52 protein-coding genes and 3 pseudogenes (1 of these 55 running past the window's edge) are annotated in these 55,064 nt (G+C 68.2%); 30 read left to right on the top strand and 25 right to left on the bottom strand.

Features of this window, described 5'->3' with window-relative positions; all coding sequences use genetic code 11:
• On the top strand, positions 1-562 hold the 3' portion of the coding sequence (locus tag BLR51_RS22250; RefSeq protein ID WP_089851149.1) for a gamma-glutamyl kinase. 29 nt of this gene lie to the left of the window's left edge; only the last 562 of its 591 coding nucleotides appear in the window; the start codon falls outside the window, past its left edge; the stop codon is at positions 560-562.
• A 3-nt stretch (positions 563-565) separates the two neighbouring features.
• On the opposite strand, the gene BLR51_RS22245 is transcribed toward BLR51_RS22250, so the two are convergent.
• The 4 genes from BLR51_RS22245 to BLR51_RS28510 form a co-directional block, all read right to left on the bottom strand.
• The gene (locus BLR51_RS22245; RefSeq protein WP_242656811.1) at positions 566-2,857 is read right to left on the bottom strand and encodes an ATP-binding response regulator; all 2,292 of its coding nucleotides are present in this window, start codon (positions 2,855-2,857) and stop codon (positions 566-568) included.
• Positions 2,858-2,932: 75 nt separating this feature from the next.
• A complete protein-coding gene (locus BLR51_RS22240) occupies positions 2,933-4,093 on the bottom strand; it encodes an RsmB/NOP family class I SAM-dependent RNA methyltransferase (protein WP_089851145.1) in 1,161 nt (386 codons plus the stop codon).
• Between the two features lie 27 nt (positions 4,094-4,120).
• The gene (gene guaB, locus BLR51_RS22235; RefSeq protein ID WP_089851142.1) at positions 4,121-5,569 is read right to left on the bottom strand and encodes an IMP dehydrogenase; all 1,449 of its coding nucleotides are present in this window, start codon (positions 5,567-5,569) and stop codon (positions 4,121-4,123) included.
• Positions 5,570-5,738: 169 nt separating this feature from the next.
• Positions 5,739-5,873 (bottom strand): hypothetical protein, encoded by a 135-nt coding sequence (locus BLR51_RS28510; RefSeq protein ID WP_269062119.1) that lies wholly within the window; start codon positions 5,871-5,873, stop codon positions 5,739-5,741.
• A 46-nt stretch (positions 5,874-5,919) separates the two neighbouring features.
• On the opposite strand from BLR51_RS28510, the gene BLR51_RS28505 reads away from it, so the two are divergent.
• Positions 5,920-6,864, top strand: a complete 945-nt coding sequence (locus BLR51_RS28505) for a GNAT family N-acetyltransferase (RefSeq protein ID WP_089851140.1) — start codon at positions 5,920-5,922, stop codon at positions 6,862-6,864.
• A gap of 12 nt (positions 6,865-6,876) precedes the next feature.
• Here the strand turns inward: BLR51_RS28505 and BLR51_RS22225 are convergent, their stop codons facing one another.
• Positions 6,877-7,425, bottom strand: a complete 549-nt coding sequence (locus BLR51_RS22225) for a peptidylprolyl isomerase (protein WP_089851138.1) — start codon at positions 7,423-7,425, stop codon at positions 6,877-6,879.
• On the bottom strand, positions 7,418-7,924 hold the full coding sequence (locus BLR51_RS22220; RefSeq protein WP_089851136.1) for a peptidylprolyl isomerase: 507 nt from the start codon (positions 7,922-7,924) through the stop codon (positions 7,418-7,420). The genes BLR51_RS22225 and BLR51_RS22220 overlap by 8 nt, the downstream gene beginning before the upstream one ends.
• A gap of 137 nt (positions 7,925-8,061) precedes the next feature.
• On the opposite strand from BLR51_RS22220, the gene BLR51_RS22215 reads away from it, so the two are divergent.
• The 6 genes from BLR51_RS22215 (at position 8,062) to BLR51_RS22190 (ending at position 15,236) form a co-directional block, all read left to right on the top strand.
• On the top strand, positions 8,062-9,240 hold the full coding sequence (locus BLR51_RS22215; RefSeq protein WP_089851134.1) for a phosphoglycerate kinase: 1,179 nt from the start codon (positions 8,062-8,064) through the stop codon (positions 9,238-9,240).
• 161 nt (positions 9,241-9,401) lie between these two features.
• Positions 9,402-9,701: an FtsB family cell division protein gene (locus BLR51_RS22210; RefSeq protein WP_089851132.1), complete on the top strand. Its 300-nt coding sequence runs from the start codon at positions 9,402-9,404 to the stop codon at positions 9,699-9,701.
• Between the two features lie 228 nt (positions 9,702-9,929).
• Positions 9,930-10,952 (top strand): pyruvate dehydrogenase (acetyl-transferring) E1 component subunit alpha, encoded by a 1,023-nt coding sequence (pdhA, locus tag BLR51_RS22205; RefSeq protein WP_089851130.1) that lies wholly within the window; start codon positions 9,930-9,932, stop codon positions 10,950-10,952.
• Between the two features lie 19 nt (positions 10,953-10,971).
• Positions 10,972-12,360 (top strand): pyruvate dehydrogenase complex E1 component subunit beta, encoded by a 1,389-nt coding sequence (locus BLR51_RS22200; protein WP_089851128.1) that lies wholly within the window; start codon positions 10,972-10,974, stop codon positions 12,358-12,360.
• A 10-nt stretch (positions 12,361-12,370) separates the two neighbouring features.
• Positions 12,371-13,705 (top strand): pyruvate dehydrogenase complex dihydrolipoamide acetyltransferase, encoded by a 1,335-nt coding sequence (locus BLR51_RS22195; protein WP_089851127.1) that lies wholly within the window; start codon positions 12,371-12,373, stop codon positions 13,703-13,705.
• Between the two features lie 340 nt (positions 13,706-14,045).
• Entirely contained in the window at positions 14,046-15,236 is a 1,191-nt protein-coding gene (locus tag BLR51_RS22190) for an MFS transporter (protein ID WP_089851124.1), read from the top strand.
• Positions 15,237-15,279: 43 nt separating this feature from the next.
• Here the strand turns inward: BLR51_RS22190 and cysE are convergent, their stop codons facing one another.
• The 5 genes and pseudogenes from cysE to BLR51_RS22165 all read right to left on the bottom strand — a co-directional run bounded on the left by cysE (position 15,280) and on the right by BLR51_RS22165 (position 20,144).
• The gene (gene cysE, locus BLR51_RS22185; protein WP_089851122.1) at positions 15,280-16,098 is read right to left on the bottom strand and encodes a serine O-acetyltransferase; all 819 of its coding nucleotides are present in this window, start codon (positions 16,096-16,098) and stop codon (positions 15,280-15,282) included.
• Between the two features lie 137 nt (positions 16,099-16,235).
• Positions 16,236-17,834, bottom strand: a pseudogene (locus BLR51_RS22180) (phage tail protein); the annotation flags it as partial.
• A pseudogene (locus BLR51_RS22175) lies at positions 17,830-18,333 on the bottom strand (phage portal protein); the annotation flags it as partial. The pseudogenes BLR51_RS22175 and BLR51_RS22180, both read right to left, overlap by 5 nt.
• 187 nt (positions 18,334-18,520) lie before the next feature.
• Positions 18,521-19,867, bottom strand: coding sequence for a DNA-packaging protein (locus BLR51_RS22170; RefSeq protein ID WP_089851116.1), 1,347 nt, complete (start codon positions 19,865-19,867; stop codon positions 18,521-18,523).
• Positions 19,806-20,144: a hypothetical protein gene (locus tag BLR51_RS22165; protein ID WP_089851115.1), complete on the bottom strand. Its 339-nt coding sequence runs from the start codon at positions 20,142-20,144 to the stop codon at positions 19,806-19,808. The genes BLR51_RS22170 and BLR51_RS22165 overlap by 62 nt, the downstream gene beginning before the upstream one ends.
• A 294-nt stretch (positions 20,145-20,438) precedes the next feature.
• Here BLR51_RS22165 and BLR51_RS22160 point away from each other — a divergent pair, with 294 nt between their 5' ends.
• The 4 genes from BLR51_RS22160 to BLR51_RS22145 all read left to right on the top strand — a co-directional run bounded on the left by BLR51_RS22160 (position 20,439) and on the right by BLR51_RS22145 (position 22,615).
• On the top strand, positions 20,439-21,626 hold the full coding sequence (locus BLR51_RS22160; protein ID WP_089851113.1) for a pyridoxal phosphate-dependent aminotransferase: 1,188 nt from the start codon (positions 20,439-20,441) through the stop codon (positions 21,624-21,626).
• Positions 21,623-21,973, top strand: a complete 351-nt coding sequence (locus BLR51_RS22155; protein ID WP_089851111.1) for a TfoX/Sxy family protein — start codon at positions 21,623-21,625, stop codon at positions 21,971-21,973. The genes BLR51_RS22160 and BLR51_RS22155 overlap by 4 nt, the downstream gene beginning before the upstream one ends.
• Positions 21,974-22,040: 67 nt before the next feature.
• On the top strand, positions 22,041-22,214 hold the full coding sequence (locus tag BLR51_RS22150) for a YqaE/Pmp3 family membrane protein (RefSeq protein ID WP_089851109.1): 174 nt from the start codon (positions 22,041-22,043) through the stop codon (positions 22,212-22,214).
• 14 nt (positions 22,215-22,228) lie between these two features.
• Positions 22,229-22,615, top strand: coding sequence for a DUF4112 domain-containing protein (locus tag BLR51_RS22145; protein ID WP_089851107.1), 387 nt, complete (start codon positions 22,229-22,231; stop codon positions 22,613-22,615).
• A 93-nt stretch (positions 22,616-22,708) separates the two neighbouring features.
• Here the strand turns inward: BLR51_RS22145 and ndk are convergent, their stop codons facing one another.
• Positions 22,709-23,131, bottom strand: a complete 423-nt coding sequence (ndk, locus tag BLR51_RS22140) for a nucleoside-diphosphate kinase (RefSeq protein ID WP_089851105.1) — start codon at positions 23,129-23,131, stop codon at positions 22,709-22,711.
• A 278-nt stretch (positions 23,132-23,409) separates the two neighbouring features.
• Here ndk and BLR51_RS22135 point away from each other — a divergent pair, with 278 nt between their 5' ends.
• From BLR51_RS22135 to BLR51_RS22125, 3 genes are all read left to right on the top strand, one after another.
• Positions 23,410-25,266 (top strand): ABC-F family ATP-binding cassette domain-containing protein, encoded by a 1,857-nt coding sequence (locus tag BLR51_RS22135; RefSeq protein WP_089851104.1) that lies wholly within the window; start codon positions 23,410-23,412, stop codon positions 25,264-25,266.
• Positions 25,267-25,388: 122 nt separating this feature from the next.
• Positions 25,389-26,006, top strand: a complete 618-nt coding sequence (locus BLR51_RS22130; RefSeq protein ID WP_089851102.1) for a MarC family protein — start codon at positions 25,389-25,391, stop codon at positions 26,004-26,006.
• 60 nt (positions 26,007-26,066) lie between these two features.
• Positions 26,067-26,651 carry a retropepsin-like aspartic protease family protein gene (locus BLR51_RS22125; RefSeq protein WP_089851100.1) on the top strand — a complete coding sequence of 195 codons (585 nt, stop codon included), beginning with the start codon at positions 26,067-26,069 and terminating at the stop codon, positions 26,649-26,651.
• 5 nt (positions 26,652-26,656) lie between these two features.
• Here the strand turns inward: BLR51_RS22125 and BLR51_RS22120 are convergent, their stop codons facing one another.
• Together BLR51_RS22120 and BLR51_RS22115 are read right to left on the bottom strand one after the other, a co-directional pair.
• Positions 26,657-27,115: a DNA polymerase III subunit chi gene (locus tag BLR51_RS22120; protein ID WP_089851098.1), complete on the bottom strand. Its 459-nt coding sequence runs from the start codon at positions 27,113-27,115 to the stop codon at positions 26,657-26,659.
• A 3-nt stretch (positions 27,116-27,118) separates the two neighbouring features.
• Positions 27,119-28,612, bottom strand: a complete 1,494-nt coding sequence (locus BLR51_RS22115; RefSeq protein WP_089851095.1) for a leucyl aminopeptidase — start codon at positions 28,610-28,612, stop codon at positions 27,119-27,121.
• A 154-nt stretch (positions 28,613-28,766) separates the two neighbouring features.
• Between BLR51_RS22115 and lptF the strand changes: the two genes are divergently transcribed.
• The 6 genes from lptF to rsmA all read left to right on the top strand — a co-directional run bounded on the left by lptF (position 28,767) and on the right by rsmA (position 36,346).
• Positions 28,767-29,879 (top strand): LPS export ABC transporter permease LptF, encoded by a 1,113-nt coding sequence (gene lptF / locus BLR51_RS22110; RefSeq protein WP_089851093.1) that lies wholly within the window; start codon positions 28,767-28,769, stop codon positions 29,877-29,879.
• The gene (gene lptG, locus BLR51_RS22105; protein WP_089851091.1) at positions 29,876-30,970 is read left to right on the top strand and encodes an LPS export ABC transporter permease LptG; all 1,095 of its coding nucleotides are present in this window, start codon (positions 29,876-29,878) and stop codon (positions 30,968-30,970) included. Before lptF ends, lptG begins: the two co-directional genes overlap by 4 nt.
• Entirely contained in the window at positions 30,967-33,117 is a 2,151-nt protein-coding gene (locus tag BLR51_RS22100) for an LPS-assembly protein LptD (RefSeq protein ID WP_089851089.1), read from the top strand. Before lptG ends, BLR51_RS22100 begins: the two co-directional genes overlap by 4 nt.
• Positions 33,108-34,334 carry a peptidylprolyl isomerase gene (locus BLR51_RS22095; protein ID WP_089851087.1) on the top strand — a complete coding sequence of 409 codons (1,227 nt, stop codon included), beginning with the start codon at positions 33,108-33,110 and terminating at the stop codon, positions 34,332-34,334. The genes BLR51_RS22100 and BLR51_RS22095 overlap by 10 nt, the downstream gene beginning before the upstream one ends.
• On the top strand, positions 34,331-35,299 hold the full coding sequence (pdxA, locus tag BLR51_RS22090) for a 4-hydroxythreonine-4-phosphate dehydrogenase PdxA (RefSeq protein WP_089851085.1): 969 nt from the start codon (positions 34,331-34,333) through the stop codon (positions 35,297-35,299). The genes BLR51_RS22095 and pdxA overlap by 4 nt, the downstream gene beginning before the upstream one ends.
• A gap of 207 nt (positions 35,300-35,506) precedes the next feature.
• Positions 35,507-36,346 carry a 16S rRNA (adenine(1518)-N(6)/adenine(1519)-N(6))-dimethyltransferase RsmA gene (rsmA, locus tag BLR51_RS22080; protein ID WP_089851080.1) on the top strand — a complete coding sequence of 280 codons (840 nt, stop codon included), beginning with the start codon at positions 35,507-35,509 and terminating at the stop codon, positions 36,344-36,346.
• Between the two features lie 86 nt (positions 36,347-36,432).
• Here rsmA and BLR51_RS22075 read toward each other — a convergent pair whose 3' ends face one another.
• The 7 genes from BLR51_RS22075 to BLR51_RS22045 form a co-directional block, all read right to left on the bottom strand.
• A complete protein-coding gene (locus BLR51_RS22075; protein ID WP_089851078.1) occupies positions 36,433-37,191 on the bottom strand; it encodes a DUF4167 domain-containing protein in 759 nt (252 codons plus the stop codon).
• A 231-nt stretch (positions 37,192-37,422) separates the two neighbouring features.
• Positions 37,423-38,265 carry a peptide chain release factor N(5)-glutamine methyltransferase gene (prmC, locus tag BLR51_RS22070; protein WP_089851075.1) on the bottom strand — a complete coding sequence of 281 codons (843 nt, stop codon included), beginning with the start codon at positions 38,263-38,265 and terminating at the stop codon, positions 37,423-37,425.
• Positions 38,262-39,308: a peptide chain release factor 1 gene (gene prfA, locus BLR51_RS22065; protein ID WP_089851073.1), complete on the bottom strand. Its 1,047-nt coding sequence runs from the start codon at positions 39,306-39,308 to the stop codon at positions 38,262-38,264. Before prfA ends, prmC begins: the two co-directional genes overlap by 4 nt.
• A gap of 45 nt (positions 39,309-39,353) precedes the next feature.
• Entirely contained in the window at positions 39,354-39,764 is a 411-nt protein-coding gene (locus BLR51_RS22060; RefSeq protein WP_089851071.1) for a DUF1499 domain-containing protein, read from the bottom strand.
• Between the two features lie 160 nt (positions 39,765-39,924).
• Complete coding sequence (speB, locus tag BLR51_RS22055) at positions 39,925-40,884, bottom strand: agmatinase (RefSeq protein ID WP_089851069.1); 960 nt, start codon at positions 40,882-40,884, stop codon at positions 39,925-39,927.
• A gap of 5 nt (positions 40,885-40,889) precedes the next feature.
• On the bottom strand, positions 40,890-42,056 hold the full coding sequence (locus BLR51_RS22050; RefSeq protein WP_089851067.1) for a M20 aminoacylase family protein: 1,167 nt from the start codon (positions 42,054-42,056) through the stop codon (positions 40,890-40,892).
• A gap of 49 nt (positions 42,057-42,105) precedes the next feature.
• Positions 42,106-43,266, bottom strand: coding sequence for a M20 aminoacylase family protein (locus tag BLR51_RS22045; RefSeq protein WP_089851065.1), 1,161 nt, complete (start codon positions 43,264-43,266; stop codon positions 42,106-42,108).
• 63 nt (positions 43,267-43,329) lie between these two features.
• On the opposite strand from BLR51_RS22045, the gene mazG reads away from it, so the two are divergent.
• Positions 43,330-44,145: a nucleoside triphosphate pyrophosphohydrolase gene (gene mazG, locus BLR51_RS22040; RefSeq protein WP_089851187.1), complete on the top strand. Its 816-nt coding sequence runs from the start codon at positions 43,330-43,332 to the stop codon at positions 44,143-44,145.
• Positions 44,146-44,231: 86 nt separating this feature from the next.
• Positions 44,232-45,233, top strand: coding sequence for a Fe(3+) ABC transporter substrate-binding protein (locus BLR51_RS22035; protein ID WP_207543675.1), 1,002 nt, complete (start codon positions 44,232-44,234; stop codon positions 45,231-45,233).
• Between the two features lie 43 nt (positions 45,234-45,276).
• On the opposite strand, the gene BLR51_RS22030 is transcribed toward BLR51_RS22035, so the two are convergent.
• Together BLR51_RS22030 and BLR51_RS22025 are read right to left on the bottom strand one after the other, a co-directional pair.
• Positions 45,277-46,398 carry a YhaZ family DNA alkylation repair protein gene (locus tag BLR51_RS22030; RefSeq protein WP_089851063.1) on the bottom strand — a complete coding sequence of 374 codons (1,122 nt, stop codon included), beginning with the start codon at positions 46,396-46,398 and terminating at the stop codon, positions 45,277-45,279.
• A complete protein-coding gene (locus BLR51_RS22025) occupies positions 46,398-47,177 on the bottom strand; it encodes an SDR family oxidoreductase (protein WP_089851061.1) in 780 nt (259 codons plus the stop codon). The genes BLR51_RS22030 and BLR51_RS22025 overlap by 1 nt, the downstream gene beginning before the upstream one ends.
• Before the next feature lie 129 nt (positions 47,178-47,306).
• Between BLR51_RS22025 and BLR51_RS22020 the strand changes: the two genes are divergently transcribed.
• Entirely contained in the window at positions 47,307-48,323 is a 1,017-nt protein-coding gene (locus BLR51_RS22020) for a Hint domain-containing protein (protein WP_089851059.1), read from the top strand.
• 144 nt (positions 48,324-48,467) lie between these two features.
• On the opposite strand, the gene BLR51_RS22015 is transcribed toward BLR51_RS22020, so the two are convergent.
• A complete protein-coding gene (locus tag BLR51_RS22015) occupies positions 48,468-48,731 on the bottom strand; it encodes a DUF7218 family protein (protein WP_089851057.1) in 264 nt (87 codons plus the stop codon).
• Between the two features lie 134 nt (positions 48,732-48,865).
• Between BLR51_RS22015 and BLR51_RS22010 the strand changes: the two genes are divergently transcribed.
• From BLR51_RS22010 to BLR51_RS21995, 4 genes and pseudogenes are all read left to right on the top strand, one after another.
• Positions 48,866-50,473: a peptide chain release factor 3 gene (locus tag BLR51_RS22010; protein ID WP_089851055.1), complete on the top strand. Its 1,608-nt coding sequence runs from the start codon at positions 48,866-48,868 to the stop codon at positions 50,471-50,473.
• A gap of 141 nt (positions 50,474-50,614) precedes the next feature.
• Entirely contained in the window at positions 50,615-51,106 is a 492-nt protein-coding gene (locus BLR51_RS22005; protein WP_089851053.1) for a GNAT family N-acetyltransferase, read from the top strand.
• Positions 51,107-51,262: 156 nt separating this feature from the next.
• Positions 51,263-51,430 carry an apolipoprotein acyltransferase gene (locus tag BLR51_RS22000; RefSeq protein ID WP_089851051.1) on the top strand — a complete coding sequence of 56 codons (168 nt, stop codon included), beginning with the start codon at positions 51,263-51,265 and terminating at the stop codon, positions 51,428-51,430.
• 126 nt (positions 51,431-51,556) lie between these two features.
• Positions 51,557-52,360, top strand: a pseudogene (locus tag BLR51_RS21995) (VWA domain-containing protein); the annotation flags it as partial.
• Between the two features lie 384 nt (positions 52,361-52,744).
• Here the strand turns inward: BLR51_RS21995 and BLR51_RS21990 are convergent.
• Positions 52,745-53,401 (bottom strand): glutathione S-transferase family protein, encoded by a 657-nt coding sequence (locus BLR51_RS21990; RefSeq protein WP_089851047.1) that lies wholly within the window; start codon positions 53,399-53,401, stop codon positions 52,745-52,747.
• A 101-nt stretch (positions 53,402-53,502) separates the two neighbouring features.
• Between BLR51_RS21990 and BLR51_RS21985 the strand changes: the two genes are divergently transcribed.
• On the top strand, positions 53,503-54,714 hold the full coding sequence (locus BLR51_RS21985) for a polyhydroxyalkanoate depolymerase (protein ID WP_089851045.1): 1,212 nt from the start codon (positions 53,503-53,505) through the stop codon (positions 54,712-54,714).
• A gap of 60 nt (positions 54,715-54,774) precedes the next feature.
• A partial coding sequence (locus BLR51_RS21980) for a transposase (RefSeq protein WP_131821866.1) occupies positions 54,775-55,064 on the top strand: 290 nt, incomplete at its 3' end.

Here is a 55,064-nt window from a genome sequence, read left to right as displayed (position 1 = left end):
GCTGCTGGCGGTGCCCAAGACGGGCAGTTCCGCCTATGAGGCCGCCCTTGCGCCGCATGCCTCGATGACCGTGCTTGATCCGCCCGAACTGAAACATGCCCCCGTCTACCGCTACAACCGTTTTTTCCGGCCCATGTTCGACAAGATGGAGGCGGAGATGGAGCTTATGGCGGTGATCCGCGAGCCGGTCTCGTGGCTTGGCTCGTGGTACCGGTATCGGCAGCGCGATTTTCTGGACGGGCGGCCGAGTTCCACCAAGGGGCTGAGCTTCGCGCAGTTCGTGGAGGCCTATCTTTCGCGTGACCGCCCGCCCTGCGCCAATGTCGGCAGTCAGGCCAAGTTCATCGAGCCGCGCCCCAACGGCACCGCCGTCACCCATCTGTTCAAATACGAGAATCAGGCCACCATCGTCGGATTTCTGGAGGACCGGCTGGGGCTGGCGCTGGATCTGCCGCGGGAAAATGTCGCTCCGCGCGGGGATCTGAGCCTGCCCCCCGATCTGGAGGCGCGGCTGCGCCGGGCCTGTGCCGCGGATTTCGAGGTCTGGGCCCGGGCCCGCTGAGGATCAGTGCAGCTGCTGGTGCACGGTTTCGGTCAGCTCATTCAGCGAGAACGGCTTGGGCAGGAAAACCGAATTGGGCACCAGCATCTGCCCTTCGCCAAAGATGTCCTCGGCATAGCCGGACACGAAGACCACCCGCGTGTTCGGGCGCGCCACGAGCGCCTTGCGCACCCAGGTGGGGCCATCCATGCCGGGCATGACGACATCGGTGACAAAGACATCAACCGCCACCGCCGGATCCTCGAGCTTGGTCAGCGCATCCTCGGCGGTTTCCGCCTCGATCACCGTATAGCCGCGCAGGCGCAGCGCGCGGGCGGCAAAGGCGCGCACCGGCGCCTCGTCCTCCACCAGAAGGATCACGCCGACGCCGTTCTGCACCACCTTGCGCTGCGGCGGAGGCGGCTCCACCGCCTCGGGCTGCGGCTTGGCGTCATGCGCGGGAAAGAGCAGCGTGAAGCAGGTGCCGGATCCCACCGCGCTGTCGACAAAGATGAATCCGCCGGTCTGCTTCACGATGCCATAAACCGTCGACAGGCCAAGCCCGGTGCCTTCGCCGGTGCGCTTGGTGGTGTAGAACGGCTCGAACACCTTGTGCAGCTTGTCCTGCGGGATGCCGGTGCCCTCGTCGATCACCCTGACCGAAACATAGGCGCCCGGCTCCACCAGCGCGCGGTCACGCTTCATCGGCTGGGTCAGCACCAGACGCTCGGTCTCGATGAGGATTTCGCCCCCCTCCGGCATGGCGTCGCGGGCATTGACCACGAGGTTCATCATCACCTGTTCCAGCTGCCGCCGGTCGCCACGGATGGCGGGCAGGACGGGATCGTGGCGCAGGGTCAGATGCACCCGTTCCCCCACCAGCCGGTTCAGCAGATGCGTGAGGTCGGAAAGGGTGTCGCGCAGATCCAGCACTTCGGGGCGCAGCGTCTGCTTGCGCGAAAAGGCCAGCAGCTGCCCCACCAGCGCCGCGGCGCGGTTGGCGTTCTGGTTGATCTGCACCAGATCGGCATAATCCGCGTCGCCCTGATCGTGGCGCAGCAGCAGCAGGTCGCAATGGCCGGAAATCGCGGTGAGCAGATTGTTGAAATCATGCGCCACGCCGCCAGCAAGCTGCCCGATCGCCTGCATTTTCTGGCTCTGCACGAACTGCGCCTCAAGCGATTTCAGCTCGGTGGCGTCGTTGAGCACTGCCACAAGCTCGGCGCGGCCCTCGTCCACCACCCGCGCCAGCGTGACCTGCACAAAGACCTCGCGGTCGGCGCGGGTCAGCCGCAGGAATTCCGACCGGTGCAGGCCGCGGCCCGCCACCGCCTCGGCGAGCCAGTCGGTGATCGACCGCCCCAGACCTTCCATGTGTTCGGTGATGCTGCCGCCATCGGCAGAGGCCACATCCAGCAGGCGGCAGGCCCCGGCATTGGCGCGCAGGATGCGCCCGTCCCGCGCCAGCCGCAGCAGCGGCACCGGCAGGTCATCGAAGCCGGTGCGGTCGGGGGGGGACGGCTCTCCCGCGGCGGGCAGTTCGCGCAGCACGATTTCCTGCCGCCCCGCCCCGGTGGACGAACAGCGCAGCTCGAACGGGCGCGGCCCTTCGGCCGTGCTCAGCTGATGCACCTTGCCCGGGCGCAGCGGCAGATCCTGCACCACATCCTCCAGCCGTTTGATGCGGCGCCCCAGCAGCGTGCGGGCCTGCACGTTCATATAGAGCACCGCCCCGCTGCGCCCGATGGTCATGACCGGCGGTTCGCCGGAGGCAGGTGCGGGAGCGGAGGCGCGGGCCAGAGGGTCGATGCGCCAGTAACAGCGCCCGGCCCCGTCAAGGCGCAGGCAGATGTCGAAGCGCCCGGCATGGGTGCTGAGGTCCTCGCGCGCGGATCCGGATGCGGCGGCGGCCATGCGCAGGCGGTGCAGCACCCCGCCCGCGCTGGCCATGCTGGCATTCAGCACCGAAACAAGATCGGCCCCCGCAACCTCGCCAAACCGCAGGCGGGCGGCGGCATTGGCAAAGATCACCCGGCCTTCCGCATCGGTGGCGAGGATCGGCGCCGGATCCTGCTCGGCAAAATGTGTCAGCGTGGCAAATTCGGCGCGCTGGCGCCGCAGCCTGCGCAGGCGCAGCAGACCCGTCAGCAGCCCCAGCGCGAGAAACCCCGCCGCCGCCGCCAGCAAGGCCAGCTGCGGCAGACGGGCGGAGGCGATGGCCAGCGCCGCGCAGCCCGCCGCAAGCCCCAGCAGAACCGCTGCTTCGGTGAACGTGCCAAGGACGTTCCGCCGCCCGGTGACCGCCGCATCCGCCACGCCGCTTCCTTCTCCCTCGAATCCTCTCCTGATCCTGTCGCACATGCGGCCTTAAACAAAGGTAAACAGCAGCCCTCAGCCGAGATCGCCGCGCCGCATCACCGCATAATAAAACCCGTCCGCGCCGTCAGAGGGCAGGAACTGCCGCGTGTCCTCGACCTGCCAGCCGGGATGGCGCGTCTGAAAGGCGGCGACCTGATCGGCGTTTTCCGGCGTCAGAACCGAGCAGGTGACATAGGCCAGAACGCCGGACGGGGCGAGAAGATCTGCAGCCTCATCAAGGATTTGCGCCTGTGTCTTCAGAGTCTGCGCGAAGTTCTCCGGAGTAAGGCGCCACTTGCCCTCGGGGCTGCGGCGCCATGCCCCGCTGCCCGAACAGGGCACGTCGCAGAGCACCAGATCATAGGGGCCCATGGGCGCGCTGACCACGCGCAGACGGGCGCCTGCGCGGTCGGCGCGGGCGGGCAGATCGCTCATGCGGCGGGGATCGGCGTCATGCGCCTCGATCACGCCGCGCAGGCGCGCGGCCATGGCCAGCGCCTTGCCGCCGCCGCCCGCGCAGTAATCCAGCACCCGCGCCCCCGGGGTCAGCGGCAGCGCGGCACAGACCGCCTGACTCGCCGCATCCTGCAGTTCCACCAGCCCTTCGGCATAGGCGCGCGACTGCGCGACGCGGCGCGCGCCCGATGTCACTTCAAGCGCGGTGTCGGCCAGCGGATGCGGCGACGTCTCGATGCCGTCAAGCGCCAGCGCCGCCTGCGCCGCCTCGCGGCGGCCCAGCATCGTGTTGACCCGCAAGAAGACCGGCGCGCGGTGCCGCAGCGCCTCGGCCACCTCGGGCAGGCGCGGGCCCAGCGAGGTCTCTAACACCGGCAGCAGCCAGTCGGGCAGATCAAGCGCTGCGGCACCATCGGGCATGGCCCCCGCGTCGCGCTCCGCCTCGGTCAGCGGGGCGGGCGCATGGCCTGCCCCGTCAAAGAGCGTGTCGGGATCGGTGCCCGCCTGCCGCAGCAGCCCGAGGATGCGGGCGCGCCCGGTCTCGGCCCCCCCGACAGCCGCCGAGGAGCGCCAGCGCCGCAGCGCGTCGAACACGTGATCGCGCACCGCCGCCCGGTCCTTGGACCCGGCAAAGCGCGAGGTGCGCGACCAGCCAAGCAGCGCCTGTTCGGCGGCAGCGCCCGCCGCGATACGGTCGAGAATCTCTGCCGCCGCCTGCAGCCTTGCGCCGGGGGTCACGGGCGCCGTCCCAGAACCGCCATCCGCTCAGCCGATCCGGTAATTGGGGGATTCGCGGGTGATCTGCACGTCATGCACATGGCTTTCCGACAGACCGGCATTGGTGATCTTCACGAAGGTGCAGTTGCGGCGCATCTCTTCGACCGTGGCATTGCCGGTATAGCCCATGGCGGCACGCAGACCGCCGACCAGCTGGTGAATCACCGCCCCCGCCGAGCCCTTGTAGGGCACCTGACCCTCGATGCCTTCCGGCACCAGCTTGTCAGAGGCCGCATCCTTCTGGAAATAGCGGTCCGCCGAGCCGCGCGCCATGGCGCCAAGGCTGCCCATGCCGCGATAGGATTTGAAGCTGCGGCCCTGATAAAGGATGACCTCGCCCGGGGCCTCATCGGTGCCCGCGATCATCGAGCCGACCATGGCGCAGGACGCGCCCGCCGCGATGGCCTTGGCGAAATCGCCCGAGAACTTGATGCCGCCATCGGCGATGACCGGCACGCCGCCCGCCGCCTGCGCGCAGTCCATGATCGCGGTCAGCTGCGGCACGCCCACGCCCGCCACCATGCGGGTGGTGCAGATGGAGCCCGGCCCGATGCCGACCTTGACCGCGTCGGCCCCTGCGTCGATCAGCGCGCGGGTGGCCTCGGCGGTGGCGACATTGCCTGCGATGACCTGCACGCGGTTCGACAGCATCTTGGCGCGGCGCACCGCCTCCAGCACCCCGGCGGAATGGCCATGCGCGGTGTCGACCACCACGATGTCTACCTCGGCATCCACCAGCGCCTCGGTCCGCTCGAAGCCCGAATCCCCCACCGAAGTGGCGGCGGCAACGCGCAGGCGGCCCAGATCATCCTTGCAGGCGGTGGGGTTGAGCACGGCCTTTTCGGTATCCTTGAGCGTCAGCAGCCCGGTCAGCTTGCCCTCGGCATCGGTGACCAGCAGCTTTTCGATGCGCCGCGCGCGCATCAGGCTGATCGCCTCGTCGCGGTCGGCGGGTTCGCGCAGGATCGCGAGATTGTCGGAGGTCATCATCACCCGCACCGGCGTGTCGGGATGCTGGGCGAAGCGCATGTCGCGGTTGGTGACGATGCCCACGACGCGGTGCCGTTCGTCCACCACCGGAAAGCCGGTGAAGCCGTAACGGTCGGTCAGGGCCTGCGCATCGGCCAGCGTCTGGTCCGGGCTCAGCGTGACCGGGTTGTAGACGATGCCGGATTCGAAACGCTTGACCCGGCGCACCTCCTGCGACTGGCGCTGCACGTCGAGGTTTTTATGGATCACCCCGATGCCGCCGGCCTGCGCCATGGTGATGGCCATGCGGGCCTCGGTCACCGTGTCCATGGCCGAGGACAGCAGCGGGATGTTGAGCGCAATCTCGCGCGTGACCCAGGTCCGGGTGTCCGCCGTGGAGGGCAGGACGCTGGACGCAGCGGGAACAAGCAGAACATCGTCGAAGGTGAGGGCCTCGCGAATCTCCATGGGGGCGGCTCCTTGGGAGGGTATCGGTTGGCGCCCCCCTATTGCATGGATGCGGGACGGGGGAAAGACCCGAAGGGCCGCACCGCGCGTCGTGGTGGCAGGGGGCGCTGCCCCCGTCGCGCAGGGCGCGACTCCCCCGGAGTTTGCCGGGCAAGATGAAGGGCGGCAGTCAGAACAGCAGGTCAAGCAGCGCGAGCAAAGCGAAGGGCAAGGACAGCAGCAAGGCCAGCAGCAGCGCCGCCCCGGGGGCAAGGCGCGGCGCGGGGGCGTGAAGGCGGGGGCGGCGGGGTCCGGGCTGGGTCATGGCGGGCATTAACGGGGCTGCAGGTAATTTTGCGGTTAATGGCGGCATGGCTGATTCCGGTTTGCTGCTGCCCCTGCCCCAATCCGTGGAACATGCGCGCAGCTGCGCGCTGCTGGGGGTTGCTTGCAGCGAGGGGCGCATCGGGGCCGCCGGGGCGGAGCGGCTGGTCTGGCGGGCGCAGGCGCGGCAGGTCTGGGGGCTGGGCGCGGTGCGGCTGATCTCGCGCGGGCCGGTGGCGGCGGAGGATGGTCTGCTGCAGGACTGGCTGGCGGGGCTGCGCGGCGGGCCGATGCTGCTGAATGCCGAAGGGCTGGGGGCGGAGGCGCTGCGCGCTGCGGGGTTCTGGCCGCTGCTGACCCCCGCCACGCTGGCGCTGCTGGATCTGGGGCCCGCGGCGGAGATGCGGGCACGGCTGGCGCAGAAATGGCGCAACCGGCTGAACCGGGCGGAGGGACTGGGGCTGGTGATCCGCCGCATGCCGCTGGCGCGCGGGCACTGGCTGCTGGCGGCGGAGGCGGCGCAGGCCCGGGCGCGGGGCTATCGCGGCCTGCCCCCCGCCTATCTGGAGGCGTTTGCGGCGGCCAATCCCGGGCGGGCGCTGATCTGGCAGGCGGAGCAGCGGCAGAAGCCGGTGGCGGCGATTGCGGTGCTGCGGCACGGCCCCATGGCCACATGGCAGTGCGGGGTGACCCTGCCCGAGGGCCGGGCCTGCCATGCCATGACCCTGCTGCTGTGGTCGGCCATGGTCTGGCTGGCGGAGCGTGGTCACACAAGGCTGGATCTGGGGATCCTCGACAGCGAGGCGGCGGCGGGGCTGGCGCGGTTCAAGCTGGGCACCGGGGCGGCGCCACACCGGCTGGGGGGCACATGGCTGCGGGCGCAGGCGCTGGTGCCGCTGGCGCGCCGCCTGCCGCTGCGGATGGCGGGCGGCGGTGGCCGTCGCGAAAAAGCGGGGGCGGCAGATGCCGCCCCTGCGCAGGTCAGTCGGTGACCGTGACGCGGGTCACTCGGTGACCGTGACGCGGGTCATCACGTCGGGTTCGCCAAGCACGGCGCCATTGCGGCCCTCGCCCCGCTTGATCGCGTCCACCACCTCCATGCCGGAGGTCACTTCACCCACGGCGGTATACTGGCCGTCAAGATGCGGCGCCGGGGCGAACATGATGAAGAACTGCGAATTGGCGCTGTTGGGGTTCTGCGAGCGGGCCATGCCCACCACGCCCCGGGCGAAGGTGCGGTCGGAGAATTCTGCCGCCAGATCGGGCATGTCCGATCCGCCGGTGCCCGCCAGCCGCATGTCGGCGCCGGATTTGCCATATTGCACATCGCCGGTCTGGGCCATGAAGCCCTCGATCACCCGGTGGAACACCACGCCGTCATAGGCGCCGCTTTCCGCCAGCGCCACGATCCGCGCGGCATGTTCGGGCGCCACATCGTCGTAAAGCTCGATATGGAAGGTGCCCGTGGCGCCCTCGCCCTCCACCTGCACGTCAAGCCCCGCCGCCAGCGCGGGCGAGGCCAGAACGCAGAAGGCCAGCGCGAGGCTACGCATCGGCGGCGACCTTGACGGAGATCATGCGGTCGGGGCTGGCGGGCGGCTCGCCGCGGGTGATGGCATCCACATGCTCCATCCCCGAGATCACCCGGCCATAGACGGTGTATTGCCCGTTCAGGAAGTGGTTGTCGCTGAAATTGATGAAGAACTGCGAATTGGCGCTGTTCGGGTTCTGGCTGCGGGCCGCCCCCAGCGTGCCCCGGTCATGCGGCAGCTTGGAGAATTCCGCCGGAAGATCGGGCAGATCCGACCCGCCCGTGCCCGCGCGGCGCAGGTTGAAGTCTTTTTCCATGTTGCCGTTTTCGACATCGCCGGTCTGGGCCATGAAGCCCTCGATCACGCGGTGGAAGCAGACATTGTCATAGGCCCCGGCGCGGGCCAGTTCCTTCATCCGTTCGGCATGTTTGGGCGCCACGTCGGGCAGCAGTTCGATCACCACCGAGCCGCCTTTCAGCTCCATCACGATGGTGTTTTCGGGATCTTTGATATCGGCCATGTCGTCACTCCCTATGGCAGGCATTGCGCCCTGATCTAGTGCCGCTTGTCGGGAAAGCCAAGCGCAGCGCGGCGCGCCATTGACCTCTGCGCCCGTCCGGGGCAGACCATCACGAAGACGAGATCAGGAGGACCGACATGGCCTGGAAGACCCTCGACGATATGGATCTGGACGGCAAGCGCGTGCTGACCCGGGTCGACATCAACGTGCCCGTGGACAGCGGCGTGGTGACCGACGCCACCCGCATCGAGCGCGTGGCCCCCACCGTGCAGGACATCCTGTCGCGCGGCGGCATTCCGGTCCTGCTGGCGCATTTTGGCCGCCCCAAGGGTCAGGTGGTGCCGGAGATGTCGCTGCAGATGCTGGTGCCCGCGCTGAAGGCGGCCTTTGGCACCGAGGTGCTGTTCACGACGCTGGACGGCGCCGAGGCGGCGATCGCCGCCTGCCCGGCGGGCGCGGTGGTGCTGCTGGAGAACACCCGTTTCGAGCCCGGCGAGGAAAAGAACGATCCCGATCTGGCGGCGCGGTTCGCGGCACTTGGCGATGTCTACTGCAATGACGCGTTTTCGGCGGCGCACCGTGCCCACAGTTCCACCGAGGCGCTGGCGCGGCTGCTGCCCGCCTGCGCGGGGCGGCTGATGCAGGCCGAGCTGGAGGCGCTGGAGGCGGCACTTGGCACCCCCAAGCGTCCGGTGCTGGCGGTGATCGGCGGCGCCAAGGTGTCGACCAAGCTTGATCTGCTGGGCAATCTGGTGGCCAAGGTCGACATGCTGGTGATCGGGGGCGGCATGGCCAACACCTTTCTGGCGGCTCAGGGCGTGGCCGTGGGCAAGTCGCTCTGCGAGCATGATCTGGCCGAGACCGCGCGCGAGATTCTGGTGAAGGCCGAAGCGGCGGGCTGCGAGATCCTGCTGCCCGTCGATGTGGTGGTGGCCCGCGAATTCCGCGAGCATGCCCCCTCCGAGGTGGTGCCGGTGGCGCAATGCCCCGAGGATGCGATGATTCTGGATGCCGGGCCCGAAAGCGTGGCGGCGGTGAAGGCGGCGCTGGACCGGGCGCAGACGCTGATCTGGAACGGCCCGCTTGGCGCGTTCGAGATCGCGCCGTTTGATGCCGCGACCAATGCCGCTGCGGCCCATGCCGCGAAGCTGACCGCGCGGGGCGATCTGGTGTCGGTGGCGGGTGGCGGCGATACCGTGTCCGCGCTGAACAAGGCCGGGGCGGCAGAGGATTTCACCTATATCTCCACCGCGGGCGGTGCCTTTCTGGAATGGATGGAAGGCAAGGCGCTGCCGGGGGTTGCCGCGCTCGGCTGAGGGCGGCGGGCGGGCCGAAAGGCCACGCTCCGGGCGAAAAAGCGCGCGGGCGCGCGGCGGGGGTTTTCCTGCGCCGCGCGCCCGTGTCATGATTCGACCATGGTCGGGACGGATCCGCAGAGATCCGGCTGGCGGGGCGCGCGGGCAGGAAGGACAGCCACATGACAGGCAGACGCAAACCGGCTTTTGGCGGGGTGATCTATGCGGGCATCACGCTGAGCCTGTCGGGCTATTTCATCTTTGCCGCGGTGCAGGGCGATTACGGGCTGTTCCGCCGCGCCGAGATCATCGTCGAGGGCGAGAAGCTGGCGCTGCAGCTGAGCGAGCTGGATGCCGAGGTGGCGCGGATGGAAAACCTGACGCGGCGCCTGTCGGACGATTACCTTGATCTTGACCTGCTGGACCAGCAGGCGCGCGACGTGCTGGGCATGATCCGCCCCGACGAGATCCTCGTCCGCTGAGGGACGCGTCGCGCGCGCGGTCTGGCGGGACGGGGGCGCTGCCCCCGGGCGGCGCGGGCGCCGCCTCCCCCGGGATATTTCAGGCCAATGGAACCGCAGGACCGCGCGGCGCGGCGGAGGGCCGCGCGATTTTTGCGGGTGCGGACAGCCTGCGGCCTTTGACACTGGCGGCGCGGGCTTATAGTCTGACGGGGAAAGTTTAACACTAAACTAGTTGGGGAGAAGCGCATGGCCGCCAGGAAGCCAGCCGCGAAGCCGAATGTCTCGCCCGAGGAGCTCAAGCAATATTACCGTGACATGCTGCTGATCCGCCGTTTCGAAGAAAAGGCGGGACAACTGTATGGCATGGGGCTCATCGGCGGGTTCTGTCATCTTTACATCGGTCAGGAAGCCGTGGTCGTCGGGCTTGAAGCCGCGGCAAGCGAGGGCGACAAGCGCGTCACCTCGTATCGGGACCACGGCCATATGCTGGCCTGCGGCATGGATCCCAACGGGGTCATGGCCGAACTGACCGGCCGCGAGGGCGGCTATTCCCGCGGCAAGGGCGGGTCCATGCACATGTTCAGCCGCGAGAAGCATTTCTACGGCGGCCATGGCATCGTGGGCGCGCAGGTGCCGCTGGGGGCGGGTCTGTCCTTTGCCGACCGCTATCTGGGCAATGACCGCGTCACCTTCACCTATTTCGGCGATGGTGCGGCCAATCAGGGGCAGGTTTACGAGACCTTCAACATGGCCTCGCTCTGGAAGCTGCCGGTGGTCTTCGTCATCGAGAACAACCAGTATGCCATGGGCACCTCGCAGAAGCGGTCGACCTCGACCGAGGACATCCACACCCGCGGCGCGCCTTTCGGCATTCCCGGCGAGGTGGTCGACGGCATGGACGTGCTGGCGGTGAAGGAAGCGGGCGAGAAGGCCGTGGCGCATTGCCGCGCCGGCAAGGGTCCGTATATCCTCGAGATCAAGACCTATCGCTATCGCGGGCATTCCATGTCCGATCCGGCGAAATACCGGACGCGCGAGGAAGTGCAGAAGATGCGCGACGAGCGCGACCCGATCCAGAACGTGCGCGACCTGCTGCTGCAGGGCAAACATGCCTCCGAAGACGATCTGAAAGCGATCGACAAGGAGATCAAGGACATCGTGAACGCTTCGGCGGAATTCGCGAAGGAAAGCCCGGAGCCCGCGCTTGAGGAACTCTGGACCGACATCTACGCCGACGCCCTGCCCCAGGGCGACGCGGTCAAGGCCTGAGGCAGGAGGACGAACGTCTATGGCAACCCAAATTCTCATGCCCGCGCTTTCCCCGACCATGGAGGAAGGCACGCTGGCCAAATGGCTGGTGAAGGAAGGCGACACCGTTTCCTCGGGGGATATCCTCGCGGAGATCGAGACCGACAAGGCCACGATGGAATTCGAGGCGGTCGATGAAGGCATCGTCGGCAAGCTGCTGGTGGCCGAGGGCACCGAAGGGGTGAAGGTCAACACCCCCATCGCGGTGATGGTCGAGGAAGGCGAAAGCGTCGAGGACGCCGAAGCGGCCTCGGGCGACGCCGAAGCCAAGGCGCCCGAAGCGCCCGCCGAGGAGACGCCCGCCGCGCCCACCGAGGCGGCTCCCGCCTCTGCCCCCGCGACGCCCAAGGCGCGCGCGGTGGAGCCGGACTGGCCCGAAGGCACCAAGCTGAAATCCCAGACCGTGCGCGAAGCGCTGCGCGATGCCATGGCCGAAGAGATGCGCGGCGACGCGAATGTCTTCGTCATGGGCGAAGAGGTCGCGGAATATCAGGGCGCCTACAAGGTGACGCAGGGCCTGCTGGATGAATTCGGCGACCGCCGGGTCATCGACACGCCGATCACCGAACACGGCTTTGCCGGGATCGGGGTCGGGGCCGCCTTTGGCGGGCTGAAGCCCATCGTGGAATTCATGACCTTCAACTTCGCCATGCAGGCGATTGACCAGATCATCAACTCCGCCGCCAAGACGCTGTACATGTCCGGGGGCCAGATGGGCTGTCCGATCGTGTTCCGCGGTCCGAACGGCGCCGCCGCCCGCGTGGGCGCGCAGCACAGCCAGGATTACGCGGCATGGTATTCCATGGTGCCGGGCCTGAAGGTGGCGATGCCCTATTCGGCCTCGGACGCCAAGGGTCTGCTGAAAAGTGCGATCCGCGATCCGAACCCGGTGATCTTCCTCGAGAATGAAATCCTCTATGGCCGGTCCTTCGACGTGCCGGAGATGGACGATTTCACCGTGCCCTTCGGCAAGGCCCGCATCTGGCGCGAAGGCACGGACGTGACCATCGTCTCCTTCGGCATCGGCATGCAATACGCGCTGGAAGCCGCCGACAAACTGGCCGAAGAGGGCATCTCTGCCGAGGTGATCGACCTGCGCACGCTGCGGCCCATCGATTACGGCACTGTCATCGAGTCGGTGAAGAAGACCAACCGCTGCGTGACCGTGGAAGAGGGCTGGCCGGTGGGATCCATCGGCAACCATCTGTCGGCCTATATCATGATGAACGCCTTTGACTGGCTTGATGCCCCGGTGATCAACTGCACCGGCAAGGACGTGCCCATGCCCTATGCGGCCAATCTCGAAAAACACGCGCTGGTGACCACCGCCGAGGTGATCGAGGCCGTGAAGCAAGTCACCTACCGGTAAGGAGCGCGTCATGCCCACGGAAATCCTGATGCCAGCGCTGTCCCCCACGATGGAGGAAGGCACGCTGGCCAAATGGCTGGTGAAGGAAGGCGACACCGTTTCCTCGGGGGATATCCTCGCGGAAATCGAGACCGACAAGGCCACGATGGAATTCGAGGCGGTCGATGAAGGCGTGATCGGCAAGATCCTGATCGCGGAAGGCAGCGACGGGGTGAAGGTCAACACCCCCATCGCCGTGCTGCTGGAAGAGGGCGAAAGCGCCGAGGACATCTCTGCGCCGAAGGCCGAGGCCCCTGCCCCCAAGCCGGAAGCCAAGACCGAGGCGAAGGCCGCAGCCCCCGAGGCGAAAGCCGCGGCGGCCACGCCCGCCACCCCGGCACCGGCTCCGGCGGAGGCATCCTCCGGCGAGCGCGTCTTCGCCTCGCCGCTGGCGCGGCGGATCGCGGCGGAAAAGGGTCTGGATCTGGGCCGCATCAAGGGCTCGGGCCCGCATGGCCGCATCGTGAAGGCCGATGTGGAGAATGCCAAGCCCGAGGCGGCTCCGGCTGCAGCCGAGGCCAAGGCGGCCGAGGCGCCGAAAGCCGCCGAGCCCGCCAAGGCGGCGATGCCCACCGGTGCCAGCGCCGATGCCGTCAAGAAGATGTACGAGGGCCGGGAGTTCGAGGAGGTCAAGCTGGACGGCATGCGCCGCACCGTGGCCGCCCGTCTGACCGAGGCCAAGCAGACCATCCCGCATTTCTATCTGCGCCGGGACATCAAGCTGGACGCGCTGCTGAAATTCCGCAGCCAGCTGAACAAGCAGCTGGAAGCGCGCGGCGTGAAGCTGTCGGTCAATGACTTCGTCATCAAGGCCTGCGCGCTGGCGCTGCAGCAGGTGCCCGCCGCAAATGCGGTCTGGGCTGGCGACCGCATCCTGAAGCTGAAGCCGTCGGATGTGGCCGTGGCCGTGGCCATCGAGGGCGGGCTGTTCACGCCCGTGCTCAAGGATGCCGAGATGAAATCGCTGTCGGCCCTGTCGGCAGAGATGAAGGATCTGGCAGGCCGCGCCCGCAACAAGAAGCTGGCGCCGCATGAATATTCCGGCGGCACCTTCGCGATCTCCAACCTTGGCATGTATGGCGTCGACAATTTCGATGCCGTGATCAACCCGCCGCATGGCGCGATCCTTGCCGTGGGCGCGGGCGTCAAGAAGCCCGTCGTCGGTGCGGATGGCGAACTCAGCGTGGCGACGGTGATGTCGGTGACGCTGTCGGTCGACCACCGCGTGATCGACGGCGCGCTGGGGGCCGAACTGCTGCAGGCCATCGTGGACAACCTTGAATCCCCGATGCTGATGCTGGCCTGAGCCTGATCGTGTGACCTAGGAGACGCCCTCCGTTCGGGGGCGTTTTCCACCAAGATTTAGGCCCCGGGAAACGCACAGTTTCCCGGGGCTTTTTATGTTCGGGATCTGCCGCCGCGCCTGCCGCCGCAGGCGGCTGATCCGCGCGCTTGGGCAAGGGGGCCAAACGATCTCGACGCCCCTCCGGCACAAGGGAATGCGGCATCCGGCATGCAGCTTATGCATGGCACCCTTGAGCCTGCTGCCGGTTGTGGTGGCGCTCACACGGGCTAATCTCCGCCGCGTGCCGCAGTGCGGCGGATTCTTACCCCGAACGGGCACCCCCGACAGACCGGAGCAGACCATGGCCTTACAAGACCGTCAGGCGACGCTGACGATCCTCTCGCTTGCGCTGGGGGCCTTTGCCATCGGTGTCACCGAATTTGCCGCGATGGGGCTGCTGCCCTATTACGCCGCCGATCTGGGTGTGACCGAACCCGAGGCCGGCCATGCCGTCAGCGCCTATGCGCTGGGGGTGGTGGTGGGCGCGCCGGTGCTGGCGGTGCTGGGTGCGCTGGTCTCGCGCAAGACGCTGCTGATCCTGCTGATGGCGCTTTTTGCCGTTGCGAATGTGATGGCGGTGCTGGCGCCGAGCCTGCCGCTGCTGGTGGCGGCGCGGTTTCTGGCGGGGCTGCCCCATGGCGCCTTTCTGGGCATCGCGATGCTGTTTGCCGCCGAATTCTCGCCGCCCGGACGCAAGGGCGCCGGGGTGGCGCAGGTGCTGATGGGGCTGACCATCGCCAATGTGGTGGGTGTGCCGCTGGCCGGGGCCATCGGGCAGGCCTTTGGCTGGCGCTGGTGCTTCGTGATCGTGACCGGGCTTGCCATCGCCTCTGCACTGATGATCGCGCGGGTGGCACCGGATGTGCGCACAGGGCGAGCCCCCAGCCCGCTGCGGGAACTGGGTGCGCTGGCTAATCGCGCGGTGTGGATGACGCTGCTGGTGGGCGCGGTCGGCTTTGGCGGGGTGTTTGCCGTCTATGCCTATCTCACCGCCGCGATGCTGGATGCGACCTCTGCCCCGTCTTGGGCCATTCCGCTGGCGCTGTCGGCCTTTGGCGTCGGCGCCACGGCGGGCACATGGGTCGGCGGACGGCTGACCGACTGGTCGCGGTTCGGCGCGTCGCTGGTGCTGCTCATCGGCATGACGCTGATGTCGCTGGTCTATACGCTGGTGATCGGCAACTGGGTGGCGATGACGGTGACGGTAATGGCGCTTGGCCTGACCGCCAGCCTTGCCATCCCGCTGCAGATGCGGCTGATGGATGTCGCCGGAGAGGCGCAGACGCTGGCCGCCGCCTTGAACCACGCCGCCTTCAACGCCGCCAACGCGCTGGGGCCGTGGCTGGCGGGGCTGGCTCTGGCGGCTGGCCATGGCTGGCAGGCCACCGGCCATGTCGGCGCGGTGCTGTCGCTGGCGGGGATCGCGATGCTGGGTGTGGCGTGGCTCGATGCCCGCAGGCCGCGTGGTCTGGTCGCGGCGCCGGGCATGTGACGGAGCGGGGCGCGGGGGCCTTACCCCGCGCCGTGCCAAGGGCTCAGCCGCTGCAGTTGCAGCCGGTGAGTTTCTGGTCCATCGACCGCGAGGGCTGGTCGCAGCCCGCCTCGCCCACGATCTTGGCAGGCACCCCCGCCACGGTCTTGCAGGGCGGCACATCGGCCAGCACGACCGACCCCGCCGCGATGCGCGACCCGTCGCCCACGCGGATATTGCCCAGCACCTTGGCGCCAGCGCCGATCAGCACGCCATTGCCGATCTTGGGGTGACGGTCCTCGTCCTCCTTGCCGGTGCCGCCCAGCGTCACCGAATGCAGGATCGACACGTCGTCGCCCACCACGGCGGTTTCCCCGATGACGATGGAATGGGCGTGGTCGATCATGATGCCCTGCCCGATCCGCGCCGCCGGATGGATGTCCACCCCGAACACCTCGGAGGACCGCATCTGGAAGAAATAGGACAGGTCACGCCGCCCCTGATTCCAGAGCCAATGCGCCACGCGCTGGCTCTGCACCGCCTGAAAGCCCTTGAAGAACAGCAGCGGCTGCAGATAGCGATGGCAGGCCGGATCGCGTTCATAGGTGGCGCGGATGTCGGCCCGTGCGCGCAGCGCCAGCGCCGGATCGGCGGCATAGGCCTCGTCGCAGATTTCGCGCAGGATCTGCTCGGACATCTCGCCATTGGCGAGCTTCAGCGAAATGCGATAGGCCAGCGCCCGTTCGATGGTGGGATGGTGCAGGATGGAATAATGCACAAGCCCGCCCAACAGCGGCTCGCTGGAAACGACATCCTCGGCTTCCAGCGTGATGCGACCCCAGACAGGGTCCAGTTCGGCGATCTTCGCCCGGGTTTCGGCCATGGTCTTTCTCCGTCCGTTCAGCCCAGTCTAGCAGATAGGATGGCCCGGCTGAAACGCAAAACGGTGATGGCACGCAGCGGCTGCGGTGATGAATGGCCAAAGGCGCGCCCGGTGAGGAGCGCGCCTTCGGGTCAGGATCAGACCGACAGGATCAGCCGGGCAAAGGGCCCCGGACCGTAGCGGGCAGAAATCTGCGCCACCTGCACCTCGATCAGCCCCGACAGCCCCTCCGCCGCCGGGCTGATCTGCCAGACGGGCGCGCCCAGCGTCACCTCGCGCAGCAGGGTGCCGCCCTGCGACAGGCGCAGCAGATAGGCCTCGCTTTCCTCGCCAAGCGGCACTTCGGGGGTGTCCCAGCCATCGCCGTCGATCCGGGTGCGCCGGATCCAGCGCAGCGTCAGCCCCGGCCCCGCCCGCTCCGCCCGCAGATGCGCGGGCCGGTAGGGGCGCAGACCATTGCCGTCAAACGCCGCGACCACATGCACATAGGACGGATCGTCATAGCCGCGCCGGGCGGGGCCGATACGGAAATGTCGTGCCTGCCCCCGGGCGGCGGGGGACAGCGCGATCTGCTGCGCGGCCCCGTCCAGCACCACCACCCGCGATCCCGCAGGCCAGAGCGCGGGCGCCGTGCCATCCGTGCCAAGCTGCCCGCGCAGGCGATGCGCAATATGCCAGACCCCCGGCGCCACCAGTGCCGCGTCACGGAACTGCAGCAGCTCCCATGCGCCGGGGCTGCCATCGCCGATGGCGAGCAGGTTGGCGCCCCCTAGCAGTGCCGCGTCCGACACCGATTGCAGCGTGCCGCCGCGCAGCCGGATCCGCAGCGGCGCCCCGCGGTCGATGCGGCCTGCGGGATGGGCGGGCAGATCGGCTTCGGTCACGCCGGTGACCGTGGCGGCGGCAATGACCTCGTTCAGCACATAGTCGCTGTCCGTGGCCGCATCATAGACCGCGACCGCCCCCGGCCATGGATCGGCGGCAATCGCCAGATGCGGGGCATGCGGCACCTCGTCCCCGCCCATCAGCGGCAGGTCCAGAAACAGCGGCAGCACCGGCGCCGCCGCCACGCTGGGCCGCAGGCTGGGCGGCGTGTCGGCAAACTCCGCCGGAAGGTAGATGTCCGGCTCGATCCGCACCGCCTCCACCAGCTGCTGCGCGCCCAGATCCACCCGGTCGATCCGCGCCAGCGTCCGGCCAGAGGCGGCGGGGATCGACACCACATCCCCCGCCCCCAGCGCCAGCTGCGACGGCGGCAGGGCAAAGCGCAGGGTCTCGCGCGCCACCCGCGCCTCTGACAGCCAGCGTTCGGCGACCATGCGCCCCTCGGCGCGGGTCAGGGTTAGGGCAAGCTCGGTTTCGGCCACGGCATGGGTGCGGTCGTCGGGAAGCACCGCCTCTTCGGCCACCACCGCATGATCGCCATCCGCTTCGACGAAGCGCAGACGCACCCGACCGGCCAGTTCCGCAGCGCTGGCGCGCGACTGCACCAGCCCGCCCTCCACTTCCTCGCTCAGCGCAAAGCCCGCCGGATCCAGCGGCAGCGCACGCCGTCCGCTGCGGGGCAGGAAGATCAGCGCACCATCCCGTTCGATGGCGTCAAAGCCATGCGCCAGCATCAGGGGCTGCAGGGCACGCCGCGCCTCGCCCACCTGAGCGACCAGATATCCGCGCACCCAGCCATGCAGGCGGCTGACATCCACCTCGCGCAGCCCGGCCCGCGCGCATATCCCCGCTCACGTCAAAGCGATGCGTGCGCCCGTCCACCACATAATCATAGGCGACCGGCCAGCCATCCGCCCCCGGCACCAGCCGCATCCGGTCCGACCGCAGCACATGCAGCTCGCGCGGCAGACCGTCCCCCGCCGACACCGCCTCCAGATAGGCGTCTCCGGACAGCAGAAGCTGGCCATAAAGCGCCTCGAACAGCTCCGCCTTGCCCTGTGCCGCATTGGGCAGCAGCACCAGCCGCAGCAGCGGATGGCTGACATAGCGCGTGTCCTGATCCTGCAGCACCAGCGGCAGCGCCGCCGCGGCTTCCGCGATCAGCTTCACCGCCCGGAACCCCACCGGATTGCCGACAAACCCCGCCCGGCTCAGCGAGGCGGTGTCGCGCGGCGACCAGGCGACCCGCCCCGCGCCCTGATAGGCAAAGAGACGCCCGGTGGCAGAGGCCTTGACCTCCGCCGCCCCCTCCACCCCGCCGCGCCCCCGCCGCAGAAACTCAAACACCATCGCCCGCTGCTCCTTCATCGCTTCCGAAGACAGGCCCACTCTGCACCGCCGGGATTAACCCCGCTTGACCCCGGCGCGCGCCCTGCGCGCAACACCCCCTCCCAGTTTCTTCTGACCTGAAATATCCCGGGGGAGGCTGCGCGCAGGCGCAGCCGGGGGCAGAGCCCCCAGCCCCGCCCCGACAGGGCTAGAGCGACCGGATGCCCGGTCGTTTCCAGCCCTCCGCCGCCCCGCAGATCAGCTCGGTCAGCGCCCAGACCAGCGCATCGACCCGGTCGGGCGATCCCTGCCCCTCATAGCCGCGCGCGGTCATCAGCCCCATCTGCTCTTCCAGCGCGGGAAAGGCGCGGGCATGGCCGACCCGCCCCTGCTCGTAAAGCGCCGCCACCGGTTCGGCGCGCAGCACCTTGCCGCGCGTCGCCGTGACCTTGCGCAGCGGCAGGTTGGGGGCCACCTGCCGCAGCACCGCCTCCACCATGGCGCCCCCCTGATTGACCTCCGCCACGATCCGGTCGGCCTGCCAGCGCTCAAAGGCCGCAACCGCGGCCCCCGCCCAGCCCAGCGGCCCCAGCCCCTGCACGCTGGCATCCTCCAGCACCACGGCACGCCATGCCTGCGGCGGCCCCTCGCAGATCACCCCCGCCACCACGATGCCGCAGGCATCCGCCGCCTTGCCCTCACCGGCGGGCGGATCCACCGCCACCACCACCCGGTCGAACGCCTCGGGCAGCGCCGCGCCCTGCGCCCGCTCCAGCACCTCCTGCGTCCAGAGCGCGCCGTCCACATCGCTCACCAGCACGCCATCCAGTTCCTGCCGGGCCAGACGGCTGTTGCCATAACGCGCCCGCACCTCCTCCAGGAAAGAGGCGGCCAGATTGGCGCGGTTCGCCTCGGTCCGCGCCCGCGTCACCACGGTCGACGGCAGCGCCAGCAGATCTTTCAGCACGCCGACATTGCGCGGCGTGGTGGTGACACAGACCTGCGGATGCACCCCCAGCCGCAGCGCAAACTGCAGCATGTCCCATGTGTCGCGCGCCTTTTTCCACTTGGCCAGTTCATCGACCCAGGCCGCATCGAACTGCGGGCCGCGCAGCCCCTCGGGATCATGCGCCGAAAACGCCATGGCCTCGGCGCCATTGGGCCAGACCAGACAGCGGCGCGTGGCGCTCCAGTCGGGACGCCGGTCGGGGGGCGAACAGGCAAGGATGCCGCTTTCGCCAAAGATCATCACCTCGCGCACCTGATCCAGCGTTTCGCCCACCAGCGCCACGCGGCGGCAGCGCCCGGGCGTAAGCGGCAGCGCGCCCTCGACCTGCGCGCGCACCCATTCCGACCCGGCGCGGGTCTTGCCCGCGCCGCGCCCGCCCATGATGACCCAGGACCGCCAGTCCCCCTCGGGGGGCAGCTGGTGGTCCATGGCCCAGAAGTCGAACAGAAAGGGGAGTGCAAGGCACTCCCCCTCCGTCAGATCCTCAAGAAACCTCGCCTGCACCGCAGCACCGGCGGAGGCGAGCCATGCGGCACCCGATCTCATGGCGGGCCCGGTCAAGGTCAAGCGCCCAGTCTCCGGCGATCCCTTTCTGCTTACGTCTGACATTGGCGATCTGCGCCTCCGTTTCGTGCGAAGCCCTCAGCCAGTAGCGGAGATCGCCCAGCAGTTTGCCAGCCTCCGTCTTGTTGGTGCCTTCCCCCGCCTCCAGCTGCAGCAGCAGACGCGTCAGCGCCTCGCTGGACTCCCGCAGCAAGACCGCGATCCTCTCCCGCTCGTGTTCGAGTCGGGAAAGTTCTTCTTCGATGTGAACAAGGATCATGCTCGATACCTTTCGTGCCTGAATATTATCGTTGTCCCTCCAGGCGAGCGGAACGAAAAAGCGGCCACTGGGATCAGACCCGGGGGCCACCTGCCCATTTCGTCCAGCAGGCCCAAGAGCTACGCCCAACCGGGCAGAAAGTCAATTCCGGGGCAGCGAACGCCGAAGCCTAAGTGCCTGTTCAGACATATAAATTCCGCCTTAACCCCAGCGGACGCCACCCAAACCATCAAGCCCGCTTGCGCTTTTGGCAGCGCGCTGGCAGGCTCCGCACGCAGCTATCGGAGCCCGCCCATGCCCAGCCTGTCTTCCCGGATCTCCAGCCTCAATGCGGGCGGCAGCGACGGCTGGGGCATCTTCTACAAGGCCCGCGCGCTCAAGGCGCAGGGTGCCGCCGTGATCGAACTGACCATTGGCGAACCGGACGCCCGCACCGATCCCGCGATTCTCGACGCGCTCAGCGCCTCGGCGCGGGGCGGCCATACCGGCTATGCCGTGGTGCCCGGCATTCCCGCGCTGCGCGATGCCATCGCCGCGCGCCTGACCCGCCGCACCGGCGTGCCCACCACCCGCGACAACGTGCTTGTCACCCCCGGCGGGCAGTCGGCGCTGTTTGCCGCCCATATGGCCGCCTGCGATCCCGGCCAGACCGCCCTGATGGTCGAGCCCTATTATGTCACCTATCCCGGCACGATCCGCACGGCAGGCGCGCGGCCCGTGGCCGTGCCCACCGATCCCGCCCGCGGCTTCCTGCCCGATCCCGCCCCGCTGGCGCGGATCGCGGCGCAGACCGGCGCCGCCTCGCTGCTGGTCAACACCCCCAACAATCCCACGGGCGCCGTCTATCCCGCCGCCACGCTTGCAGGCATCGCCGAGGTGGCGCAGGCGCAGGATCTGTGGCTGATCTCCGACGAGGTCTATGACACCCAGATCTGGCAGGGCCAGCATCTGAGCCCGCGCGCCCTGCCCGGCATGGCCGAGCGCACGCTGGTGGTGGGCTCGCTGTCGAAAAGCCACGCCATGACCGGCAGCCGCATCGGCTGGCTGGCGGGCCCGGCAGAGGCCCTGGCGGCGCTGGTCGATCTGGCCACCAACACCACCTACGGCGTGCCCGGCTATATTCAGGACGCGGCACTTTTCGCCCTGACCCAAGGGCCCGATCTGGAACAGCGCATCGCCGCCCCCTTCCGCCGCCGCCGCGATCTGGCGCGGCAGATCCTTGGCGCGCAGCGCGTGGTGCGGCTGATGCCCTCGGACGGGGCGATGTATCTGTTCCTCGACATCCGGGCCACCGGGCTCTCTGGCGAAGGCTTCGCCGAGGCGCTGCTCGACAGCCAGCGGATCGCGGTAATGCCGGGCGAAAGCTTCGGCCCCTCGGCGGCGGGATTCGTGCGCGTGGCCCTGACCCTGCCCGATGACCTGCTGGCCGAGGCGCTGCAGCGGATCTGCAGCTTTGCCGCCGGACGGGCGCAGGCAGCATGAGCACCCCGGTCTCCAGCCTGCGCAACCTTGGCCCCGCAACCGAAGCCGCCTGCGCCCGCGCCGGGATTCCCGATGCCGAAACCCTGCGCGCGCTTGGCGCGGATGAAACCTACCGCCGCCTGCTGGCCTCGGGCACCCGTCCGCATTTCATCAGCTATTACGTGCTGCACATGGCGCTGATGGGCCGCCCGTGGAACGACTGCCGCGGCAAGGAAAAAGAGGCGCTGCGCCTGCGCTTCGACGCGCTGGTGGCGGGGGTGGCCGCAAAGCGCGCGCCCGACGCGCCCCCCGCGGGGATCGAGGCGATCCTGAACGACATCGGCGTGCTGCCCGCCCCGCCCGTCTGAGCACCGACGGAACCTTCCCCGGTCCCGCGTGTTGGATCCGTGACCTTTTTTGAAAACGGAGTTCACAATGGATCTTGTGCGCATCATCGTCGCCATCCTGCTGCCGCCGCTTGGCGTGTTCCTGCAGGTCGGGCTTGGCAAACATTTCTGGATCAACATCCTGCTGACCCTTCTGGGCTATATCCCCGGCATCGTGCATGCCATCTGGATCATCGCCCGCACCGGCCCGCGCACGGTCTGAGCCGGACCTGGCCGATGACCGCCGCACAGGATTTTGACCGGCTGGCCCGGGTAGAGCGGCTGGCGCGGCGCATGGACCGCGCCTTCCGCCTGCCCTTCACCCGCATCCGGCTGGGCTGGGATGCGATTCTGGGCCTCGTGCCCGGGATCGGCGACACGCTGGCGCTGCTGCCCGCCGTGTGGATCCTGAAAGAAGCCCGCGACATGGGGGCGCCAAACCCCCTGCTGGCGCAGATGGCGGGCAATATGGGGGTCGACTGGCTGATCGGCCTCGTGCCGTTTCTGGGTGACATCTTCGACGTGGGCTTCCGCGCCAACCTGCGCAACACGGCGCTGCTGCGCCGCTGGCTGGAACAGCAGCACGGCAAGCCGGAGCTGCGTCCCGAAGTCAGCCGCGTGTGAGCGCAGAGCGCTCAACCTGCCCGACCCTGACCCCGCACACAAAAAAAGGGGCGCCAGACTGGCGCCCCTTTCTGCATCATGTCGCGGGACAGGTCAGCCGACCAGTTCGGTCCCGGCGAAGAAATAGGCGATCTCGGCTGCGGCGGTTTCCGGCGCGTCCGAACCGTGCACGGAGTTTTCGCCAACCGACTCGGCGAATTCGGCGCGGATGGTGCCCGCATCGGCATCGGCGGGGTTGGTGGCGCCCATCACTTCACGGTTCTTGGCCACGGCGCCTTCGCCTTCCAGCACCTGCACCACGACGGGGGCAGAGGCCATGAACTCGCAGAGTTCGTCATAGAAGGGACGCTCGGCGTGAACCTTGTAGAATTCGCCAGCCTGAGCCTTGGTCAGGTGAATGCGCTTCTGCGCGATGATGCGCAGGCCCGCTTCTTCGAACTTGGCATTGATCTTGCCGGTCAGGTTGCGGCGCGTTGCGTCGGGCTTGATGATCGACAGGGTGCGTTCGACGGACATTTGAGTCTCTCCATATCGCAAGGCCGGGCAAGGGGCCCGGCCGGTATTCGCTGGTGTGGGCGTTAACACGGGGCGGCGGGATTGGGAAGCCCCAGAAGGGGGCAAGCGCGTCTGGCCCAGGGGCGGGCGCTGACCCTGAAGCTGCCCCGGAAGGAAGGGGGGCGCTGCCCCCCGAGGCCTGCGGCCTCTCCCCCCGGGATATTTTTGCCAAGAAGAAGCCGCAGCCTCGACTGCGATGGGGGATTTTGTCCGCCCGCGGGCTCTGCTAAGGGCTGCCCATGCTCAGGATCGAAGACATCTCTTATTCCGTCGAAGGCCGCCCTCTGTTCGAGGGTGCCTCCGCCACCATTCCCGCCGGTCACAAGGTGGGGCTTGTCGGGCCCAACGGTGCTGGCAAGACCACGCTGTTCCGGCTGATCCGGGGCGAGCTTACGCTGGATGGCGGGGTCATCGACCTGCCCGCCCGCGCCCGCATCGGCGGCGTCGCACAGGAGGCGCGCGCCTCGGACGTGTCGCTGATCGACACGGTGCTGGCCGCCGACACCGAACGCGCCGATCTGATGGCCGAGGCCGAGACGGCCACCGACGCGCATCGCATCGCCGAGGTGCAGACCCGGCTGGTCGATATCGACGCCTGGTCGGCGGAGGCTCGGGCCGCCTCCATCCTCAAGGGGCTGGGTTTTGACGAGGCGGCGCAGCAGCGGCCCTGCTCGGCCTTCTCGGGCGGCTGGCGGATGCGCGTGGCGCTGGCGGGGGTGCTTTTTGCCGAACCCGACCTGCTGCTGCTCGACGAACCGACCAACTATCTGGACCTTGAAGGCGCGCTCTGGCTGGAAAGCTATCTGCAGCGCTATCCGCATACCGTCATCGTCATCAGCCACGACCGGGGCCTGCTGAACCGCGCGGTGGGGGCGATCCTGCATCTGGAGGAGCGCAAGCTGACGCTTTATCAGGGCGCCTATGACACGTTCGCGCGCACCCGGGCCGAACGCCGCGCGGTGATCGCCGCCATGGCACGCAAGCAGGATGACCGCCGCGCCCATCTGCAGAGCTTTGTCGACCGCTTCCGCGCCACCGCCTCCAAGGCGCGGCAGGCGCAGGCCCGCGTCAAGATGCTCGAAAAGATGGAGCGGATCACCGCCCCCGAGGAAGCCGCCAAGCGCGTGTTCAGCTTCCCGCAGCCCGACATGCTGTCGCCGCCGATTCTGGCGCTGGAGGAGGCCTCCACCGGCTATGGCGACACCGTGGTGCTGCGGAACCTGTCGCTGCGCATCGATCAGGACGACCGCATCGCGCTTCTGGGGCGCAACGGTCAGGGCAAATCCACCCTGTCGAAGCTGCTGGCCGACCGGCTGGAGCTGATGGGCGGCACCATGGCGCGCAGTTCCAAGCTGCGCATCGGCTATTTCGCCCAGCATCAGGTCGACGAGCTGCATCTGGACGAGACGCCGCTGCAGCATGTGCAACGCGAACGCCCCGACAGCCCGCCCTCCAAGTTGCGGGCGCTGCTGGCGGGATTCGGACTGGGGGCCGCGCAGGCGGAGACCGAGGTCGCGCGGCTGTCCGGCGGGCAGAAGGCGCGGCTGTCGCTGCTTCTGGCGACGCTTGATGCGCCGCATCTGCTGATCCTTGACGAACCGACCAACCACCTTGACATCGAAAGCCGCGAGGCGCTGGTCGAGGCGCTGACCGCCTATTCCGGCGCGGTGATCCTTGTCAGCCACGACATGCACCTGCTGGGGCTGGTGGCGGACCGGCTGTGGCTGGTCAAGGATGGCACCGTCACGCCCTACGAGGATGACCTTGACACCTACCGCACGCTGCTGCTGACGCAGGACAAGCCCGCCAAGCCGGAAAAACCGGCCGCGCCCAAGCCGCGCAAGGCCACGCGGGACGAGCTGATGGCGCTGCGCGCCGAGGCCCGCAAATGCGAGGAGCGCGTGACCAAGATCGAGGACATGCGCGAAAAGCTGGCGGCGAAACTTGCCAACCCCTCGCTTTACGAAGAGGGCCGCGCCGGAGAGCTGGAGACATGGAACCGCAAATACGCGGAAGTCATGGAAGGCCTGCACCGCGCCGAGGCAATGTGGGAACGCGCGCTGGAAAAGCTGGAAGGCGCGCAGCGGCAGGGCTGACGGCGCGGGGCGGCCCCCCTTCCGGGAGCGGGCTGCCCGCGCAGACGCCACCCGCCGCAGACGCGGCGCGCCCGTCCCAAGCCGCGATGGACAAGCCCTCTGCCGCAGGGCTAGGGTTGGGCATGGATCCGGCCTTTCTCATCAGCGCCTTTGCCACGCTTTTTGTGGTGATCGACCCGATCGGGCTGACGCCCGTGTTCATCGCGCTGACGCCCGGTGCCGATGCGGCGCATCGCCGGGCGGTGGCGGTGCGGGCCTGCGTGATCGCGCTGCTGGTGCTCACGCTGTTCGCGTTTTTTGGCGAGGCGGTGCTGGGTTTCATCGGCATCTCCATGCCCGCCTTCCGCATCGCGGGCGGCATCCTGCTGTTCCTGACCGCGCTCGACATGCTGTTCGAACGCCGCACCCGGCGGCGCGAGGACAAGGCGACGCCGGAGCCGCAGCCCGATCCATCGGTGTTTCCGCTGGCCATTCCGCTGATCGCCGGTCCCGGGGCCATCGCCTCGATGATCCTGCTGGTGGGGCAGACCGGCTCGCTGCCGGGGGCGCTGGCGGTGATGGGCGTGCTGCTGGTGGTGCTGGCGCTGGTGCTGGGCCTGTTTCTGGCGGCGGGATTTCTGGAACGGGCGCTGGGGCATACCGGCATCGTGGTGGTCACCCGCCTGCTCGGCATGCTGCTGGCCGCGCTGTCGGTGCAGTTCGTGCTGGACGGGCTGCGCGACGTGGCGGCCTTCGGCTGAGACTGGCAGAAGCCCGGCCCCGCGCCTACATCAGACGGGACGCAGGACGGGGGAACGCGGATGTCAGGCTTTGATCTGGGACGGCTGGGCTATCTGGGCCTGCTGCTGGCGGTGCTGGTGATCTGGATGTTCGTCCAGCATCGCGGCCAGCTGGCAAAAAGCCTGCAGCAGCTGGCGGCATGGGGGCTGATCTTTGTCGCCGTGCTGGCGGCGATCGGGCTCTGGGAAGACATCCGTCACACGGTGATGCCGCAGCAGGCGGTCTTTGCCGAGGCCGGGCGGGTCGAACTGCCCCGCGCCCCCGACGGCCATTACTATGTGACGCTCGACATCAACGCGGTGCCGGTGCGCTTCGTGGTCGATACCGGCGCCACCGGCATGGTGCTGACGCGCGAGGATGCAAGCCGCGCGGGCCTTCACCCCGAGGATCTGATCTTTCACGGGCAGGCGATGACCGCCAATGGCGCGGTGATGACCGCCCCCGTCCGGCTTGACAGCGTGGGGCTCGGGCCGTTCGAGGATCGCGGCGTCCGCGCCTTCGTCAATGGCGGCGAGATGGGCCAGTCGCTTCTGGGCATGAGCTATCTGCAGCGCTTCGACCGGCTGGAAATCTCGGGCGGGCGGATGGTGCTGGAACGAGGCTGACCCGCTCAGCTTTCCGCCTTTTTCTTCCAGCTGCCCGACTCTTCGGACCAGTATTGCGCGGCACAGCCTGCGGCGGTCAGGCTGCGCCACAGCCCGCGCGCCGCCTGCAGGGCCTGGGTGTCGTTGCCGTCGAACAGGATGCAGGTCCGTTCCATCCGCCCCGCCTCCTCGGCGGAGACGGCGGCGCCGTCCACCGCCATCAGGCAGGCGGGATCGTTGGGCAGATCACCCCGTTCGGTCAGCAGCACGGGCTGCAGCGCGTCATGCGGCCCGCCCGCGCGGCCATGCGGCAGGAACCCGTCCTCCGGCCCCAGCCACAGCTTTTCATCCAGCCAGTCCAGCCGCGCCGGATCGGTGCCGCGCACCACCACCCGCCAGCCCGCCGCCAGCGCGCGGTCCAGCAGCATGGGCAGCGTCGCCTCCAGCGGGCGCTGCGTCAGGTGGTAGAACATCGCCACCCCCATGGCTCAGCCCTCCGCGTCGGTCTCGGCCTCGGGCCGCGTCTCGAACCGGGCGCGCACCAGCCGGTCCAGCGTCAGCACCCCCCAGCCGGTCGCCCCCTTGGGCGCCAGCAGCGAGTCGGTCTTGAGCGAGGCGACCCCGGCGATGTCCAGATGGATCCACGGCACGTCGTCCTTGACGAAACGCTTGAGGAACTGCGCGGCGGTGATCGACCCGCCGGGCCTGCCGCCGATGTTCTTCATGTCCGCGATGGGCGATTTCAGCATGTCGTCATAGGCCTGCGCCAGCGGCATCCGCCACGCGCCCTCGCCCTCGGTCTGGGCGGTGCGCAGGAACTGGCCGCAGAACGTGTCCTCGTTGGAATAGACGGCGGCGTTCTCGTATCCCAGCGCCACGATGCAGGCGCCGGTCAGGGTGGCCAGATCGACCATCGCGGCGGGCTTGATCACCTCCTGCGCATACCAGAGCACGTCGCAGAGCACGAGCCGGCCTTCGGCATCGGTGTTGAGGATCTCGATCGTGTCGCCCTTCATCGACCGCACCACGTCACCGGGGCGCATCGCGGTGCCGGAGGGCATGTTTTCCACCAGCCCGACCAGCCCCACCACATGCGCGCTGGCCTTGCGCAGCGCCAGCGCCTTCATCACGCCCGCGACGACACCCGCGCCGCCCATGTCCATGGTCATGTCTTCCATGCCCGCGCCGGGCTTCAGCGAAATCCCGCCCGTGTCAAAGACCACGCCCTTGCCCACCAGCACCAGCGGCGCATCCTCGGCGCCGCGCCAGCGCATCACCACCAGCTTCGACGGCGAGGCCGAACCTTCGCCCACGGCCAGCAGCGCGTTCATGCCCAGATCGCGCATCTGCGGCTCGTCCAGCACCTCGACCTCCACCCCCAGATCGCGCAGCGCCTCCAGCCGGGTGGCGAATTCGGTGGTGGTCAGCACGTTGGCGGGCTCGTTCACCAGATCGCGGGTGAAGGTCACGCCTTCGGCCACGGCCAACACCGGGGCGGCGGCGGCGGCCACCTCTTCGGGCTTGGAGCACTGGAAGCTTGCCGCCCCCAGCGGCTCGCCGCGCTCGCTTTTATGATCGGTGAAGGCATAGCCGCGCAGCGCCAGACCCAGCGCCACCTGCGGCACGCGCGCCAGATTTTCCGCCAGCACCACCAGCGGCTTGGCCCCCGCCATGCGCGCCAGCGACGCCCCGGCGCGGCGCGCCTCGGTCAGGCCGGGCCTGCGCTCCAGCCGGATCAGGTGCAGCGCCTCGGCCGCCATGCCCGCAGGCCAAGCCAGCGTCACGCCCTCGCCCTCGGGTTTCTTGGCCCAGCTTTCCGCCGTGGTGGCCCGCGTCAGGGCGCCGCGCGTCAGCCGGTCCAGCCGCCTTGCCGCACGCCCCAGCTTCCCGTCCGCCCCCACAAATACCGCCACATGGCCCGCCACCGTGGCCAGCGGATCCAGATCCACCGGGTCGAACGCGATGCTGCGCAGTCTGGTCATGCCACCTCTCCCTTTCAGGCGTCTCATTGCCCCTAGTGGTAGTGTGCCGCCCGGCTCTTGGCCAGACATACCTTTTCCCCCGCGACGCGACGCATTAAGGTCGCGGGAAGCAGCGAACGGGGGACATCACGGCGTGCAGAGATTCGACAGATACATGCTGTCGCAGCTCATGGTCCTGTTCGGGTTTTCCGCTCTGGTTCTGGTGCTGGTCTACTGGGTCAACCGCGCGGTGACCCTGTTCGGGCGGCTGATCGCCGACGGCCATTCGGGGGGCATCTTTCTGGAATTCACCGCCCTCAGCCTGCCGGCGGTGGTGGCGATCGTGCTGCCGATGGCGGGCTTCGCCGCCTCGGTCTATGTCACCAACCGCGCCTCCAACGACTCGGAACTGACCGTGGTGCAGGCGGCGGGCTATTCGCCGTGGCGGCTGGCGCGGCCCGTGCTGGCCTTCGGGCTGATCATCGGCACCATGATGGCAATCCTGACCCATGGGCTGGTCCCCGCCTCGGTGGCGCAGCTGCGCGAGCGCGAGGCAGAGATCTCGGGCTCGGTCTCGGCGCGGCTGCTGCACGAAGGCACCTTCCTGCATCCCGTCTCCGGCGTCACCTTCTACATCCGCGACATCACCCCCGAGGGCGAACTGCAGGACGTGTTCCTGTCCGACCGCCGCAGCCCGGAGCGCACCGTGACCTATACCGCCCGCGCCGCCTATCTGCTGCGCGACGGCGACACCACGCGGCTCGCCATGGTGTCGGGCATGGCGCAGACGCTGCAGGAGGCAACGCAGACCCTTTCCACCACCAATTTCGACGATCTGACCTATGACATTTCCGGCATGATCACCGCCGATGACCGTCCGGGCCGCCGCGCCCGCCAGATCTCCACTTGGGAGCTGCTGACTCGCACCGAGGCCGTGGCCGAAGAGGTCAATGATAGCCCCGGCGAGATCCTCGAAGAGGCGCATATGCGTTTTGAACAGCCGCTGCTTTGTGTGGTGGCGGCGCTGATCGGCTATGCGGCGCTGATGACCGGCGGGTTTTCGCGCTTCGGCGTGACCAAGCAGATCGTCGGCGCCATCTTCCTGCTGGTGCTGCTCAAGATCGTGGAAAGCGCCGTGGCCGATCCGGTGCGCGACCGCGCCGCGCTCTGGCCGCTGATCTATGTGCCAAGCCTGCTGGGCATGACCATCACGGCGGGGCTGCTCTGGCGCGCTGCCAGTCCGCGCCGCCCGCGCCGGAACGCGCCGCCGCAGGAGCAGACGGCATGATCCTGCATTTCTATTTCGCCCGGCGCTTCCTGAAGTTCTTCCTCAGCATCTTCACCGTTTTCGCGCTGTTTCTGGGTCTGGTCGATCTGGTCGAACAGCTGCGCCGCTTCGACGAGACGGTGAGCTTCGGGCAGGTGGTGCAGATCACCCTGCTGAAGCTGCCGGAGGGGCTTTATACCATCCTGCCGCTGGTGATGATCCTCGCCACGGTGGCGCTGTGCATTTCGCTCGCGCGCAGTTCGGAACTGGTGGTCAGCCGCGCGGCGGGCCGCTCCGGTCTGGCGGCGCTGATGGGCCCGGTCGGCGTGGCGCTGGCGCTGGCGCTGCTGGCGGTGGCCATGCTGAATCCCATCGTCGCCGCCACCTCCAAACGCGCCGCCGATCTGGACGAGGCATGGCGCAATGACAGCGGCTCGGTGCTGTCCATCGGCCCCGAAGGCCTGTGGCTGCGGCAGGGCGGTCCCGAAGGCCAGATCGTGATCCGCGCCGCGCGCACCAATCCCGATGCCTCCGTGCTTTATGACGTGACCTTCGTGGATTACACCGCCGAGGGCGGGCCCGAACGCCGCATCGAGGCCGAGGAGGCGCGGCTGTCGGGGGGCGACTGGCTGCTGACCAAGGCCAAGCAATGGCCGCTGACCGCGGGCCTTAACCCCGAAACCGGCTCCGAAAGCTATGACGAACTGCGCCTGCCCTCGACGCTGACGCAGGACGGCATCCGCGACCGCTTCGGCGAGCCCTCCGCCATTCCGGTCTGGGAACTGCCCCGCTTCATCCGCGGGCTGGAGGAGGCGGGCTTTTCCGCGCGCCGCCATGTGGTCTGGCTGCAGATGGAACTGGCACAGCCGGTGTTTCTGGTGGCCATGGTGCTGGTGGCGGCGGGCTTCACCATGCGCCCCAGCCGTCTGGGCCGCACCGGTGTTGCGGTGCTGTCGTCGATCCTGCTGGGCTTCGGGCTTTATTACATCAGGAATTTTGCGCAGATCCTCGGCGAGAACGGGCAGCTGAACCCGATCGTTGCCGCATGGATTCCCCCCGTCGCTTCGCTGCTGCTGGCGTTGGGGCTGGTGCTGCAGATGGAGGAAGGATGACCCCCCGCACCCGTGCGCTTGCCGCAGCCCTGGCCCTTGGCCTGCCGCTGACGCTGCCGTTTCCCGCGCTGCTGCACGCGCAGGCCACCGCCGAAACGCAGTCCAGCGCCGCGCTGCTGGTCGCGGATCAGGTGTTTGTCGAAGATGGCAGCCGCCTTGTCGCCACCGGCAATGTCGAGGCGCTGCAGGACGGCACCCGCCTGACCGCGCGCCGCATCACCTATGACCAGAAGGCCGACACGCTGCAGATCGAAGGCCCTCTGCGGCTGACCGATGCCAGCGGCAACCTGCTGCTGGCCGACAGCGCCGAACTGGACGAGGGCCTGCGCAACGGCATCCTGCAGGGCGCCCGCATGATCATGGACGAACAGCTGCAGCTGGCCGCAGTGGAGGCGCGCCGCGAGGCCGACCGTTTCACCCAGCTGTCGCGCGTCGCCGTCACCTCCTGTCAGGTCAGCGGCCCGAACGAAGTGCCGCTGTGGCAGATCCGGGCGCAGCGCGTCGTGCATGACGAGGAAGCCCGCCAGCTTTATTTCGAAGGCGCGCAGCTGCGCGTGCTGGACGTGCCGGTGTTCTGGGTGCCCAGCCTGCGCCTGCCCGATCCCACCCTGAACCGCGCGCGCGGCTTCCTGATCCCCAGCGTGCGCAGTTCCACCCTGCTGGGCTTCGGGGTGAAGCTGCCCTATTTCATCCCGCTTGGCCCGCATCAGGACGTGACGCTGACCCCCTATGTCTCGCCGGTGACCAAGACGCTGGAAGCGCGCTACCGCCGCGCCTTCGCCAATGGCGATCTGGAGGTGAACGGCGCGCTGACCCGCGACACGCTGCTGGATGACGAACTGCGCGGCTATGTCTTTGCCGAAGGCGGCTTTGCGCTGCGGAGCGGGTTCGATCTGGACTTCGATCTCAAGGCGGTGACCGACGAGGCCTATCTCAACGATTACGACTATGCCTCGCTTGAACGGCTCGACAGCAGCGTGACCCTCAGCCGGGCGCGGTCGCGCGACCTGTTCCGCACCGGGCTCACGCATTACCAGTCGCTGCGCGCCAGCGAACAGGACGCGCTGCTGCCGTCATGGATTCTGGATCTGGGCTATGAGCGGCGCTTCTTTCCCGCCCGGCTTGGCGGCGAGTTCCGGCTGGGCACCGATCTGCACGGCCATTACCGGCAGTCCGAGGAGGACGAGCTGGGGCGCGACGTGGCGCGGCTGACCGCCGAGGCCAGCTGGCGGCGGCGCTGGACCCTGCCCGGCGGCCTGCGCGCGGGCGTGCTGACCGAGCTTTGGGTGGACCGTTTCGCCATCCGGCAGGACTCCTCCGCCGAAAGCGACGTGACCCGCGCCACCCCCGGCGTGGCACTGGATCTGCGCTGGCCGCTGGTCCGGCAGGCCGCCGAGGGCCGCACCCTGCTGGAGCCGCTGCTGCAGTTCGGCTGGGTCGGCGGCAGCCGTCCCGACATTCCCAATGACGAAAGCACCCGCCCGGAATTCGACGAAGGCAACCTGCTGTCGCTGCAGCGCTTTTCCTCTCCCGACCGGCGCGAGCACGGGCGCACGCTGGCCGCTGGCCTGCGCATGCTGCACGAAGCCCCCGCAGGCTGGACCACGGGTCTGGTGCTGGGCCGGGTCTGGCGCGACGAGCTGGAGGACGAGTTCACCCGCTCCTCCGGGCTTGATTCGCGCGATTCCGACTGGCTGGTGGCGGGCCGCTTCACCAATCCGCTGGGGCTCAGCATTTCGGCGCGCGGCCTTCTGGACGAACGCGCCGAGTTCAACAAGGCCGAGGCGCGCGGGGGCTGGTCCAACTCCCGGCTGGATTTTGGCGCCTCCTATGTGCTGCTGGTCAACGATCCCGAGGAAGACCGCGACGAGACGCAGGCCGAATGGTCGCTGGACGGCACGTGGCGGATCGATGCCAACTGGACCGGCGACACCGAATGGCGCTACGACCTTGCCGACCAGCGGCTTGACCGCGCGGCCCTTGGCCTGCAATACCGCAACGAATGCGTCCAGGTGGGCTTTTCGGTCTCGCGCCGGTTTGCCTCCTCCACTAACCTGGAACCGTCCACCGATTTCGGCCTGACCGTGGCGCTGACTGGGTTCGGCACTGCGGAAAGCGCCAAGGAGTATCGACGCACATGCAAGTGATGTCCGCCCGCCTTTTCCGCAGCGTGATTCTGGCTGCAGGGCTTGCCCTGTCCCCCGCCATGGCGCCCGCGCAGGGTCTTTTCTCCCCGGCGATCCAGGTCGATGACATGGTCATCACCAATTACGAGATCGACCAGCGCGCCCGCATGATCGAGGTGCTGAACCAGCCCGGCGATCCGCAGACCGAAGCCCGCCAGCAGCTGATCGACGACCGGCTGCGGATGCAGGCCGCCCTTGATGCCGGGATCGACCCCACCGAGGAACAGGTGCTGGACGGCATGACCGAATTCGCGGGCCGCGCCAATCTCAGCCGCGAGGAGTTTCTGGCGGCACTGGCGCAGGGCGGCGTGGCCGAGGAAACCTTCCGCGATTTCGTGCGGGCGGGCTTTGCATGGCGCGAACTGGTGCGCGCGCGGTTTCAGGCCCGCGCCGATGTCTCGGAGGCCGAGATCGACCGCGCCCTGTCGCGCAGCGGCGGCGGGTCCGACGTGCGGGTGCTGCTGTCGGAAATCATCATGCCGATGCCGGCGGGTCAGGAAGAGGCCGTGCGCGCCCGCGCCAGCCGCATCGCGCAGATGCGGTCGGAATCCGAATTTTCCGCGCAGGCCCGCGAATATTCCGCCACCGCCACCCGTGGCGAAGGCGGGCGCCTGCCGTGGCAAGATCTGACCGAACTGCCGCCGGTGCTGCAGCCGCTGATCCTCGGGCTTGCGCCCGGCGAGGTGACCCAGCCCATCCCGATCCCCGGTGCCATCGCGCTGTTCCAGCTGCGCGGGCTGGAGGAGTCGGGCTACACCCCGGCAGAGGTCGCGTCGGTGGATTATGCCGCCTATTACCTGCCCGGCGGGCGCTCTGCCGAAACGCTGGCCCGCGCCCGCGTGCTCGCCAGTCAGGTCGACCGCTGCGACGATCTTTACGGCGCGGCCAAGGGCCAGCCGCCCGAGGTGCTGGAACGGGTGACCCTGCCCCCCGCCGAGATCCCCACCGATGTCGCCTATGAGCTGTCGAAGCTCGATCCCGGCGAGGTTTCCACCGCGCTGACCCGCGCCAATGGCCAGACGCTGGTGTTCCTGATGCTGTGCAACCGCACCTCTGCCGTGGCCGAAGGCGCGGATCGCGATCAGGTGCTGAACGGGCTGCGCAACCAGCGTCTCAGCCAGCTTGCCGACAGCTATCTGGCCCAGCTGCGCGCCGATGCGCGCATCGTGGAGCGATGAGCCCGGCCCCCATCGCGCTCAGCTGCGGCGAACCTTCGGGCATCGGCCCCGAACTTGCCGAAGCGGCATGGGAGGCGCTGCGCGACAGCCTGCCGTTTTTCTGGATCGGCGCGCCCGGACATCTGCCGGGCCGGGTGCCGCATGTGATCGTGGACCATCCGCGAGAGGCGGTCGCGGCCTCGGCCCGCGGCCTGCCGGTGCTGGCGCTCGACATGCCCGGCCCCCGCGTGCCCGGCACGCCGCAGCCCGCGCAGGCGGCGGGCGTGGTCGCCGCGATCGAACGCGGTGTTGCGGCCTGCCAGAGCGGCGAGGCGGCGGCGCTCTGCACCCTGCCCATTTCCAAACAGGCGCTGGCCGAAGGCTGCGGCTTTGCCTTTCCCGGCCATACCGAATTTCTGGCGCATCTGGGCGGCGTGCCCGAGGTGGTGATGATGCTGGCCTGCGATGCGCTGAAGGTGGTGCCCATCACCATCCATATCGCGCTGTCCGACGTGCCCGCCGCCCTGACCCCCGCGCTGCTGGAGGCGCGGCTGCGGCTGACCCATGACGCCATGGCGGGCTTTGGCGTGCCGCAGCCCCGCATCGCCGTCGCCGGGCTCAACCCGCATGCGGGCGAAGGCGGGCGCATGGGCCATGAGGAGATGACGCTGATCACCCCGGTGCTGGAACGGCTGCGCGCCGAGGGGCTGGATCTGCGCGGCCCCCTGCCCGCCGACACCATGTTCCACGCCGCCGCCCGCGCCCGCTATGACGTGGCGGTCTGCATGTATCACGATCAGGCGCTGATCCCGGTCAAGACGCTGGGGTTTGACGAGGGGGTGAACGTGACGCTGGGCCTGCCCTTCGTGCGCACCTCGCCCGATCACGGCACCGCCTTTGACATCGCCGGCAAGGGGCTGGCCAATGTCGCCTCGACCCTCGCCGCCCTGCGCATGGCGCGGGACCTGTCCTTGGGCCGGGGATGAAGGGTCTGGAGTTTGGGGGCTCTGCCCCCGTCCGACATGGGCGGACAGGACTTGACGAAGGGGGCTCTGCCCCCGTCCGTCAAAGACGGACAAGACGAGAAGAAGGGGGCTCTGCCCCTGTCCGCCGGGGGCGGACTCCCCCGGGATATTTTTGCCAAGAAGAAGCGGCGGAGGCAGCCTGCCGCGCCACAGGAGACGAGGTGAGCCATGGCCGCCATTGACGGGCTGCCGCCGCTGCGCGAGGTGATCGCCAGCCACGGGCTGAGCGCCAAGAAATCGCTGGGGCAGAATTTTCTGCTGGATCTCAATCTGACCGCGCGGATCGCGCGGGCGGCGGGGGATCTGTCGGGCATGGACGTGCTGGAGGTCGGGCCCGGCCCCGGCGGGTTGACCCGCGGGCTTCTGGCCGAGGGCGCGCGCCGGGTGCTGGCGGTGGAAAAGGACAGCCGCTGCCTGCCCGCGCTGGCCGAGATCGCCGCCGCCTATCCCGGGCGGCTGGAGGTGATTTCCGGCGATGCGCTGGAGGTGGACGCGCTGGCGCATCTGCGCCCGCCCATCGCGATCTGTGCCAACCTGCCCTATAATGTCGGCACCGAACTGCTGGTGCGCTGGCTGACGCCGCGCGACTGGCCGCCGGTCTGGAGCACGCTGACCCTGATGTTCCAGCGCGAGGTGGCCGAGCGGATCGTGGCGCAGCCGGGATCCAAGGCCTATGGTCGGCTGGCGCTGCTGGTGCAGTGGCGCTGCGAGGCGCGCATCGTGCTGTCCCTGCCGCCCGAAGCCTTTACCCCGCCGCCCAAGGTTTCCTCGGCGGTGGTGCATCTGAAGGCCCTGCCCGAGCCGCGCTATCCCGCCGATGCGGCGGTGCTGGAGCGGCTGGTGGCCGCCGCCTTCAACCAGCGCCGCAAGATGCTGCGCGCAGCGCTGAAGGGGCTCGCCCCCGATATCGAGGCGCGGCTGGAAGCGGCGGGCATCGCTCCCACCGAACGCGCCGAACAGGTGTCGCTGGAGCAGTTCTGCCGTCTGGCCCGCGAACTGGCGCGCTGATCCGGCCGTAACGGCAAGACCACCAGACAGCAGAAGGCCCCGTCCTTGCGGCGGGGCCTTCCTGTCTGCAGCAGCCGGTGGCGGCGTTATTCCGCCGCGTCGGGTGCCGAACTGGCCGAGGGCGCGGCATCAGCCGCGGTGTCGGACTTGCGGCTGCGCGGCTTGCGCGGGCGCTTCGGCTTGTCCTCGGATTTGGGTGCGGCCTGCTCTGCCGCGGGCTCTGCGGCGTCGGCGGGTTTCGGCGCGGGCTTGGCGCCGCCACGGCTGCGCGAGCGCGGCGCGGGGCGTTCGGCGGCAGGCTCCGGCTTGACCTCGGCGCGGTCCTCGGGCGTTTCCACCAGACCGCTTTCGCTGTCATCCGCGCCCAGATCCAGCACGTCGGGCTGGTCGCCAAAGCCGGGCGTGGCGCGCTGCGGCTGCTCCGGTTCGCGCGGCGGCTGCGGGGCTGCGGCGGGTGCGGCGTTTTCGGCGCCGTCATCCTGATCGCTGCGGCCCTGCTGCTGCGGGTCACGGTCGCTGCGGTCGCCCCGGTCGCGGTCGCGCTGCGCCTGCCGGTCGCGGTTTTCGCGTTCCTGCTGTTCGCGGCGCTGATCCGCTTCTTTCTGGGCCTCGGACAGCATCCGCATGTAATGTTCCGCGTGCTGTTGAAAATTCTCCGCAGCGACACGGTCATTGCCCAGAGAGGCGTCGCGCGCCAGCTGGTTATACTTGTCGATGATCTGCTGAGGTGTACCGCGCACCTTTCCCTCGGGACCACTGCTGTCAAACACGCGGTTGACAACATTCCCAAGCGGATTGCGGTTGCGGTTGTTCTTCGACCGCGAGCGGGATTTCGATGATCGCATCTTGTCTGCTATCAGCCTTGTATCTGACTGTCCCTGTAACCGCTGGGCTGCGCCGGATGCGGCGCTGTCTTCCTGCCCGTGGTCACACCAATGTCGGGTTGGTGTCGGGCGGGACCGCCGTAAAGCATCCACCGCGCCGACCCCTCCTGCTAACCATGTCAGGCCGGGCCTGACAAGGGAAAAACGCCGCGAATGCGCGGTTTTCCACCGGATTTCCCGGGGATCCCGGTGTCAAACCGCTTGCAGGCGCCCGCTGACGACCCGGCTGCGCCCGTCCAGATCGGGCAGCACCGCGATGTCGCAGAGCCCGGCTGCGGCAAAAAGTCCGGCCACCGCATCACCCTGCAGCGGGCCGATTTCGACCATCAGCGCGCCGCCCGCCGCCAGATGCCGCAGCGCACCCGCCGCAAGGACGCGATAGGCGGAGAGCCCGTCGGCATCATCGGTCAGCGCCATGCGCGGTTCATGGTCCAGCACCTCGGGCGCGAGACCGGAAAGTTCGGCCTGCGCGATATAGGGCGGGTTCGACACGATCAGATCGAAGCGGGCCTCGGGCTCCACCGCATCCCACCAGCTGCCCTGCGCGAAGCGGGCGCGCGGGGTCAGACCCAGCGCTGCGGCATTGCGCTGCGCCACCGCCAGCGCCGGATCCGACAGATCGGTGCCGATCCCCTTGGCCTGCCGCCGTTCCGCCAGCAGGGTCAGCAGGATGCAGCCCGAGCCGGTGCCCAGATCCAGCACCCGGGCAAAGCGCCGCTCCAGCGCCGCGCCGATCAGCGTTTCGGTTTCGGGGCGCGGATCCAGCACATCCGGCGTGACATGGAAATCGCGACCATAAAAGGCACGCCGCCCGGTCAGATGCGACACCGGTTCGCGCGCGGCGCGGCGGGCGACCAGCGCATGGAACCGCTCCGCCACTTCGGGGGGCAGCGGGTCGGGCAGCGCCAGCGTCAGCCGCGCGGGCGACAGATCAAGCGCATGGGCCAGCAGGCGGCGGGCATCGCGGGCGGCATCGGGCACCCCCGCATGGGCCAGAAGGCGCAGCGCCTCGCCCAGATGCTGGGCGCCGGTCATGCCATTTCCGCCAGCAGGCTGGCCTGCGCATCGGCGGTCAGCGCGCTGATGATCTCGTCCAGATCGCCGCCAAGGATCGCCTCCAGCCGATAAAGCGTCAGCCCGATGCGGTGGTCGGTCATGCGCCCCTGCGGGAAATTGTAGGTGCGGATGCGTTCAGAGCGGTCGCCGCTGCCCACCTGCGCCTTTCGCGCCCCGGCGCGCGCGTCGGCGGCCTTCTGGCGTTCCATGTCGTATAGCCGGGCCCGCAGGACGTTCATGGCGATCTCCCGGTTGCGGTGCTGCGATTTCTCCGAGGAGGTGACGACGATGCCCGACGGGATATGCGTGATGCGCACGGCGGAATCGGTGGTGTTGACGTGCTGCCCGCCCGCGCCGGAACTGCGCATGGTGTCGATGCGGATGTCGCCGGGGGCGATGTCGATGTCGACCGCCTGCGCTTCGGGCAGCACGGCCACGGTGGCGGCAGAGGTGTGGATGCGCCCGCCCGATTCCGTTTCCGGCACGCGCTGCACCCGGTGCACGCCGGATTCGTATTTCAGCCGGGCAAACACGCCCTCGCCTTCGATCCGCACCACCAGTTCGCGCAGGCCACCAAGTTCGGTCGGCTGATCCTCGATCACCTCCCAGCGCCAGCCCTGCGCTTCGGCATAGCGCTGATACATCCGCGCCAGATCGGCGGCAAACAGCGCCGCCTCCTCGCCACCGGTGCCGGGGCGAATCTCGAGAATGGCGGGGCGGGCATCGGCGGCGTCGCGCGGCAGCAGCGACAGCTGCAGGGCGCGTTCGGCCTCTGGCAGGCGGGCGCGCAGGCGCGGCAGTTCCTCTTCGGCCAGCGCCCGCATCTCGGGATCGGCAAGCAGCGCCTCGGCCTCGGCCAGATCGGCCTGCAGGCGGTGCCATTCCGCGATCTGGTCGACCACGGGGCGCAGTTCGGAATATTCGCGGCCAAGGGCGGCGATGTCACCACCCCCCGTGGCCATGCGGGCCTCGAGAAACTCGAACCGTTCGCGGATCTGCTGGAGTCTGTCATTGGGGATCATGGCTTTCCATTCCCCATTGCCGCGCGGCGGTCAAGTGGACTGGGCCTACTCCTCGCGGTAAAGCTCGGAAAGCCAGATTTCCACGCGGTCGCGGTTCACCCCCATGTCGGACTGGCCGAAGCGCTGGCGGGCGTAAAGCTCCAGCTCGCCCTCCTCCAGCTGCACGGTGGTGTAATCGGGAAACCCCATCCATTTCGAGCGCGACACATAGGTGACGCGGCCCTCGCCCGGGCTGCCCGCCAGCACCTCGGTGCGCGGGGTTTCAAGGATGATGCGGTGCAGCGCCTGAAAGCTGGTCTCGCCCCCCGGAATGCGGCGGCGCACGCCCCCCGCCAGATCCTGATCCGCAGTCACCTGCGGATCGACATTCCACACCGCCGGATCCGAGGGCGCAAGCCGGATCCATGCCAGCCCGCCCAGCACGACAAGCACGATCAGCCAGAACAGTTTGCGCAAGGCCGCGCTCCTTTTGTCTGTCGGGGCCCGCACGGGGGCGCGCGGGGGTCCGTTTTCCTGCGGCCCGCGCGCCCGTCATGGGCCGCTTTTGCCTGATTCCACGATTCCCCGCGGCGGGCAAACCCTACGCGGGCACGCTCGCGGGAAGTTGCCGATATTGTTACCGCCGGGTCCAGCCCCAGAGGCAGAGCAGTTCGGTTGCCACATGCGCCCCCATGATGGCGGTGGCGCCGGTGGTGTCAAAGGGCGGCGATACCTCGACCACGTCGCCGCCGACCATGGTGATGCCCGCAAGATCCCGCAGGCAGACCGCCGCCTGATGGCTGCTGAGCCCGCCCCAGACCGGGGTGCCGGTGCCGGGGGCAAAGGCGGGATCCAGCGCGTCGATGTCGAAGGTCACATAGACCGGATGATCGCCGACGATGGCCCGCGCCCGTTCCGCGATGGCCTCCGGCCCGGCGCGATGCACCTCGCGCGCGTCAAGGATGTGAAAGCCCAGCGTGTCGGGATTGTCGGTGCGGATGCCGATCTGGACCGACCGCGCGGGATCCACCAGCCCCTGCTTCACCGCCTTATACATGAAGGTGCCGTGGTCGATGCGGTCGAAATCGTCATCGGCCCAAGTGTCGGTATGGGCGTCGAACTGGATCACCGACAGCGGCCCGTATTTGGCGGCATGGGCGCGCAGCAGCGGCAGGGTGATGGAATGATCGCCCCCCAGCGTCACCAGCGCCGCCCCCTGATCGAGGATCCCCTGCGCATGCGCCTGCAGCGTGGCCGGAAAGGCGGGCACATTGGCATAGTCGAAGGCCAGATCGCCTACATCCGCGATGGCGAATTCCGACAGCACGTCATAACCCCAGCCATAAGGCGCGTCGCAGGGCTGCAGCGCGCTCGCCTCGCGGATCGCGCGCGGGCCAAAGCGGGTGCCGGTGCGGTTGGTCACCGCCTGATCGAAGGGCACGCCGGTCACGGCAATGTCCACGCCGCGCAGATCCTTGGTGTATTTGCGGCGCAGGAACGAGGTGGCGCCGCCAAACACGTTCTCGAAACTCGGCCCCTTGAGGTCGTCGCGGGTGAAGGCGTGGTCCACTTGGGTCTTGGCGTCTTCCAGTGCCATCGGGCTTACTCCTGAAGCGGCAGCGCGGTTTCGATCAGCCGCGCAAAGAAGCTGGCGCCAACGGGGGTGATGGCGTCGTTGAAGTCATAGGCGGGGTGGTGGCAGTTGGGCGTGTCCCCCTGCCCAAGAAACAGGTAGGCGCCGGGACGCGCCTGCAGCAGATAGGCAAAATCTTCAGCAGCCATAATGGGATCGCAGGCGTCGTTCACGCGATCCGCCCCCACCACGTCCCTCGCGACGGCGGCGGCGAAGCGCGCCTGATCGGGGTGGTTGATGGTGGCGGGATAGCCCCGGTCATATCGCAGCCGCGCGGTGCAGCCAAAGACCTGCGCCTGAGCCTGCGCGATTTCGGTGATGCGGCGTTCCGCCAGATCCCGCGCCTCGGGCGAGAAGCTGCGCACCGTGCCGCCCAGCCATGCGGTGCCGGGAATGATGTTGTGGCTGGTGCCCGCATGCACTTCGGTGACAGAGATCACCAGCCGGTCGAGCGCGCTGACATTGCGCGCAAGGATGCTGTTGATCGCCTGCACCATGGCCACGGCGGCAGGGATCGGATCGGCGGCGCGATGCGGTTCGGCGCCATGGCCGCCCTGCCCGTCGATGTCGATGCGGAAGCTGTCGGCAGAGGCCAGAAGCGCGCCGGGATTGGTCAGCAGATGGCCCTCGGGATCGCCCGGGGCGTTGTGCAGGCCGTAAACCTCGGCGATGTCGAAGCGGTCCATGATGCCCGCCTCGACCATGGCCAGCCCGCCTGCGCCGCCTTCTTCGGCGGGCTGGAAGATCAGCGCCACCCGCCCGGCGAAATTGCGGGTCTCGGCCAGATATTTGGCCGCCCCCAGCAGCATGACGGTATGGCCGTCATGACCGCAGGCATGGGACATGCCCGGCACGGTGGAGGCATGGTCGGCCCCCGACAGATCGTTCATCGGCAGCGCGTCCATGTCGGCGCGCAGCCCGATGGTGCGCCCCGGCGCGCGGCCCTCGATGATCGCCACCACGCCGGACTGCGCGATGCCTTCGTGGATTTCTGAGATGCCGAATTCCCGAAGCCTTTCAACCACAAAGGCGGCGGTCTTCACGCAGTCGAACAGCAGTTCCGGATGGGCATGCAGATGCCGGCGCCATGTCTTCAGCTGCTCCGCATCGGCGGCGATGGAATTGATGACCGGCATGTCTGTCCTCCGTGGCGTGGGTTTTCGGCCCCTCTGTCCCGCAATCGGCTCAGCCGCGCAAGGGCTGCCGCGTCTCGATCAGCTTGACGAAATACGAGGCGCCAAGCGGGGCCGCCTCGTCGTTGAAGTCGAATTTCGGATGATGCACCGACGCGCCGACCCCTTGACCCAGATAGACAAAGGCACCCGGCCGCGCCTCCAGCATATAGGAGAAATCCTCGGCCCCCATGCTGGGCGCGATGTCCTCGTCCACGGTGGTGACCACGCCGCGCGCCACTTCGGCGGCAAAGCGGGTCTGGTCGGCATGGTTGACGGTGGGCGGATAGTTGCGCTGGTAATCCAGATCGGCGGTCAGTCCATAGGCCGCCGCCTGCCCGGCCACGATCTCGCGCATGCGGCGTTCGGCCATGTCGCGCACATCGGCGTCAAAGCTGCGCACGGTGCCCGCCATATAGACGGTTTCGGGAATGACATTGGTGGCCGACCCGCCCTGCACCGTGGTCAGCGACACCACCAGCGATTTCAGCGGATCAAGGTTGCGCGCCGGGACCGACAGCAGCGCCTGCCCGATGGCCAGCGCGCAGGGGATCGGATCGACGCATTGATCGGGATGGGCGGCATGGCCGCCGCGCCCGGTCAGGCGCAGTTCGAAATCATCCACCGCCGCCATCAGCGGACCGGGCCGGGTGGCGATCACGCCCAGATCGGCGCCGGGATCGGTATGCAGCGCATAGACTTCGGAGATGCCGAAGCGGTCCATGATGCCCTCTTCCACCATGATCCGCCCGCCGCCGATGGTTTCCTCGGCGGGCTGGAAGATCAGCGCGACGCTGCCCGTAAAATTCCGCGTCTCGGCCAGATAGCGCGCGGCCCCCAGCAGCATGGTGGTGTGGCCGTCATGGCCGCAGGCATGCATCCGCCCCGGCACGGTCGAGGCCCATGGCGCGCCGGTTTCCTCGGTCATCGGCAGCGCGTCCATGTCAGCGCGCAGGCCGGTCACCGGGCCCTCGCCCTGCCCGTGGATGATCGCGACCACGCCCGAGGTGGCAATGCCCTCGTGGATCTCGTCCACCCCGAACTCGCGCAGCCGTTCGGTGACAAAGGCGGCGGTCTGGTGGCAGTCAAGGCTCAGTTCCGGATGCTGGTGCAGATGGCGGCGCCATGTGCGCATGTCGTCCGCAAATTCGGCGATCCGGTTGACGATGGGCATGGGTGGACTCCTGTAGGGCTCTCGGGCAGGAACGGACCCAATACCTATTTTCCGGAGATGTCCATGACCCGCGATCTGATCCATGATCCCCATGGCGGGATGCCGCGCCTGCTGGAAATCATGCGGCGGCTGCGCGATCCCGAAACCGGCTGCCCGTGGGATCTGGAGCAGGATTTCGCCAGCATCGCCCCCTATACGATCGAGGAAGCCTATGAGGTGGCCGATGCCATCGAGCGGCAGGCCTGGGACGAGCTGAAGGGAGAACTGGGCGATCTGCTGTTCCAGTCGGTGTTCCATGCGCAGATGGCAGCGGAGCGCGGGCTTTTCACCTTCGATCAGGTGGCCGACACCATGTCCGACAAGATGGTGGCCCGGCATCCGCATGTGTTCGGCGAGGAAAGCCGCGACAAATCCGCCGACCAGCAGACCGCCGACTGGGAGGCGATCAAGGCGCAGGAACGTGCCGCCAAGGCGCGCGGCGGGGTGCTGGACGATGTGGCGCTGGGGCTGCCCGCGCTGATGCGCGCGGTCAAGCTGCAGAAGCGCGCGGCGCGGGTCGGCTTCGACTGGCCCTCCACCGATCAGGTGATCGACAAGATCGTGGAAGAAGCGCAGGAGCTGCGCGAAGCGACCGATCCCGACCACCGGCGCGAGGAATTTGGCGATCTGCTGTTCGTCATGGCCAACCTTGCCCGGCACATGGGCATCGACCCCGAAGAGGCGCTGCGCGGCGCCAATGCCAAGTTCACCCGCCGCTTTGGCGCGGTGGAGGCCGCACTCTCCCATGCCGGGAAACGACCCGAAGAAAGCACGCTAGAGGAGATGGACGCCCTGTGGGACGCGGAAAAACTTCGGGAAAAAGCCGCCAAAAGTTCCTGAGTTTTACAGTCAAGGATTGATGTGACAAAAATAGTCGGGTTTAAGGGCCCCGAGAAACCAAGCACAGCACAAGCGGAGGATACACCATGCTGCGTCTCGGAACCGCCCTCGCCCTTCTGACGGCCGCCTCGCCGGCCCTCGCGCAGGAGGTCAATCTTTATTCCTACCGGCAGCCGGAACTGCTGCAGCCGCTGGTCGATGCCTTCACCGAAGAAACCGGCATCACCGTGAACGTGGCCTATATCGACAAGGGTCTGGAAGAACGTCTGGTGGCCGAGGGTGACCGCTCCCCCGCCGACCTGATCTTCACCGTGGACATCTCTCGCCTGTCGGCGGCGGTGAATGCGGGCGTGACGCAGGCCGTCGAAAGCGACGTGCTGATGGAAAACGTGCCCGCGCAGTATCGCGATCCCGACAACCACTGGTTCGGCCTGACCACCCGCGCGCGCATCGTCTATGCCAGCAAGGACCGCGTCGATCCCTCCGAAGTGACCACCTACGAGGATCTGGCCGATCCGAAATGGGAAGGCCGCATCTGCACCCGCTCCGGCACCCATGACTATAACGTGGCGCTGGTGGCGGCGATGCTGCACCACCATGGCGAGGAAGAGACCAAGACCTGGCTGGAAGGCCTGAAGTCCAACCTCGCGCAGAAGCCGCAGGGCAATGACCGCGCGCAGGTCAAATCCATCTGGTCTGGCGAATGCGACATCTCGCTGGGCAACACCTATTACATGGGCAAGATGCTGGAAGATTCCGAGCAGTCGGAATGGGCCAACGCCGTCAACGTGCTGTTCCCGGAATTCGAAGAGGGCGGCACCCATGTGAACATCTCCGGCGTGGCGATGACCAAGGCGGCGCCCAACCGCGAAAACGCGCTGAAGATGATGGAATTCCTGACCTCGCCCGAGGCACAGAAGCTTTATGCCAGCGCCAACTACGAATATCCCATCGCGCCGGGCACCGAAGCCGATGACGTGGTCAACAGCTGGGGCAGCTTCACCCCCGATGACGTCAACCTGATGGAACTGGCCGGCCTGCGCGGCGACGCGCTGCGCCTGATCGAAGAAGTCGATTTCGACGGCTGACCCCTGACAGACCGTCCCGCGCCGCCGCAGGGGCGGCGCGGGTTCACGCCTCCAGCTGAAATGCCGCCTCGGCCACGTCCCGGCCATTGACCTGCAGGATCACCGCATGTCGTCCGGGATGCAGGGTAAAGGTGGTGGCATCGCCCTTCAGCCGGTGGCGTTTGACCACGCGCAGCGGCGCCTGCCCCGCCTTCAGCTTGAACACCTTTTCCGCCGGGCCCCCGGGCCGGTGAAAGCGCAGCCGGTAATCCACCAGCACCGGCCCGCTGCCTTCGATCTCGGCGGTGAATTCCAGCACCTCGCCGATGCGCAGACGGTCCTGCGCCAGCACCAGCCGCCCCGTCACCGCCAGATCCGCCGCATAGCCCAGATGCGCCAGCGCCCCCGGCTCGCCGCGCTTGACGGCGGTGCGCAGCGCGTGGCGCGTCAGCCAGTCCAGCTCTGCCGCCTTTGCCCTGCGCTCGGCACGCCAGCGCGCCAGCCGCTCCAGCACCGCCTCGGGCGCGGGACGGCTGAGGTCATTGAGGTGATTGGCCACCGACCGCGTGACGAACCGGGTGGGATCGGCATGCAGCACGTCCAGCCAGCGCAGGGGCACAAGCGGATCCAGCGTGATCCCCGCGCCCCAAGGCAGCCGGGGCCGCGTGCCTTCCGACACCAGCCGCCGCACATGATAATGCGGATCCTCCACCCACTGATCCATCCGCGCCGCCACCTGATCCGGCCAGCGGTTCAGGAAGGGCCGGATCGCGTATTCCATGCTGAAGCGCTTGGTCGCCGCGTAGAGCAGATCCAGCGCCTCCTCCGGATGGTCGAGCCCGTGCCGCGCCGCCAGAACGCCGGGCACGGCATGGATGAAACGGCCAAAATCATCGTCGCGGCGCGTCGGGTCAAGCTCGGGCGGCAGCGCCGCCCGCACCTGTTCGGCCATGGCCGGGAACTCCTGCGGCAGCTGCCGCGCCAGTTCCTCGGCCAGCACCGCCAGCCGCGCATGCACGCCCAGCCCCGGCAGACGCGGCAGCGCGGCCTCAACGAAACGCTCCGCGTCAAAGCCGGGCAGCACCGCAAAATCGCGCGCCAGATCGCTCAGCGACGCGCGGTTGAAAAGCTGGTCGGCGAGCGAGAATCCCGCGCCGCCGCCGGTGCCGTCCGGTCCGCGTGCCATCAGATCGTGGCGATGGTTTCGCCGCCATCCAGCACGATGTTCTGCCCGACGATGTAACGGGCATGAACCGAGCAGAGGAAAGCGCACATCCGGCCAAAATCCTCGGCCTGACCGTAATGCCGGGTGGGGATGCCTGCCGCGCGCGCGGCGCTGACCTCGGCCAGCGCTTTGCCGGTGGATGTCGACTCATGCGCGTCCATCTGGCGGATGCGGTCGGTCTCGTGCACGCCGGGCAGCAGGTTGTTGATGGTCACGCCCTTTTCCGCCACCTGCCGCGAGGTGCCTGCGACAAAGCCGGTCAGACCCGCCCGCGCCGAATTGGACAGGCCAAGCGCAAGGATCGGCGCCTTGACCGACCGCGAGGTGATGTTGACCACCCGGCCCCAGCCGCGCTCCATCATGCCGGGCAGCAGCGCCTGCATCAGCGCCACCGGCGTCAGCATGTTGGCATCCAGCGCCTTGATGAAATCCTCGCGGTCCCAGTCGGACCACAGCCCCGGCGGCGGGCCGCCCGCATTGGTCACGAGGATCTCGGCGCCCTCAGCCGCCTCCAGCACCCGGGCGCGGCCCTCGGGCGAGACGATGTCGGCGGCCACCGTCACCACTTCGACGCCATAGGTGGCGCGGATATGGGCGGCGGTCTCCTCCAGCGCCTCGGCGCCGCGGGCGTTCATCACCAGACGGCAGCCCGCTTCGGCCAGCGCCTCGGCGCAGCCGCGCCCCAGCCCCTTGGACGAGGCGCAGACCAGCGCCGTCTTTCCTGAAATTCCCAGATCCATCTCAATCCTCCTCGTGCCGGCAAATGGCCGGATGCAAACCCATATGATGACACATTTTAATCGGATACAATGGGGACAGGTCCAGCGGACCGCCGCAGAACCGCCACCCCCACAGGGAGAAGACAGGGCATGGCCGAGGCCTTGCAGAGCGTCCCCGCCCATAGCGTCGCGATCTATGGCGCCGACCAGTTCCGCGTCTGCGAAGGCGCCAATCTGGGCGATGGCGTCAGCTTTGCCGCAGAGCTGGAGCTGAACGACATCTACCAGCTGTCGCCCCGGGCGGAGCCGCAGCGGCTGAGCCTCATTCCCGCCGCCGCCTCGCCCTTCCGGCTTGCGCCCGGCACAAAGACCGGCACGCCGGGTGCGGCGCTGCATCTGGACTGCTGCCTGACCTTCATGACCGGATCCGGCGCCACCACCGAAGCGCTGGTGCTGGTGGAAACCGACGCGCAGGGCGGCGTGGTGGCGGTGTTCCTGCTGCCGCTGGGGCCGCTGGTGGCGCGGCAGGATTACGCGCTGGTGGGCATCTCGACCGAGGAGGCGCTGGGGCGTTTTGCGCAGGCCGCCTGCACCGCCTTCAGCCGCGGCACCGCCATCACGCTGGCCACCGGCGCGCAATGCCCGGTGGAGGCGCTGCGCGTGGGCGACATGGTCCTGACCCGCGATGACGGCCCGCAGCCGATCCGCTGGATCGGCCAACGCACCCAGCGCGCCACCGGGGATTTTGCCCCGGTGCTGATCCGCGCGGGCACGCTCAACACCGCGCGCGACCTGCTGGTGAGCCCCGATCACCGGCTGTTCATCTATCAGCGCGAGGACCGGCTGGGCGCGGGCCGGGCCGAACTGCTGGTGCGGGCGCGGCATCTGGTCAATGGCCACAGCATCCGCCGCGTCGAGGGCGGATTTGTCGAGTATTTCCACATGCTGTTTGACCATCACCAGATCATCTACGCCGAAGGCATCGCGGCGGAATCGCTGCTGGTGGACAGCCGCACCCGTGCCGCCCTGCCCGGCGAGCTGACCCCCGATCTCGCAGCGCTGCTGCCTCGCCACAGCCAGAGCGACCAGAGCGGCTTCGACGTGCAGGAGGCGCTGCTGCGCCGCAGCGACGCGGCCGATCTGCTGCGGCGCGCCTCCACCGGCTGAGGCGCGGGGCGGAGGGCAAGCCGGGGGCGCTGCCCCCGGCCGCGCAGGCGCGGCCTCCCCCGGGATATTTGGGGCCAATGGAAACGCGCAGGCTTCATCTTGCCCGGCAAACTCCCGCCGGAGGCTTCAGGCGCGCGGCGCGGATCAGTGGCGGCGCAGCGCCGCGATCAGCTCGTCCTTGGTCATGTCGGACCGGCCTTCGATGCCGATCTCGCGGGCGCGGTCGTAAAGCTCGTCCTTGGTCCAGTCCTCATAGGCCGGGGCCCCACCGCCCTTGCGGGACGGGTGCATGTCGGGATTGGCCTTGGCATTGGCGATGCGGGCGGATTTCTCCTTGGAATTGCCCTTCTCGCGCAGGTCTTCGTAAAGCTTGTCATCCTTGATGGCGGGGCCGTGGTCGCGGGTCATGATGTCTTTCCTTTCGGACTGAGGCCGGAGCCGGATTAGGGGGGCGTTCGGGGGCCTGTTCTGGGGCAGGAACCGCCCGGCGCGCGCTTGGTTCCCCATGGACAAGCGGGCGCGCGCGCCCTATAGCCGCCTCCATGCTGGACAGTGCCTCGAACCGCCCCGACCTGCCGCCCGAAATCGCGCGGCGCCGCACCTTCGCGATCATCTCGCATCCGGATGCGGGCAAGACCACGCTGACCGAAAAGTTCCTGCTGTTCGGTGGCGCGATCCAGATGGCGGGACAGGTGCGCGCCAAGGGCGAGGCCCGGCGCACCCGCTCTGACTTCATGAAGATGGAGCAGGAGCGCGGCATCTCTGTCTCCGCCTCGGCCATGTCGTTCGATTACGGGAATTTCCGCTACAATCTGGTGGACACGCCCGGTCACAGCGATTTTTCCGAAGACACCTATCGCACGCTGACGGCGGTGGATGCGGCGATCATGGTCATCGACGGCGCCAAGGGGGTCGAAAGCCAGACCCGCAAGCTCTTCGAGGTCTGCCGCCTGCGCGATCTGCCGATCCTGACCTTCTGCAACAAGATGGACCGCGAGGCGCGCGAGACTTTCGAGATCATCGACGAGATTCAGGAAAACCTTGCCATCGACGTGACGCCGGCAAGCTGGCCCATCGGCATGGGCCGCGATTTCCTTGGCTGTTACGACATGATCCATGACCGGCTCGAGCTGATGGACCGCGCCGACCGCAACCGGGTGGCGGAATCGATCAAGATCTCGGGGCTCGACGATCCCAAACTCGCCGAGCATATCCCCGCCGACCTGCTGGAGAAGCTCCGCGAGGAGGTCGAGATGGCGCGCGAGCTGCTGCCCGCGCTTGACCCGCAATCGGTGCTGGAGGGGCATATGACCCCGATCTGGTTCGGCTCGGCCATCAACTCCTTCGGCGTGAAGGAACTGATGGACGGCATCGGCGAACTGGCCCCCGAACCGCAGCCGACCCGCGCCACCCCGCGCGAGATCGCCCCCGAAGAGACGAAGGTCACCGGCTTCGTGTTCAAGGTGCAGGCCAATATGGACCCCAAGCATCGCGACCGCGTGGCCTTTGTCCGGCTCGCCTCCGGGCATTTCGAGCGCGGCATGAAGCTGACCCATGTGCGCAGCAAGAAACCCATGTCCATCTCCAACCCGGTGCTGTTTCTGGCCGCCGACCGCGAACTGGCCGAAGAGGCCTGGGCGGGCGACATCATCGGCATTCCGAACCATGGCCAGCTGCGCATTGGCGACACGCTGACCGAGGGCGAGGTGCTGAAGGTGACGGGCATTCCGAGCTTTGCGCCGGAACTGCTGCAGACCGTGCGCGCGGGCGATCCGATGAAGGCCAAGCATCTGGAAAAGGCGCTGTTCCAGTTCGCTGAAGAGGGGGCCGCCAAGGTGTTCAAGCCCGCCATCGGGTCGGGGTTCATCGTGGGCGTGGTGGGCGCGCTGCAGTTCGAGGTGCTGGGCGCGCGGATCGAGCAGGAATATGCCCTGCCGGTGCGGTTCGACATGTCGCAGTTCACCTCCGCCCGCTGGGTGCATGGCGAGAAAGCCGCCGTCGACCGGTTCGTGACTGCGAACAAGCAGCATATCGCCCATGACAATGATGGCGACATCGTCTTCCTGACCCGCCTGCAATGGGACATCGACCGCGTGGTGCGCGACTATCCTGACGTGCGGCTGTCGGCCACCAAGGAAATGATGGTCTGAGGCAGGCTGCCGCCCCCGGGTCGGGGCGGCGGGATCCGGGCTTGCGCCGCAGGGGGGCTTTGCCCCTATAGTCGGGGCATCAGGCAGACATGCGCCCCGATCCGCAGGCATCCGGGGCCCCAGACAGGCAGGCCCCGACCCATGACCCTTTCCGACACCCCGTCTTCCGCGCCCGCCCCGGGTGCCGCCTCCGGCATCGTCGTGCGTCCGCTTCAGGCGCAGGACCGCGAGGACTGGGGGCGGCTCTGGGCCGCCTATCTGGAGTTTTACGAGACCTCCGTGCCGCTGACCGTGGCCGATACCACCTTTGCCCGGCTGCTGGGGGACGAGGCGCAGGATTTCCGTGCGCTGGTCGCCGAACTGGACGGGCGCCCGGTGGGGATCGCGCATTGTCTGATGCACCGGCACTGCTGGCGGATCGAGAATGTCTGCTATCTGCAGGATCTTTATGCCGATGCCTCCTGCCGCGGGCGCGGCGTGGGGCGCGCGCTGATCGAGGCGGTCTATGCCGAGGCCGATGCTGCGGGCGCGCCGCAGGTCTACTGGCTGACGCAGGAGTTCAACACCCCGGCCCGGCAGCTTTACGACCGCATCGGCCGCGTGACGCCCTTCATCAAGTATCAGCGCAGCTGAAGGCGGGCTTGGCGCGGCGGGACACTCTGCCGCGCCCCGGGCGGCGCGGCTGGACTTTCGGGGGGGACCGGGATAGGGCTCCGGCTCTGACCGGGCCCTGCGGCGCCACCCGCGCCGCGCCGTTGCCCGAGGCTGTGAGAGGAAGCTGAGACCGCCATGATCGTGATCGCTGCCGCCCTTCTGGGCGCTGTCATCGGCGGGCTGACCGCCCGCCGCCGCAAGGGCAACCGGGCCGATATCGCGCAGTTTGCCGCCGTCTATGCCATTGCCTTCGGGCTGGGCGGGGTCATCCTGACGCTGATCCTTGAAAAGCTTCTCGCCTGATCCCGGCGCTGCGGGGGCTCTGCCCCCAGCCCGCCTGCGGCGGTCTTCCCCCGGAGTTTTTCCGGCAAGATGAAAGCCGCTTGTGGCGCGGGCTGCGGGGCGCCATGATGGGGCGCGAGGTGGCGCATGTTTCTGACCTTCTTCGACAGGCTGCGGCGCGCCGGGGTGCCGGTGTCGCTGCGCGAATTCCTGACCTTTCTGGAGGCGCTGCAGGCGGGGCTGGCGCGCTATGATGTGGAGGGGTTCTATTATCTGGCGCGCGCCGCGCTGGTGAAGGACGAGCGGCATCTGGACCGCTTCGATCAGGCCTTTTCCGAAAGCTTCAAGGGCGCCGAGGCGCTGACGCTGGAGCAGGTGCTGGAGGCGGTGGATCTGCCCGCCGACTGGCTGGCGCGCATGGCCGAGAAACATCTGACCGAGGCGGAGCGCGCCGAGATCGCGGCGCTTGGCGGGTTCGAGGCGCTGATGGAGACGCTGCGGGCGCGGCTGCGCGAGCAGCACGACCGGCATCAGGGCGGCAGCAAATGGATCGGCACGGCGGGCACCTCGCCTTTTGGCGCCTTTGGCTACAATCCCGAGGGCGTGCGGATCGGGCAGGACCAGAGCCGCCACCGCCGCGCCGTCAAGGTCTGGGACCGGCGGGAGTTCCGCAATCTGGACGACGATCTGGATCTTGGTCCGCGCACGCTCAAGATGGCGCTGCGCCGTCTGCGGGCCTGGGCGCGGGAGGGGGCGGCGGAGGAACTGGATCTGGATGGCACCATCCGTGCCAGCGCCAAGGCCGGATATCTGGACGTGATGACCCGGCCCGAGCGGCGCAATGCGGTGAAGGTGCTGCTGTTTCTGGATGTGGGCGGGTCGATGGACGACCATGTGCAGGCGGTCGAAGAGCTGTTTTCCGCCGCGCGCAGCGAGTTCCGGCATCTGGAGCATCATTATTTCCACAACTGCCTTTATGAGGGCGTGTGGCGCGACAACCGCCGCCGCTGGGACGCGCAGACCCCCACATGGGAGGTGCTGCACCGCTATGGCCCGGACTGGAAATGCATCTTTGTCGGCGATGCCTCGATGAGCCCTTACGAGATCGCCTATCCGGGCGGCGCCAACGAGCACTGGAACCCCGAGCCCGGGCAGGTCTGGCTGGAGCGGGCGCGCGACCAGTGGCCGGACCATCTGTGGATCAACCCGGTGCCGGAGCGGCAATGGGAGCAAACCCAGTCCATCGCGATGATCCGCGAGATCTTTGCCGGGCGCATGGTGCCCATGACGCTGGCGGGGCTGGAGCGCGGCATCCGCGATCTGGCGCGCTAGGGTCTAGAACTCCACCTCCAGTTCCACGATCTCTTCGGGCTCGGCCAGCGCCGCCTTGGTCCAGTCCAGCATCGGCGGCCAGGTCAGGATCGTGTCCGCATAGGCCTGCAGCGCCGGATCCAGCGGCACGGCATAGGTGCGGAAGCGGGTGCAGACCGGGGCATACATGGCATCGGCCACGCTGGGGCGGGCGCCGAACAGGAACGGCCCGCCGAAGCGGTCAAGGCAGTCGTGCCAGATCGCCTTGACCCGTTCCACATCCGGCCGCGCGCCGGAGAAGATCCGGAAGCTGTCATGCCGCGCCCTGAGGTTCATCGGCAGCGCCGAGCGCAGGTTGTAAAAGCCCGAATGCATCTCTCCGGACACTGCGCGGCAGAGCGCGCGGGCGGCCACATCCGCGGGATAGAGCCCGGCCTTGGGGAAGGTCTCGTGCAGGTATTCGGCGATGGCCAGCGTGTCCCAGACCGCGACATCGCCATGGGTCAGCCGCGGCACCAGCACCGAGGGCGTGAGCAGCAGCAGTTCCTGCCGCGCCGAGGCTTCGGTCATGTCCACCGGTTCTTCGGTGACGTCGAGCCCGGCCATCCGGCACAGCAGCCAGCCGCGCAGCGACCATGAGGAGTAGTTTTTCGATGAAATGGTGAGCGTTGCCTTGGACATGATGTCTCCACGTGCGACGGGGCCGGTCTGCCTGCCGGAATTTTGTCGCAGGCGCCCGGCGATGTGGCTAGCGTTTTTGCAGGACAACGGGCGAGGCCGCCGTGCTTTATGCAACTTATCAAGGCTTTGATGATTTTGTGGCGCCTTTTCGCACCGCAGCGCTGCTGGGGCTTGCGGGGATGCCGCGCCCGGCGGGGCCATGGGCCGATCTGCTGCGGCGGCAGGCGGCGCTGGCGGAGATGGTGTCGCGCTTCCGGCTGAGCCACAGCCGCCCGGCTTTTGGCATCACCGGCGTGCCGGTCGACAACCGCGTGGTGCCGGTGACCGAGGAGGTGGTGCTGGATCTGCCCTTTGCGCGGCTGCTGCGCTTTGCCAAGGACATGGACAGCCCGCAGCCCAAGGTGCTGGTGACGGCGCCGCTGTCGGGCCATTTCGCCACGCTGCTGGCGGGCACGGTGCGCACCCTGCTGCGCGATCACGAGGTCTATGTCATCGACTGGAAAAACGCCCGCGACGTGCCCCGCGACGAAGGCGCCTTCGGCGTGGATGACTACGTCGCCTACGTGATCCGCTGTCTGGAGGAGATCGACCCCGGTGCGCATGTGCTGGCGGTCTGCCAGCCCTGCGTGCAGGCGCTGGCGGCGGTGGCGGTCATGTCCGAGGACGGCCATCCCGCCACGCCGCGCAGCATGGTGCTGATGGCGGGGCCGGTGGATGTGCGCGAAAGCCCCACCGCCGTCAACGCGCTGGCGCAGCAGAGGCCGCTGTCATGGTTCGCGCGCAACGTGATCGCCACCGTGCCCGGGCGCTATGCGGGCGGCGGGCGGCGGGTCTATCCCGGCTTTCTGCAGCTGACCGCCTTCATGGCGATGAACATGGACCGGCATCAGGCGCAGCACCGCAAGCTTTACGATCATCTTGCCGCCGGAGAGCAGGCGCCTGCCGCGCGCATCAAGGAATTCTATGACGAGTATTTCGCCGTTCTTGATCTGACCGAGGAATTTTATCTCGAAACCATAGACCGCGTGTTTCAGAAAGCCGATCTGGCGCGGGGGGAATTTTACTGGCGCGGGCGGCGGGTCGATCCGGGGCAGATTCGCAAGACGGCGCTGCTGACCGTGGAGGGCGGGCGCGACGATATCTGCGGGCTGGGGCAGACTTCTGCGGCGCATGATCTTTGCGGCAGCCTGCGCCCGCATCTCAAACGCCATCATCTTCAGGCCAATGTCGGCCATTATGGCGTGTTCAACGGGCGGAAATGGGAAAACGAGATTTATCCGGTGGTGCGGAACATGATTCTGGCGATGGACTAGGCCGTGTTGACAAAAGGGATTCACATCGTGCTACAGGCATGATTCAAGCTGGTGTCTACGATGGAGACCAGCTTGGCACGAAATCTTATGTCGGACGAAGAATGGGCGTTCTTTGAACGGTTCATTCTGGCAGTCCGTGCGCCTAACGGGCGCAAACCGACCAATCACCGCCTTGTTCTTGATGGGATTTTCTGGATCGCCCGCACGGGAGCGCCGTGGCGCGATCTTCCCGAAGAGTTCGGTAAATGGTCCAGCGTCTACCGGCAGTTCCGGCGCTGGACACTGGCAGGGCTGTGGGAGGACATCATGGAAACCCTGAACCAGAGCGGGGCCGTGCCGGACGCCCTCCA

Origin of the sequence: Salipiger marinus (assembly GCF_900100085.1) — a bacterium.
Classification (GTDB): Bacteria; Pseudomonadota; Alphaproteobacteria; order Rhodobacterales; family Rhodobacteraceae; genus Salipiger; species Salipiger marinus.
This window is presented reverse-complemented; position numbering and strand designations above follow the sequence as displayed.

What these genes read in the sequence shown, in the direction of transcription:
- guaB (WP_089851142.1), bottom strand. Translation starts at nt 5,569, where the DNA reads ATGGAGATTCGCGAGGCCCTCACCTTCGACGATGTTCTGCTTGTTCCC.
- BLR51_RS28510 (WP_269062119.1), bottom strand. Translation starts at nt 5,873, where the DNA reads ATGACCCAGCCCGGACCCCGCCGCCCCCGCCTTCACGCCCCCGCGCCG.
- BLR51_RS28505 (WP_089851140.1), top strand. Translation starts at nt 5,920, where the DNA reads ATGGCTGATTCCGGTTTGCTGCTGCCCCTGCCCCAATCCGTGGAACAT.
- BLR51_RS22225 (WP_089851138.1), bottom strand. Translation starts at nt 7,425, where the DNA reads ATGCGTAGCCTCGCGCTGGCCTTCTGCGTTCTGGCCTCGCCCGCGCTG.
- BLR51_RS22220 (WP_089851136.1), bottom strand. Translation starts at nt 7,924, where the DNA reads ATGGCCGATATCAAAGATCCCGAAAACACCATCGTGATGGAGCTGAAA.
- BLR51_RS22215 (WP_089851134.1), top strand. Translation starts at nt 8,062, where the DNA reads ATGGCCTGGAAGACCCTCGACGATATGGATCTGGACGGCAAGCGCGTG.
- BLR51_RS22210 (WP_089851132.1), top strand. Translation starts at nt 9,402, where the DNA reads ATGACAGGCAGACGCAAACCGGCTTTTGGCGGGGTGATCTATGCGGGC.
- pdhA (WP_089851130.1), top strand. Translation starts at nt 9,930, where the DNA reads ATGGCCGCCAGGAAGCCAGCCGCGAAGCCGAATGTCTCGCCCGAGGAG.
- BLR51_RS22200 (WP_089851128.1), top strand. Translation starts at nt 10,972, where the DNA reads ATGGCAACCCAAATTCTCATGCCCGCGCTTTCCCCGACCATGGAGGAA.
- BLR51_RS22195 (WP_089851127.1), top strand. Translation starts at nt 12,371, where the DNA reads ATGCCCACGGAAATCCTGATGCCAGCGCTGTCCCCCACGATGGAGGAA.
- BLR51_RS22190 (WP_089851124.1), top strand. Translation starts at nt 14,046, where the DNA reads ATGGCCTTACAAGACCGTCAGGCGACGCTGACGATCCTCTCGCTTGCG.
- cysE (WP_089851122.1), bottom strand. Translation starts at nt 16,098, where the DNA reads ATGGCCGAAACCCGGGCGAAGATCGCCGAACTGGACCCTGTCTGGGGT.
- BLR51_RS22170 (WP_089851116.1), bottom strand. Translation starts at nt 19,867, where the DNA reads ATGAGATCGGGTGCCGCATGGCTCGCCTCCGCCGGTGCTGCGGTGCAG.
- BLR51_RS22165 (WP_089851115.1), bottom strand. Translation starts at nt 20,144, where the DNA reads ATGATCCTTGTTCACATCGAAGAAGAACTTTCCCGACTCGAACACGAG.
- BLR51_RS22160 (WP_089851113.1), top strand. Translation starts at nt 20,439, where the DNA reads ATGCCCAGCCTGTCTTCCCGGATCTCCAGCCTCAATGCGGGCGGCAGC.
- BLR51_RS22155 (WP_089851111.1), top strand. Translation starts at nt 21,623, where the DNA reads ATGAGCACCCCGGTCTCCAGCCTGCGCAACCTTGGCCCCGCAACCGAA.
- BLR51_RS22150 (WP_089851109.1), top strand. Translation starts at nt 22,041, where the DNA reads ATGGATCTTGTGCGCATCATCGTCGCCATCCTGCTGCCGCCGCTTGGC.
- BLR51_RS22145 (WP_089851107.1), top strand. Translation starts at nt 22,229, where the DNA reads ATGACCGCCGCACAGGATTTTGACCGGCTGGCCCGGGTAGAGCGGCTG.
- ndk (WP_089851105.1), bottom strand. Translation starts at nt 23,131, where the DNA reads ATGTCCGTCGAACGCACCCTGTCGATCATCAAGCCCGACGCAACGCGC.
- BLR51_RS22135 (WP_089851104.1), top strand. Translation starts at nt 23,410, where the DNA reads ATGCTCAGGATCGAAGACATCTCTTATTCCGTCGAAGGCCGCCCTCTG.
- BLR51_RS22130 (WP_089851102.1), top strand. Translation starts at nt 25,389, where the DNA reads ATGGATCCGGCCTTTCTCATCAGCGCCTTTGCCACGCTTTTTGTGGTG.
- BLR51_RS22125 (WP_089851100.1), top strand. Translation starts at nt 26,067, where the DNA reads ATGTCAGGCTTTGATCTGGGACGGCTGGGCTATCTGGGCCTGCTGCTG.
- BLR51_RS22120 (WP_089851098.1), bottom strand. Translation starts at nt 27,115, where the DNA reads ATGGGGGTGGCGATGTTCTACCACCTGACGCAGCGCCCGCTGGAGGCG.
- BLR51_RS22115 (WP_089851095.1), bottom strand. Translation starts at nt 28,612, where the DNA reads ATGACCAGACTGCGCAGCATCGCGTTCGACCCGGTGGATCTGGATCCG.
- lptF (WP_089851093.1), top strand. Translation starts at nt 28,767, where the DNA reads ATGCTGTCGCAGCTCATGGTCCTGTTCGGGTTTTCCGCTCTGGTTCTG.
- lptG (WP_089851091.1), top strand. Translation starts at nt 29,876, where the DNA reads ATGATCCTGCATTTCTATTTCGCCCGGCGCTTCCTGAAGTTCTTCCTC.
- BLR51_RS22100 (WP_089851089.1), top strand. Translation starts at nt 30,967, where the DNA reads ATGACCCCCCGCACCCGTGCGCTTGCCGCAGCCCTGGCCCTTGGCCTG.
- BLR51_RS22095 (WP_089851087.1), top strand. Translation starts at nt 33,108, where the DNA reads ATGCAAGTGATGTCCGCCCGCCTTTTCCGCAGCGTGATTCTGGCTGCA.
- pdxA (WP_089851085.1), top strand. Translation starts at nt 34,331, where the DNA reads ATGAGCCCGGCCCCCATCGCGCTCAGCTGCGGCGAACCTTCGGGCATC.
- rsmA (WP_089851080.1), top strand. Translation starts at nt 35,507, where the DNA reads ATGGCCGCCATTGACGGGCTGCCGCCGCTGCGCGAGGTGATCGCCAGC.
- BLR51_RS22075 (WP_089851078.1), bottom strand. Translation starts at nt 37,191, where the DNA reads ATGCGATCATCGAAATCCCGCTCGCGGTCGAAGAACAACCGCAACCGC.
- prmC (WP_089851075.1), bottom strand. Translation starts at nt 38,265, where the DNA reads ATGACCGGCGCCCAGCATCTGGGCGAGGCGCTGCGCCTTCTGGCCCAT.
- prfA (WP_089851073.1), bottom strand. Translation starts at nt 39,308, where the DNA reads ATGATCCCCAATGACAGACTCCAGCAGATCCGCGAACGGTTCGAGTTT.
- speB (WP_089851069.1), bottom strand. Translation starts at nt 40,884, where the DNA reads ATGGCACTGGAAGACGCCAAGACCCAAGTGGACCACGCCTTCACCCGC.
- BLR51_RS22050 (WP_089851067.1), bottom strand. Translation starts at nt 42,056, where the DNA reads ATGCCGGTCATCAATTCCATCGCCGCCGATGCGGAGCAGCTGAAGACA.
- BLR51_RS22045 (WP_089851065.1), bottom strand. Translation starts at nt 43,266, where the DNA reads ATGCCCATCGTCAACCGGATCGCCGAATTTGCGGACGACATGCGCACA.
- mazG (WP_089851187.1), top strand. Translation starts at nt 43,330, where the DNA reads ATGACCCGCGATCTGATCCATGATCCCCATGGCGGGATGCCGCGCCTG.
- BLR51_RS22035 (WP_207543675.1), top strand. Translation starts at nt 44,232, where the DNA reads ATGCTGCGTCTCGGAACCGCCCTCGCCCTTCTGACGGCCGCCTCGCCG.
- BLR51_RS22030 (WP_089851063.1), bottom strand. Translation starts at nt 46,398, where the DNA reads ATGGCACGCGGACCGGACGGCACCGGCGGCGGCGCGGGATTCTCGCTC.
- BLR51_RS22025 (WP_089851061.1), bottom strand. Translation starts at nt 47,177, where the DNA reads ATGGATCTGGGAATTTCAGGAAAGACGGCGCTGGTCTGCGCCTCGTCC.
- BLR51_RS22020 (WP_089851059.1), top strand. Translation starts at nt 47,307, where the DNA reads ATGGCCGAGGCCTTGCAGAGCGTCCCCGCCCATAGCGTCGCGATCTAT.
- BLR51_RS22015 (WP_089851057.1), bottom strand. Translation starts at nt 48,731, where the DNA reads ATGACCCGCGACCACGGCCCCGCCATCAAGGATGACAAGCTTTACGAA.
- BLR51_RS22010 (WP_089851055.1), top strand. Translation starts at nt 48,866, where the DNA reads ATGCTGGACAGTGCCTCGAACCGCCCCGACCTGCCGCCCGAAATCGCG.
- BLR51_RS22005 (WP_089851053.1), top strand. Translation starts at nt 50,615, where the DNA reads ATGACCCTTTCCGACACCCCGTCTTCCGCGCCCGCCCCGGGTGCCGCC.
- BLR51_RS22000 (WP_089851051.1), top strand. Translation starts at nt 51,263, where the DNA reads ATGATCGTGATCGCTGCCGCCCTTCTGGGCGCTGTCATCGGCGGGCTG.
- BLR51_RS21990 (WP_089851047.1), bottom strand. Translation starts at nt 53,401, where the DNA reads ATGTCCAAGGCAACGCTCACCATTTCATCGAAAAACTACTCCTCATGG.